Origin of the sequence: Streptomyces sp. NPDC019531, assembly GCF_044903305.1 — a bacterium.
Lineage (GTDB): Bacteria > Actinomycetota > Actinomycetes > Streptomycetales > Streptomycetaceae > Streptomyces.
On the sequence record NZ_JBJDQL010000052.1, the window covers coordinates 1 to 56,471 of the forward strand.

53 protein-coding genes, 1 rRNA gene and 2 pseudogenes (1 of these 56 running past the window's edge) are annotated in these 56,471 nt (G+C 70.8%); 39 read left to right on the top strand and 17 right to left on the bottom strand.

The features are described from left to right. The 4 genes from rrf to ACI2L1_RS38490 form a co-directional block, all read left to right on the top strand. Window positions 1–105 (top strand): 5S ribosomal RNA (rrf, locus tag ACI2L1_RS38475); the annotation flags it as partial. Window positions 106–402: 297 nt separating this feature from the next. Next, the gene (locus ACI2L1_RS38480; protein WP_404744152.1) at window positions 403–741 is read left to right on the top strand and encodes a hypothetical protein; all 339 of its coding nucleotides are present in this window, start codon (window positions 403–405) and stop codon (window positions 739–741) included. Window positions 742–807: 66 nt separating this feature from the next. After that, window positions 808–1,494, top strand: coding sequence for a hypothetical protein (locus ACI2L1_RS38485; protein WP_404744153.1), 687 nt, complete (start codon window positions 808–810; stop codon window positions 1,492–1,494). Continuing rightward, on the top strand, window positions 1,386–2,159 hold the full coding sequence (locus ACI2L1_RS38490; RefSeq protein WP_404744147.1) for a hypothetical protein: 774 nt from the start codon (window positions 1,386–1,388) through the stop codon (window positions 2,157–2,159). The genes ACI2L1_RS38485 and ACI2L1_RS38490 overlap by 109 nt, the downstream gene beginning before the upstream one ends. A 54-nt stretch (window positions 2,160–2,213) precedes the next feature. Here the strand turns inward: ACI2L1_RS38490 and ACI2L1_RS38495 are convergent, their stop codons facing one another. Next, entirely contained in the window at window positions 2,214–3,506 is a 1,293-nt protein-coding gene (locus tag ACI2L1_RS38495; protein ID WP_404744095.1) for a DUF1015 domain-containing protein, read from the bottom strand. 71 nt (window positions 3,507–3,577) lie between these two features. On the opposite strand from ACI2L1_RS38495, the gene ACI2L1_RS38500 reads away from it, so the two are divergent. The 4 genes from ACI2L1_RS38500 (at window position 3,578) to ACI2L1_RS38515 (ending at window position 7,659) form a co-directional block, all read left to right on the top strand. Continuing rightward, entirely contained in the window at window positions 3,578–4,606 is a 1,029-nt protein-coding gene (locus tag ACI2L1_RS38500; protein ID WP_404744096.1) for an HAD hydrolase-like protein, read from the top strand. A gap of 91 nt (window positions 4,607–4,697) precedes the next feature. Then, window positions 4,698–5,741, top strand: coding sequence for a FecCD family ABC transporter permease (locus ACI2L1_RS38505; protein ID WP_404744097.1), 1,044 nt, complete (start codon window positions 4,698–4,700; stop codon window positions 5,739–5,741). Further along, the gene (locus tag ACI2L1_RS38510) at window positions 5,738–6,775 is read left to right on the top strand and encodes a FecCD family ABC transporter permease (protein ID WP_404744098.1); all 1,038 of its coding nucleotides are present in this window, start codon (window positions 5,738–5,740) and stop codon (window positions 6,773–6,775) included. The genes ACI2L1_RS38505 and ACI2L1_RS38510 overlap by 4 nt, the downstream gene beginning before the upstream one ends. Then, a complete protein-coding gene (locus ACI2L1_RS38515; protein WP_404744099.1) occupies window positions 6,772–7,659 on the top strand; it encodes an ABC transporter ATP-binding protein in 888 nt (295 codons plus the stop codon). The genes ACI2L1_RS38510 and ACI2L1_RS38515 overlap by 4 nt, the downstream gene beginning before the upstream one ends. On the opposite strand, the gene ACI2L1_RS38520 is transcribed toward ACI2L1_RS38515, so the two are convergent. Continuing rightward, window positions 7,643–7,990 carry an SCP2 sterol-binding domain-containing protein gene (locus tag ACI2L1_RS38520; RefSeq protein ID WP_404744100.1) on the bottom strand — a complete coding sequence of 116 codons (348 nt, stop codon included), beginning with the start codon at window positions 7,988–7,990 and terminating at the stop codon, window positions 7,643–7,645. The two genes, ACI2L1_RS38515 and ACI2L1_RS38520, sit on opposite strands and share 17 nt — an antisense overlap. A gap of 42 nt (window positions 7,991–8,032) precedes the next feature. Here ACI2L1_RS38520 and ACI2L1_RS38525 point away from each other — a divergent pair, with 42 nt between their 5' ends. The 6 genes from ACI2L1_RS38525 (at window position 8,033) to ACI2L1_RS38550 (ending at window position 14,097) form a co-directional block, all read left to right on the top strand. Continuing rightward, a complete protein-coding gene (locus tag ACI2L1_RS38525) occupies window positions 8,033–8,335 on the top strand; it encodes a hypothetical protein (protein WP_404744101.1) in 303 nt (100 codons plus the stop codon). A gap of 7 nt (window positions 8,336–8,342) precedes the next feature. Next, entirely contained in the window at window positions 8,343–9,158 is an 816-nt protein-coding gene (locus tag ACI2L1_RS38530) for a TlyA family RNA methyltransferase (protein ID WP_404744102.1), read from the top strand. Beyond that, a complete protein-coding gene (locus ACI2L1_RS38535; protein ID WP_404744103.1) occupies window positions 9,155–10,060 on the top strand; it encodes an NAD kinase in 906 nt (301 codons plus the stop codon). Before ACI2L1_RS38530 ends, ACI2L1_RS38535 begins: the two co-directional genes overlap by 4 nt. Before the next feature lie 186 nt (window positions 10,061–10,246). After that, the gene (gene recN, locus ACI2L1_RS38540; RefSeq protein ID WP_404744148.1) at window positions 10,247–11,965 is read left to right on the top strand and encodes a DNA repair protein RecN; all 1,719 of its coding nucleotides are present in this window, start codon (window positions 10,247–10,249) and stop codon (window positions 11,963–11,965) included. Window positions 11,966–12,009: 44 nt separating this feature from the next. Further along, window positions 12,010–12,714, top strand: a complete 705-nt coding sequence (locus tag ACI2L1_RS38545; RefSeq protein ID WP_404744104.1) for a hypothetical protein — start codon at window positions 12,010–12,012, stop codon at window positions 12,712–12,714. 246 nt (window positions 12,715–12,960) lie between these two features. Beyond that, entirely contained in the window at window positions 12,961–14,097 is a 1,137-nt protein-coding gene (locus tag ACI2L1_RS38550; RefSeq protein WP_404744105.1) for a glycosyltransferase family 4 protein, read from the top strand. Here the strand turns inward: ACI2L1_RS38550 and ACI2L1_RS38555 are convergent. Then, a complete protein-coding gene (locus ACI2L1_RS38555; RefSeq protein ID WP_404744106.1) occupies window positions 14,094–15,725 on the bottom strand; it encodes a PucR family transcriptional regulator in 1,632 nt (543 codons plus the stop codon). The two genes, ACI2L1_RS38550 and ACI2L1_RS38555, sit on opposite strands and share 4 nt — an antisense overlap. Window positions 15,726–15,780: 55 nt before the next feature. Here ACI2L1_RS38555 and ACI2L1_RS38560 point away from each other — a divergent pair, with 55 nt between their 5' ends. Then, entirely contained in the window at window positions 15,781–16,737 is a 957-nt protein-coding gene (locus ACI2L1_RS38560) for an LLM class F420-dependent oxidoreductase (RefSeq protein ID WP_404744107.1), read from the top strand. Here ACI2L1_RS38560 and ACI2L1_RS38565 read toward each other — a convergent pair. Then, window positions 16,724–18,106, bottom strand: coding sequence for an FAD-binding protein (locus tag ACI2L1_RS38565; protein WP_404744108.1), 1,383 nt, complete (start codon window positions 18,104–18,106; stop codon window positions 16,724–16,726). The two genes, ACI2L1_RS38560 and ACI2L1_RS38565, sit on opposite strands and share 14 nt — an antisense overlap. 67 nt (window positions 18,107–18,173) lie before the next feature. Further along, a complete protein-coding gene (locus tag ACI2L1_RS38570) occupies window positions 18,174–19,976 on the bottom strand; it encodes a glycoside hydrolase family 15 protein (protein ID WP_404744149.1) in 1,803 nt (600 codons plus the stop codon). Between the two features lie 471 nt (window positions 19,977–20,447). Here ACI2L1_RS38570 and ACI2L1_RS38575 point away from each other — a divergent pair, with 471 nt between their 5' ends. The 12 genes from ACI2L1_RS38575 (at window position 20,448) to ACI2L1_RS38630 (ending at window position 33,927) form a co-directional block, all read left to right on the top strand. Next, window positions 20,448–22,112: a CTP synthase gene (locus ACI2L1_RS38575; RefSeq protein WP_404744109.1), complete on the top strand. Its 1,665-nt coding sequence runs from the start codon at window positions 20,448–20,450 to the stop codon at window positions 22,110–22,112. 85 nt (window positions 22,113–22,197) lie between these two features. Next, entirely contained in the window at window positions 22,198–22,824 is a 627-nt protein-coding gene (locus ACI2L1_RS38580; protein ID WP_404744110.1) for an NUDIX domain-containing protein, read from the top strand. A 243-nt stretch (window positions 22,825–23,067) separates the two neighbouring features. Then, on the top strand, window positions 23,068–25,131 hold the full coding sequence (locus ACI2L1_RS38585; protein WP_404744111.1) for a tetratricopeptide repeat protein: 2,064 nt from the start codon (window positions 23,068–23,070) through the stop codon (window positions 25,129–25,131). Between the two features lie 144 nt (window positions 25,132–25,275). Next, window positions 25,276–26,391: an alanine dehydrogenase gene (ald, locus tag ACI2L1_RS38590; RefSeq protein WP_404744150.1), complete on the top strand. Its 1,116-nt coding sequence runs from the start codon at window positions 25,276–25,278 to the stop codon at window positions 26,389–26,391. A gap of 413 nt (window positions 26,392–26,804) precedes the next feature. Then, a complete protein-coding gene (locus tag ACI2L1_RS38595) occupies window positions 26,805–27,935 on the top strand; it encodes a ParA family protein (RefSeq protein WP_404744112.1) in 1,131 nt (376 codons plus the stop codon). Between the two features lie 41 nt (window positions 27,936–27,976). Then, complete coding sequence (locus tag ACI2L1_RS38600; protein ID WP_404744113.1) at window positions 27,977–28,483, top strand: hypothetical protein; 507 nt, start codon at window positions 27,977–27,979, stop codon at window positions 28,481–28,483. A gap of 18 nt (window positions 28,484–28,501) precedes the next feature. Beyond that, the gene (locus tag ACI2L1_RS38605; protein WP_404744114.1) at window positions 28,502–29,557 is read left to right on the top strand and encodes a segregation and condensation protein A; all 1,056 of its coding nucleotides are present in this window, start codon (window positions 28,502–28,504) and stop codon (window positions 29,555–29,557) included. Then, the gene (gene scpB / locus ACI2L1_RS38610; protein ID WP_404744115.1) at window positions 29,554–30,198 is read left to right on the top strand and encodes an SMC-Scp complex subunit ScpB; all 645 of its coding nucleotides are present in this window, start codon (window positions 29,554–29,556) and stop codon (window positions 30,196–30,198) included. Before ACI2L1_RS38605 ends, scpB begins: the two co-directional genes overlap by 4 nt. 11 nt (window positions 30,199–30,209) lie before the next feature. Continuing rightward, window positions 30,210–31,331 (top strand): pseudouridine synthase, encoded by a 1,122-nt coding sequence (locus ACI2L1_RS38615; RefSeq protein ID WP_404744116.1) that lies wholly within the window; start codon window positions 30,210–30,212, stop codon window positions 31,329–31,331. 254 nt (window positions 31,332–31,585) lie between these two features. Next, window positions 31,586–32,119: a TIGR03086 family metal-binding protein gene (locus ACI2L1_RS38620; RefSeq protein WP_404744117.1), complete on the top strand. Its 534-nt coding sequence runs from the start codon at window positions 31,586–31,588 to the stop codon at window positions 32,117–32,119. Window positions 32,120–32,197: 78 nt separating this feature from the next. Beyond that, entirely contained in the window at window positions 32,198–32,914 is a 717-nt protein-coding gene (locus ACI2L1_RS38625) for an NUDIX hydrolase (RefSeq protein WP_404744118.1), read from the top strand. Next, a complete protein-coding gene (locus tag ACI2L1_RS38630; RefSeq protein ID WP_404744119.1) occupies window positions 32,911–33,927 on the top strand; it encodes an ADP-ribosylglycohydrolase family protein in 1,017 nt (338 codons plus the stop codon). Before ACI2L1_RS38625 ends, ACI2L1_RS38630 begins: the two co-directional genes overlap by 4 nt. Before the next feature lie 11 nt (window positions 33,928–33,938). Here the strand turns inward: ACI2L1_RS38630 and ACI2L1_RS38635 are convergent, their stop codons facing one another. From ACI2L1_RS38635 to ACI2L1_RS38645, 3 genes are read right to left on the bottom strand one after another with little or no spacing between them, the layout of a single operon-like run. Continuing rightward, window positions 33,939–34,352, bottom strand: coding sequence for a Rieske (2Fe-2S) protein (locus tag ACI2L1_RS38635; protein WP_404744120.1), 414 nt, complete (start codon window positions 34,350–34,352; stop codon window positions 33,939–33,941). After that, a complete protein-coding gene (locus ACI2L1_RS38640; protein WP_404744121.1) occupies window positions 34,349–34,930 on the bottom strand; it encodes a DUF6529 family protein in 582 nt (193 codons plus the stop codon). Before ACI2L1_RS38640 ends, ACI2L1_RS38635 begins: the two co-directional genes overlap by 4 nt. A gap of 22 nt (window positions 34,931–34,952) precedes the next feature. Further along, complete coding sequence (locus tag ACI2L1_RS38645) at window positions 34,953–35,615, bottom strand: hypothetical protein (RefSeq protein WP_404744122.1); 663 nt, start codon at window positions 35,613–35,615, stop codon at window positions 34,953–34,955. A gap of 232 nt (window positions 35,616–35,847) precedes the next feature. Between ACI2L1_RS38645 and aroH the strand changes: the two genes are divergently transcribed. The 5 genes from aroH to der all read left to right on the top strand — a co-directional run bounded on the left by aroH (window position 35,848) and on the right by der (window position 40,292). Beyond that, window positions 35,848–36,210, top strand: coding sequence for a chorismate mutase (gene aroH, locus ACI2L1_RS38650; protein WP_404744123.1), 363 nt, complete (start codon window positions 35,848–35,850; stop codon window positions 36,208–36,210). Beyond that, window positions 36,207–37,292 carry a prephenate dehydrogenase gene (locus ACI2L1_RS38655; RefSeq protein ID WP_404744124.1) on the top strand — a complete coding sequence of 362 codons (1,086 nt, stop codon included), beginning with the start codon at window positions 36,207–36,209 and terminating at the stop codon, window positions 37,290–37,292. Before aroH ends, ACI2L1_RS38655 begins: the two co-directional genes overlap by 4 nt. A 111-nt stretch (window positions 37,293–37,403) precedes the next feature. Further along, window positions 37,404–38,090 (top strand): (d)CMP kinase, encoded by a 687-nt coding sequence (gene cmk / locus ACI2L1_RS38660; protein ID WP_404744125.1) that lies wholly within the window; start codon window positions 37,404–37,406, stop codon window positions 38,088–38,090. Window positions 38,091–38,143: 53 nt separating this feature from the next. Beyond that, the gene (locus ACI2L1_RS38665; RefSeq protein ID WP_404744151.1) at window positions 38,144–38,731 is read left to right on the top strand and encodes a lysophospholipid acyltransferase family protein; all 588 of its coding nucleotides are present in this window, start codon (window positions 38,144–38,146) and stop codon (window positions 38,729–38,731) included. Between the two features lie 79 nt (window positions 38,732–38,810). Continuing rightward, a complete protein-coding gene (gene der, locus ACI2L1_RS38670) occupies window positions 38,811–40,292 on the top strand; it encodes a ribosome biogenesis GTPase Der (RefSeq protein ID WP_404744126.1) in 1,482 nt (493 codons plus the stop codon). A 48-nt stretch (window positions 40,293–40,340) separates the two neighbouring features. Here the strand turns inward: der and ACI2L1_RS38675 are convergent, their stop codons facing one another. Continuing rightward, entirely contained in the window at window positions 40,341–40,664 is a 324-nt protein-coding gene (locus ACI2L1_RS38675; protein WP_404744127.1) for a hypothetical protein, read from the bottom strand. Between the two features lie 56 nt (window positions 40,665–40,720). Continuing rightward, on the bottom strand, window positions 40,721–41,503 hold the full coding sequence (locus tag ACI2L1_RS38680; protein ID WP_404744128.1) for a hypothetical protein: 783 nt from the start codon (window positions 41,501–41,503) through the stop codon (window positions 40,721–40,723). 505 nt (window positions 41,504–42,008) lie between these two features. On the opposite strand from ACI2L1_RS38680, the gene ACI2L1_RS38685 reads away from it, so the two are divergent. Continuing rightward, a complete protein-coding gene (locus ACI2L1_RS38685) occupies window positions 42,009–42,650 on the top strand; it encodes a transglycosylase family protein (RefSeq protein ID WP_404744129.1) in 642 nt (213 codons plus the stop codon). Window positions 42,651–42,740: 90 nt separating this feature from the next. Here the strand turns inward: ACI2L1_RS38685 and ACI2L1_RS38690 are convergent, their stop codons facing one another. Genes ACI2L1_RS38690 through ACI2L1_RS38700 form a run of 3 tightly spaced genes read right to left on the bottom strand, consistent with a single transcriptional unit; the run spans window position 42,741 to window position 46,620 of the window. Then, a complete protein-coding gene (locus tag ACI2L1_RS38690) occupies window positions 42,741–43,412 on the bottom strand; it encodes an ABC transporter ATP-binding protein (RefSeq protein WP_404744130.1) in 672 nt (223 codons plus the stop codon). Then, on the bottom strand, window positions 43,409–46,144 hold the full coding sequence (locus ACI2L1_RS38695; protein WP_404744131.1) for an ATP-binding cassette domain-containing protein: 2,736 nt from the start codon (window positions 46,142–46,144) through the stop codon (window positions 43,409–43,411). The genes ACI2L1_RS38690 and ACI2L1_RS38695 overlap by 4 nt, the downstream gene beginning before the upstream one ends. After that, window positions 46,144–46,620 carry a hypothetical protein gene (locus tag ACI2L1_RS38700; RefSeq protein ID WP_404744132.1) on the bottom strand — a complete coding sequence of 159 codons (477 nt, stop codon included), beginning with the start codon at window positions 46,618–46,620 and terminating at the stop codon, window positions 46,144–46,146. The genes ACI2L1_RS38695 and ACI2L1_RS38700 overlap by 1 nt, the downstream gene beginning before the upstream one ends. 130 nt (window positions 46,621–46,750) lie before the next feature. On the opposite strand from ACI2L1_RS38700, the gene ACI2L1_RS38705 reads away from it, so the two are divergent. Beyond that, window positions 46,751–47,299, top strand: a complete 549-nt coding sequence (locus ACI2L1_RS38705; protein ID WP_404744133.1) for a hypothetical protein — start codon at window positions 46,751–46,753, stop codon at window positions 47,297–47,299. Next, window positions 47,268–48,560, top strand: coding sequence for an ABC transporter substrate-binding protein (locus tag ACI2L1_RS38710; RefSeq protein ID WP_404744134.1), 1,293 nt, complete (start codon window positions 47,268–47,270; stop codon window positions 48,558–48,560). Before ACI2L1_RS38705 ends, ACI2L1_RS38710 begins: the two co-directional genes overlap by 32 nt. Here the strand turns inward: ACI2L1_RS38710 and ACI2L1_RS38715 are convergent. After that, on the bottom strand, window positions 48,551–48,808 hold the full coding sequence (locus tag ACI2L1_RS38715) for a hypothetical protein (protein WP_404744135.1): 258 nt from the start codon (window positions 48,806–48,808) through the stop codon (window positions 48,551–48,553). The genes ACI2L1_RS38710 and ACI2L1_RS38715 overlap by 10 nt on opposite strands. Window positions 48,809–48,818: 10 nt before the next feature. On the opposite strand from ACI2L1_RS38715, the pseudogene ACI2L1_RS38720 reads away from it, so the two are divergent. Next, a pseudogene (locus ACI2L1_RS38720) lies at window positions 48,819–49,031 on the top strand (DNA-binding transcriptional regulator); the annotation flags it as partial. Between the two features lie 43 nt (window positions 49,032–49,074). On the opposite strand, the pseudogene ctaD reads toward ACI2L1_RS38720, so the two are convergent. Then, a pseudogene (ctaD, locus tag ACI2L1_RS38725) lies at window positions 49,075–50,601 on the bottom strand (cytochrome c oxidase subunit I); the annotation flags it as partial. 365 nt (window positions 50,602–50,966) lie between these two features. On the opposite strand from ctaD, the gene ACI2L1_RS38730 reads away from it, so the two are divergent. Next, a complete protein-coding gene (locus ACI2L1_RS38730; protein ID WP_404744136.1) occupies window positions 50,967–51,182 on the top strand; it encodes an I78 family peptidase inhibitor in 216 nt (71 codons plus the stop codon). A gap of 96 nt (window positions 51,183–51,278) precedes the next feature. Here ACI2L1_RS38730 and ACI2L1_RS38735 read toward each other — a convergent pair whose 3' ends face one another. Together ACI2L1_RS38735 and ACI2L1_RS38740 are read right to left on the bottom strand one after the other, a co-directional pair. Next, window positions 51,279–52,307, bottom strand: coding sequence for a phosphatase PAP2 family protein (locus ACI2L1_RS38735; RefSeq protein ID WP_404744137.1), 1,029 nt, complete (start codon window positions 52,305–52,307; stop codon window positions 51,279–51,281). 238 nt (window positions 52,308–52,545) lie between these two features. Continuing rightward, window positions 52,546–54,030 carry a mannosyltransferase family protein gene (locus ACI2L1_RS38740; RefSeq protein ID WP_404744138.1) on the bottom strand — a complete coding sequence of 495 codons (1,485 nt, stop codon included), beginning with the start codon at window positions 54,028–54,030 and terminating at the stop codon, window positions 52,546–52,548. Window positions 54,031–54,291: 261 nt separating this feature from the next. Here ACI2L1_RS38740 and ACI2L1_RS38745 point away from each other — a divergent pair, with 261 nt between their 5' ends. After that, on the top strand, window positions 54,292–55,893 hold the full coding sequence (locus ACI2L1_RS38745; RefSeq protein ID WP_404744139.1) for an MFS transporter: 1,602 nt from the start codon (window positions 54,292–54,294) through the stop codon (window positions 55,891–55,893). A gap of 142 nt (window positions 55,894–56,035) precedes the next feature. After that, window positions 56,036–56,471 carry the beginning of an acyl-CoA dehydrogenase family protein gene (locus ACI2L1_RS38750; RefSeq protein ID WP_404744140.1) on the top strand. 737 nt of this gene lie beyond the right edge of the window, so only the first 436 of its 1,173 coding nucleotides appear in the window; its start codon is at window positions 56,036–56,038; the stop codon falls past the right edge of the window.

A 56,471-nucleotide genomic window follows, 5' to 3' on the forward strand; every position in this document is an offset into this window, starting at 1 on the left:
AGCGTGAGGGAAACGCCCGGTTACATTCCGAACCCGGAAGCTAAGCCTTACAGCGCCGATGGTACTGCAGGGGGGACCCTGTGGGAGAGTAGGACGCCGCCGAACAATCTTTGGAGGACCCCTGGTCCCAGCGTTCAGCTGGGACCAGGGGTCCTTTTGTTTTTAGAATGCTTGCAGTACCGATGACAGGAGTCACCATGTCCACCAACTCTCCCGACGACCGACCGGAGCGCGACCAGCGGCGACGGGACAGTGGTGACCGTGGCGATCGCGGCTACCGGGGGGACCGTGGCGGCTTCCGCCGCGACAACGACCGCGGTGGGAGTGACCGTGGCGCCAACGACCGTGGCGCCAACGACCGTGGCGGCAATCGCGGTGGTGGGGACCGTCCCGCGTTCCGTCGTGACGACAACCGCGGTGGCAGTGGTGGCGGCGGTGGCTACGGTCGGCGGGACGACCGCCGTGACGATCGTCGGGGCGACGACCGTGGGGACCGTGGCGGCTTCCGTCGTGACGACAACCGCGGTGGCAGTGGTGGCGGCGGTGGCTACGGTCGACGAGACGACCGACGCGACGACCGGCGTGACGGCGATCGTGGGGCTCGCCCCGCGTTCCGTCGTGACGACCGTCCGGCTGGACCCCGCCGTGACGACCGCGACCGCGGGTTCCGGCGCGATGGTGACCGGCCCGCTTTCCGCCGTGACGACCGCGGTGACCGGGGTGACAGGGGCGAACGCGTAGAGCGTCGCGACGACGACCGTGGTGGCTTCCGTCGCGATGACAACCGCGGTGGTGGGTACGGGCGTCGTGACGACCGTCGTGATGACCGGCGTGGGGACGATCGCGGGGACCGTGGCGGTTTCCGTCGAGACGACAGCCGCGGTGGTGGCGGCTACGGCCGGCGTGACGACCGTGACCGCAGCCCCCGCGGGGATGACCGCGACCGTGGCTTCCGGCGTGACGACCGCGGGGATCGTGGTGATCGCGGGGGCTTCCGTCGCGATGACAACCGCGGTGCTGGGTACGGTCGCCGTGACGACCGCCGTGACGACCGGCGTGGCGACGACCGCGGTGGTTTCCGTCGCGACAACGACCGTCGTGACGACAATCGTCGTGACGACAACCGCGGCGACCGTGGCGGTTTCCGCCGTGACGACAACCGCGGCGGTGATCGCGGCGGTGATCGTGGTGGTTTCCGTCGCGACGATCGGCGGGACGACCGTGGTGCTCCCCGCAGGGACGACCGTGGTGGCCCCCGCAGGGACGACCGCGGTGGACGCCCCGGTGGGTTCCGCGGCCGGGATGACCGGCGAGGCGGTGACGACCGGCGCGGTGGTGGGCGTTTCCGTGAGGAGCGTGACCGGGACCGTGAGCCGATCAAGCGGCTGCCGATCCCCGAAGACGTCACGGGCGACGAGATCGACAAGGACGTACGGCAGGAGCTGCAGAGCCTGCCGAAGGGGCTCGCGGAGGACGTCTCCAAGAACCTGGTGATGGTTGCCCGGCTCATCGACGAGGACCCCGAAGGTGCCTACGGCTACTCCAAGGTGGCCCTGCGGCTGGCGTCGCGTGTCGCCGCCGTACGGGAGGCGGCCGGGTTCGCGGCGTACGCGAACCAGAAGTACAGCGAGGCGCTCGCCGAGTTCCGGGCCGCGCGGCGGATGACAGGGCACGTGGAGCTGTGGCCGGTCATGGCCGACTGTGAGCGTGGGCTCGGGCGGCCGGAGAAGGCGCTGGACATGGCCGGGGCGCCCGAGGTGCACAAGCTGGACAAGGCCGGTCAGGTCGAGATGCGGCTCGTCGCCGCTGGTGCCCGGCGGGACATGGGGCAGCTGGACGCGGCCATCGTGACGCTGCAGAGCCCGGAGTTGGCCTCCAACTCCGTGCAGCCGTGGACCGCGCGACTGCGCTACGCGTATGCCGACGCGCTGCTCGCCGTCGGCCGGGAGGGCGAGGCGCGGGAGTGGTTCGCCAAGGCCGTGGAGTCCGACAAGGACGGCAGCACGGACGCCTCCGACCGGCTCGCCGAGCTGGACGGGGTCGAGTTCGTCGACGCCTTCGACGAGGCCGAGGTTGACATTGAGGCCGCCGAGAAGGTCGTAGAGGAAGCAGACGACGAAGAGGGCGAAGCGGGCGAGCCGGGCGACCTCAAGGACTGACATACGCAGTCGATCAACAAGGGGCGGGATCCCGGGATCCCGCCCCTTGTTGCGTTATACGTCCAGTGCGCGAAGGACGAGGCCCGACGCCGGCTTCGGGCCGAACGACGTCGACTTGCGGGGCATCGTGACGCCCTGGCGGGCCAGGTCGCGGACGACCTCCTCGCGGACCGGGTGCATGAGGACCGCCGTACCGCCGTCGCGTTCCGCCTTCTCGACTGTGGCGGCGGTGTCGTGGATGTAGGCGATGCGAGCGGGGTCGTCCTCGGGGATGTGCCAGATGTGGGCGAGGAGCGTGGCGTGCAGGACCGTCGCGTCCAGAGTGCGCCAGGCGGTGGGGCGGTCCGTGGGGATGGTACGGGAGAGGAGATCGGGATCGGGGCGGTCCACGAGGTGGAAGGCGCCGTCGCCGGCGAGCAGGAAGGCGTTGCCCGCGCAGGCCGCGTCGGAGAGGATCTCCAGCGCCTCTGTCAGGTGGACGTCGAGGTGTCGTACGCGGAAATGGCCGTCGAGGAGAGACACAGACCGGGCCAACGGGACGCCGTGCAGGAGGCGGTGGATGGCGCGGACGCGGAGCGGGTAGCGGGCCGTGTCGACGAGGAGGACCAGGCCGTGGTCCCACGGGCTGGGGGAGGGGTGCTCCGTGCGAAGCCGGCGGTAGGTCGCCCAGCGGTGGTGGCCGTCGGCGATGAGGGCCTGGTGCTGGGCCAGGTCGGCCTGGATGCGGGCCACGTCGGCCGGGTCGGTGATCGACCACAGGCGGTGGCTGTAGCCGTCCTCGGTGGTGGTGGCGAGAAGCGGGGGCTGCTCGGCCGTGTGTTCCACCGCGGCTGTGGTGACGGATGTCGAGCCGTTGCCGCGGTAGGTGAGGAGCAGGGGCTCCAGGTTCGCCGAAGTGGCGCGCATCAGGGCCGCGCGGTCGGCGACGACGTGCGGCATGACGTCCTCGTGCGGCAGGACCACGCCCTCCGACGGCTCCGACAGACGCAGAATGCCGATGATCCCGCGCTGGAGCAGGCCGGCGTCGTCGTGCTGTTCGTAGACGTACAGGCCGGGCTCGGCGTCGGCGGCCAGGATGCCCTCGGACAGCCAGTCGCGCAGGGTGCGGGCCGCCTGTGCGTTGCGCTCGGCCGGGGTCGCCGCCTGCGGGAGGATCAGCCGGACGATGTTGTACGGGTCGTTGGACTGGAGCTGGTGCAGGCCGTCGGGGCGGACCACGACGTCGTACGGCGGGGATGTCACGGCGGCAAGGCTGCCGACCCGGTCGGGGTCGTATCGCAGGCCTCGGAACGGGGTGAGTTCCAGGCCTCGGCGCGCCGTTGCTTCCGGGTGACCTGCTGTGTTCATCCCGGCATCGTACGGGTGTCAGTGGCATGGGGGATGATCGGGGAAAGCCGTCGAACTAGGAGCGATGCGGAATGAGCCAGGGCGTGAGGACGAGGCCCGAGAGCAGTGGGCGGGCCCTGAGCGAGGGGTATGACACCGCGCTGCTCGACCTCGACGGGGTGGTGTACGCGGGCGGGAACGCGATCGTGCACGCGGTCGAGTCGCTCGCCGTCGCCCGTGAGGGTGGGATGCACCTCGCCTATGTCACCAACAACGCGCTGCGCACGCCCGACACCGTGGCCGAACACCTCACCGAGCTGGGGATACCGACGGGGGCCGGCGACGTCATCACCTCCGCCCAGGCGGTTGCGCGGCTGATCAGTGAGCAGGTGCCGGAAGGCTCCAGGGTGCTCGTCATCGGGGGTGAGGGGCTGCGGGTGGCGCTGCGGGAGCGCGGTCTTGAGCCCGTCGAGTCGGCGGACGACGATCCGGCGGCCGTGGTGCAGGGGTTCGGCGGACCCGACCTGCCCTGGGGGCGGTTCGCGGAGGCTTCGTACGCCGTCGCGCGCGGGGTGCCGTGGTTCGCGTCCAACACCGACCTCACGATTCCGAGCGGGCGGGGGATCGCGCCGGGCAACGGCGCCGCGGTGGAGGTCGTGCGGATAGCGACCGGTGCCGAGCCGCAGGTCGCGGGCAAGCCGCTGCCGCCCATGCACCGGGAGACGATCCTGCGGACCGGTGCGAAGCGGCCGTTGGTCGTCGGGGACCGGCTGGACACCGACATCGAGGGCGCGTTCAACGGCGAGGTGGACTCGCTGCTGGTGCTCACCGGCGTCACCGACGGCGCCCAGTTGCTGGCCGCGCCGCCGCAGCACCGGCCGACCTATGTGGACGCCGATCTGCGGGGTCTGCTCACCGGGCAGCCCGAGGTCAGCGAGGCGGGAGACGGTTTCCGGTGCGGGGGGTGGACGGCTGCGGCCGGGAGGGAGCAGCTGGAAATCGACGGTGAAGGTGAGGCCCTGGACGGGCTTCGGGCACTGTGCGCGGCGGCCTGGACGGAGGCCGGGGAAGGTGTGTGCGGGCTCGATGCGGGGAAGGCACTGGCCAGGTTGGGGCTGTGAGAGGCGTCGCCGTGGGTGCGTTCCTGTGAGTCCGCGTACGGTTCGGACCTCAGGATCGTGACTGGTTGGCAGGGTAGGCTAACCTAACTGCGTGTTGGTCGACAGTCCTCCTGAACAGCGCGTGGAGACCGCCCCCGCGCCCCCAACCCGCCAGGCGATACGAGTCCTTGGGCTCCTCGTCTCCGTGGCGATCTTGTTGGCCGTCGCGGTGGCGAGCATCGCGATCGGTGCGAAGGGGCTGTCCGTCGGGCAGGTCTGGCACGGTCTCTTCCACGACACGGGGACCTACGGCGACGTCGTGGTGGCCGACCGGCTGTCGCGGACGATCCTCGGACTGCTGGCCGGCGCCGCGCTCGGGCTGTCAGGCGCGGTGCTCCAGGCGCTCACCCGCAATCCGCTGGCCGACCCCGGGCTGCTCGGCATCAACGCGGGCGCGTCCGCCGCGGTCGTCACCGCGATCACCTTCTTCGGTGTCACCTCGCTCAGCGGCTATGTGTGGTTCGCCTTCCTGGGCGCGGCCGCGGTCGGTGCGCTGGTCTGGTTCCTCGGCGGCAGCCGGGGGGCGACACCGGTGCGGCTCGCGCTGGCCGGCACGGCGATCAGCGCGGCGCTGTACGGCTATCTCCAGGCCGTGATGATCACCGACGACCAGGCCCTCAACAAGATGCGCTTCTGGACGGTCGGTTCGCTGTCCTCGGCGAACAACTCGACCATCATGCAGGTGCTGCCGTTCCTCGCGGCCGGCTCACTCCTCGCCCTCGCGCTGGCCCGCCCGCTCAACGCGATGGAGATGGGCGACGACACCGCCAAGGCCCTCGGCGCCCACCTCAACCGCACCCGGGCGCTGGCCATGCTCTCCGCGACCGTGCTGTGCGGTGCGGCGACGGCGGCCTGCGGGCCGATCGTGTTCGTCGGCCTGATGGTGCCGCACATCGTGCGCTCCTTCACCGGCCCCGACCTGCGCTGGATCCTGCCGTACGCGACCGTGCTGTCGCCTGTGCTGCTGCTCGGCTCCGACGTCATCGGGCGGATCGTCGCGAGGCCCGCGGAGCTCCAGGTCGGCATCGTCACCGCGCTCATCGGCGGCCCGGTCTTCATCTTTCTCGTACGACGGCGGAGGACGGCGCAGCTGTGAGGACCAACCGTGCCATCAGGACCGCCGGCGGGCTCTCCCTCCGGCTGGACGTCCGGGCCACTGTCGTCGTCGCCCTGGTACTGCTCGCCGCCCTCGCCGCGAGTGTCGTGCTGATCGGTACCGGCGACTTCCCGATCCCCGCAGGGGACGTCCTGAAGACGCTGCTCGGGAACGGCAACGCGGGGCAGGAGTTCATCGTCAACGAGCTGCGGCTGCCGAGGGTCCTCGTCGGACTTCTCGTGGGTGCCTCGCTCGGGCTCGGGGGCGCGCTGTTCCAGGCCATCTCCCGCAACCCGCTGGGCAGTCCGGACGTGCTCGGGCTCTCCCAGGGAGCGACGGCCGGGGCGCTCACGATGATCGTGCTGTTCTCCGGGAGCGCCGCCCAGATCACCACGGGCGCGCTCGTGGGCGGGCTGGTCACCGGGCTCGCCATCTATCTGCTCGCCTGGAAACAGGGCGTCCACGGATACCGGCTGGTCCTGGTCGGTATCGGTGTCTCCGCGATCGTCACCGCCGTCAACGGCTATCTGCTGACCCGGTCCACCCTCACCGAGGCGGCCCAGGCCGTCGTCTGGATGACCGGCTCGCTCAGTGGCCGTGACTGGGCGCAGGTCTGGCCGCTGCTGTGGCTGTGCGCGATCCTCGTTCCGCTGGTCCTCGCCAACGGGCGCGGCCTCAGGATGATGGAGATGGGCGACGACGTCTCGAACGCCCTGGGTGTGCGTGTGGAGCGGGTACGGCTGCTGCTGTTGGTCGCGGCCGTCCTGCTCACCGCCGCCGCCACCGCGGCCGCCGGACCGGTCAGCTTCGTCGCGCTCACCTCACCGCAGCTGGCCCGCCGCCTCACCCGCTCGCCCGGCCCCAACCTGCTGCCGTCCCTCTGCATGGGCGCCACTCTCCTGGTCACCGCCGACTGGGTCTCGCAGAAGGTCTTCGGCGCCGACCAGCTGCCCGTCGGTGTGGTCACCGGAGTCCTCGGCGGCGTCTACCTGCTGTGGCTCCTGGTCACCGAGCGCAAGGCGGGCCGGATATGAGTGCCGAGAGCGTCCTCAACAGCGGACTGAACAACACAAGGAGCACCGTGAACCGCCTGTCCGCCGACACCGTCACCCTCGCCTACGACCAGCGCGTCATCGCCGAGCAGCTGTCGGTGGAGATACCCGACAACTCCTTCACGGTGATCGTCGGTCCGAACGCGTGCGGCAAGTCCACACTCCTGCGGGCCCTCTCGCGGATGCTCAAGCCCAGCCAGGGCAAGGTGCTGCTCGACGGGCAGGTCATCCAGTCGATGCCGGCGAAGAAAGTCGCCCGCACCCTGGGCCTGCTCCCGCAGTCCTCGATCGCGCCCGACGGGATCACCGTCGCCGACCTGGTCGGCCGCGGCCGCTATCCGCACCAGGGCATCCTGCGCCAGTGGTCCACCGAGGACGAGCGGGTCGTCCAGGAGTCCATGCGGCAGACCGGGATCGCGGAGCTCGCCGAGCGGTACGTCGACGAGCTGTCCGGCGGTCAGCGGCAGCGGGTGTGGATCGCGATGGCGCTCGCCCAGCAGACCCCGCTGCTGCTGCTCGACGAGCCGACGACCTACCTCGACATCCAGCACCAGATCGACGTCCTCGACCTCTGCGCCGAATTGCACGAGGAGCAGGGCCGCACCCTGGTCGCGGTGCTGCACGACCTCAACCACGCGGCCCGGTACGCCACGCATCTCATCGCGCTCAAGAGCGGGAAGATCATCGCAGAGGGCTCCCCGAGGGACATCGTCACGGCCCAGCTGGTCGAGGAGGTCTTCGGGCTGCGCTGCCAGGTGATCGACGACCCGGAGACGGGGACGCCGCTGGTGGTGCCGGCCGCGCGAAAGGCACGTACGCGCGTGGAGGCCGACAGCGAGACGGTGGGCGCTACAGAAGCTTCCTGAGCTGGAACAGGTCCCTCAGACCCGCCTCCAGCTTGACCCGGCCCGAGCCCCAGGCCTTGGCGAAGTTCAGCTCACCGTTCACCAGGGCCACCAGGTCGTCGCCGGCCATGGTCAGCCTGATCTGGGCCTTCTCCTGCGGAGGGCCCTGGAGGGTGTCCCGCACCACGATCCGGCCGCCGGTCATCCGGCCGACGAAGGTGACGTCGAGATCGGTGATACGGCAGCTCACCGAGCGGTCCATCGACGCTGCCGCGGCGACATCCCCTTCGGCGTTCCCCATGTTGTCGGAGAGCTTTTCGAGTGCGGCGTGGCACTCCTCGATCGTGGCCATCGCGGTCGACGGTACCCCAGCTGTTCGGGGTAGCGTCTGGGCATGAGCGACGCAGTTCCAGAGCCTTCACAAGAGGTCGCGGTCGAACCCGAGTACGACCCCGCTGCCCCCGCCCCCCTGGACGTCCCCCGCACCCCCACCGGCAACGCCGAGGTCGACGCCCAACTGGAGCGGCTGGGCGACGCCGACCACCTCGCCACGGACGGCCACGTCGAGGTGTACGAGGATGTACACCGGGGGCTGCGCGACGCGCTCACCGCGCTCGACGCGCGCCCGGGACCGCCGGCGCCCTCGCCGTCGTATGACCAGAGGGCGCCCTCACCCTCGTATGGCACTAGGAGCTGAACCGAACGTGGCAGGAGTCGCACGCCGTCGTCTGGACGCGGAGCTGGTCCGGCGGAAGCTCGCGCGTTCGCGCGAGCACGCCGGGCAACTGATCGCGGCCGGGCGGGTCACCGTCGGCAAGACCGTCGCGACCAAGTCCGCCACCCAGGTGGAGACCGCGGCCGCGATCGTGGTCCAGAGCGACGGCAGCGATCCCGACTACGTGTCCCGGGGTGGGCACAAGCTTGCGGGTGCGCTTGAGGTGTTCGGGCCGCGCGGGTTGGCCGTCGAGGGGCGTCGGGCACTGGACGCCGGCGCCTCCACCGGGGGTTTCACGGATGTGCTGCTGCGGGCCGGGGTCGCGCACGTGGTCGCCGTCGACGTCGGCTACGGCCAACTCGCGTGGTCTCTCCAGAGCGATGAACGCGTCACCGTCAAGGACCGTACGAACGTACGCGAGTTGACGCTCGAAGCGATCGATGGGGAACCAGTGGATCTTGTCGTGGGGGATCTGTCCTTCATTCCGCTCGGACTGGTGCTGCCCGCCCTGGTGCGGTGTACGAAGCCGGATGCCGATCTGGTGATGATGGTGAAGCCGCAGTTCGAGGTGGGTAAGGAACGGCTGGGCAGCGGGGGAGTCGTACGCAGTACGCAGCTGCGGGCCGAGGCCGTGCGCGGGGTGGCCGAGAAGGCGGCCGAACTCGGGCTCGGGGTGAACGGCGTCACGGCCAGTCCGTTGCCCGGACCCTCGGGCAATGTCGAATACTTTCTGTGGCTGCGTGCCGGGGCGCCCGCTCTGGACCCGGCCGATGTTGACCGTGCAGTGGCGGAGGGGCCGCGGTGACACCGAACCGATCTCGTACTGTTTTCCTGCTCGCGCACACCGGGCGGCCCGCCGCCATCCGCAGTGCCGAGCTCGTGGTGAAGGGGCTGCTGCGCTCCGAGATCGGCGTGCGCGTCCTGGAGTACGAGGCCGCCGACCTGCCGCTGCCGCCCGAGGTGGAGCTCGTCAAGGAGGCGACTGCGCAGTGCCTCGAAGGGTGCGAGCTGCTCATCGTGCTCGGCGGTGACGGGACGCTGCTGCGGGGGGCCGAGTTCGCTCGCGCGTCCGGGGTGCCGATGCTCGGCGTCAACCTGGGCAGTGTCGGGTTCCTCGCGGAGGCCGAGCGGGACGATCTCGACAAGGTCGTCGACCGGGTGGTGACCAAGGCGTACGAGGTCGAGGAGCGGATGACCGTCGATGTCGTCGTTCACCGGAACGGGGACATCGTTCACACCGACTGGGCTTTGAACGAGGCTGCTGTTCAGAAGGCCGGTGCGGAGAAGCTCCTTGAGGTCGTGCTGGAGATCGACGGGCGGCCGGTGACGGGGTTCGGGTGTGACGGGATTGTGCTGTCCACGCCCACGGGATCCACGGCCTATGCGTTCTCCGCGGGTGGGCCAGTGGTGTGGCCCGAGGTCGAGGCGCTGTTGATGGTGCCGATCTCCGCGCATGCGTTGTTCGCGAAGCCGTTGGTCACCTCGCCGAACTCTGTGCTGGCCGTGGAGTTGCTGCCTCATATTCCGCCGGGTGTGTTGTGGTGTGACGGGCGGCGGACGTTTGACTTGCCGCCGGGGGCTCGGGTGGAGGTTCGGCGGGGGGCCGTGCCGGTGCGGTTGGCTCGGCTGCATCATGCCTCGTTCACGGATCGGCTTGTGGCGAAGTTTGCGTTGCCCGTTTCTGGATGGCGGGGGGCGCCTCACTAGCCGGCTGTGGGGGCTGGTTGCGGAGCGTTGGCGGGTGCGGGTGATTTGTGGCTTGTCGCGCCCGCGCGGCGGTAGCCGCACATTCAACACAGCCCCGCGCCCCTGAATACCTCCACTCGCCCGAGTGACAGGGGGCCTCGCATCTCGTTGGCTGGACCTCGTAAGGTCTTCACCGTGCTGGAAGAGATGCGGATACGGTCGCTCGGAGTCATCGATGACGCCGTCGTCGAGCTGTCGCCCGGGTTCACGGCTGTCACCGGTGAGACGGGCGCGGGCAAGACCATGGTGGTCACCAGCCTCGGGCTGCTGCTCGGTGGGCGGGCCGACCCGGCGCTGGTGCGGATCGGGGCCGACAAGGCGGTCGTGGAGGGGCGGATCAGTGTGTCCGGCGGTGACTCCGTCGTCGTACGGGCCGAGGAGGCCGGGGCGGAGATCGACGACGGGGCGCTGTTGATCAGCCGTACCGTTTCCGCCGAAGGGCGGTCCCGGGCGCATCTGGGCGGTCGGTCGGTACCCGTCGGGGTGCTTGCCGAGCTCGCCGATGAGCTGGTCGCCGTGCACGGGCAGACCGATCAGCAGGGGCTGCTCAAGCTGACCCGGCAGCGGCAGGCGCTCGACCGGTACGCGGGTGACGCCGTCGCCGTGCCGCTGGCCAAGTACACCGAGGCCTACCGGCGGCTGCGGGCCGTCTCCGTCGAGCTGGACGAGATCGTCACGCGCGCGCGTGAGCGGGCCCAGGAAGCCGACATGCTGCGGTACGGGCTCGACGAGATCGCCGGCGTGGAGCCTCGGGCGGGCGAGGACGTCGAGCTGGCGGAGGAGGCGGAGCGGCTCGGGCATGCCGAGGCCCTGTCGTCGGCTGCCACGGCCGCTCATGCCGCCGTTGCCGGGAATCCCGAGGATCCTGAGGGGATCGATGCCGCGACGCTCGTGGCGGGTGCTCAGCGGGCTCTGGAGGCCGTACGGTCGTACGACCCCGCTCTTGCCGCGCTCGCCGACCGGATCGGGGAGATCGGGATCCTGTTGGGCGATGTGGCCGGGGAGCTCGCGGGATACGCCGACGATCTCGACGCCGATCCGCTGCGGCTGTCGGCCGTCGAGGAGCGGCGGGCCGCGCTCACCGCGCTGACGCGGAAGTACGGCGAGGATGTCGCCGGCGTGCTCACCTGGGCCGAGCAGAGTGCCGCGCGGCTCACCGAACTCGACAGCGACGACGAGCGGATCGACGAGCTGACCGCCGAGCGGGACGGGCTCAGGGCCGAACTGGGTGGGCTGGCACAGGCGTTGACGGATGCCCGGACGGAGGCCGCCGAGAGGTTTGCGGCGGCGGTGACGGCGGAGCTGGCCTCGCTGGCGATGCCCCACGCGCGTGTGTCCTTCGCCCTACGGCAGACCGAGGACCCGGAGGGCGTGGAGGTCGGCGGTCGCGCTGTCGCGTACGGGCCGTCCGGTGTCGACGAGGTCGAACTGCTGCTCGCCCCGCACCCGGGTGCGCCGCCGCGGCCGATCGCCAAGGGCGCGTCCGGTGGTGAGCTCTCGCGCGTGATGCTGGCCGTCGAGGTGGTGTTCGCGGGTACCGACCCCGTGCCGACCTATCTCTTCGACGAGGTCGACGCCGGTGTCGGCGGCAAGGCCGCGGTCGAGATCGGGCGGCGGCTCGCGCGGCTCGCGAAGACCGCGCAGGTCGTCGTCGTGACGCATCTTCCTCAGGTCGCCGCCTTCGCCGACCGGCAGTTGCTGGTCGAGAAGACCAACGACGGATCCGTCACCCGGTCCGGCGTGAAGGTCCTGGAGGGCGAGGAACGGGTCCGGGAGCTGTCCCGGATGCTCGCAGGGCAGGAGGACTCCGAGACGGCCCGGGCGCATGCGGAGGAGTTGCTGGCCACGGCTCGGGCGGACGCGTGAGGGGTGCGGCGCTGGCGGTCACCGCTGCGATGACCCGTGCCGGTATGGCCGTCCTTCGCGCCAAGGCGCCGGGCGGGCGGGAACGGTGGGAGCGGACGAACTACGCCGGGCGGACGGTCGAGTTGTACGCCGGGCCCGCGAGTGCGCTGGCGGTGGCCTTGGCCGCGGGGCGGGTTCGCCCCGCCGCGGGGTTTGCTGTCGCCGTCGCAGGGCTCTGTGGGGCGTACGACGACCTCGCCGGGGACCATCGGCGGGGGTTCCGGGCGCATCTCGCCGCGCTGCGGGACGGTGAAGTCACCAGCGGGGCCGTCAAGTTGGTCGGGATTTCGGCGGCCGGGCTGGTCGCGGGCGCGCTGATGAAGGAGCGGGTCGTCGACAAGGCGCTGGCGGGTGTGGTGATCGCCGGGGCCGCGCATTTCGTCAACCTTGTGGATGTACGGCCCGGGCGGGCGGCCGGTGCGGTGGTCGCGCTCGGGGTGCCGGGGATGGTGCGGTCGGAGTTGGCGGCGGTGGCCGTGGGTGCCGGGGTTGCCGTGTTGCCGGATGACCTCGCTGAGCGTGTGATGATCGGGGATGCCGGGGCGCATGCGTTGGGGGCGGCGTTGGGAACTGCTGTCGTCGCCGGGAGCGGGAGGGTGGGGCTCCTTGTGCATGCGGTTGCGGTTGTTGCTGCGGCTGTCCGTGGGGACCATGTGAGTCGTTTTTCGTCTGACGGCCGGTGGGGGCTGGTCGCGCCCGCGCGGCGGTAGCCGCAAATTCAATGCAGCCCCGCGCCCCTAAAAGCAGCGTGGACACCGCTCCCTCACTCTTGTGAGTGACCCCGACTCGCCCCACACACCCTTCCCCCGTTCTCTGCATGCACGGAACACCCGTACGTCCTGGCATCCTTGGCAGAGAACCCATCACGCGTAGGAAGCGCGCGGTACACCCCTCCGCTCGATACCTTCTGTACGTTTCCTCGTGACCGTCCGACCCGAACCAGGAGCCCCGGCCACGTGACCCCCGTGAGCAGCCACTCACCGCACGGCCAGTCGTCGCTGCGCACCGTGCAGGTGCTGGGCGGCGGCAATGCCGGCAGCAGCGCGCATGTGCGCTCCCTGACCTCGGGGCTTGTCGCGCGGGGCGTGCGGGTCACGGTGTGCGCCCCCGTCGAGGCGGATCGCGCCTACGACTTCTCCGGGGCCGGTGCCGAACATGTGCATGTGCCGCGCAGCAGCGACCCGACCTCCGTGGCCGTGCTACGGGCGGCATGCGCGGACGCCGATCTGGTGCACGCGCACGGGCTGCACGCGTCGTTCCGTGCGGTGCTGGCGCTCAGCGGGCGGCGGACTCCGCTGGTCGTCACCTGGCACGATCGGGCGTATGCCGAGGGCGCGCGGGCTCATTTCGTGCGCCTCCTCGAACATCGCGTCGTCAGGGCCGCGTCCGTGGTGCTCGGATCCACCTCGGCGCTCGTTGACCGGGCGCGCAGTACCGGTGCCCGGGACGCGCGGCTCGCCGCCGTCGCCCTGCCCGTGCCGCGCGGGGCCGTCGAGCAGGAGGACCCCGACCGGCTACGGCCCAAGGTGCGGGCCGAACTCGGCGCCACCGGACGCCCGTTGCTGATGGCCGTCGGCAGCCTGGACAAGCACCGGGGCTACGAGACACTGCTGGACGCCACACGCGCGTGGCGCCTTCTCGACCCCGTGCCGCTGGTCGTCGTCGCGGGGGAGGGGCCGCTGCGGACGGTCCTGCAGAGCCGTATCGAGGACGAGGGGCTGCCCGTCCGGCTGATCGGGCGGCGTGACGACGTCTCCGAACTTCTCGCGGCAGCCGATCTCGCGATCCTGCCGAGTCGTTGGGAGGCGCGGTCCGTTCTCGCCCAGGAGGCCTTCCACGCGCGCGTGCCGCTCGTCGCGACCGCGGTCGGCGGTATCCCCGACCTCGTCGGCGACGCGGCCGAACTCGTCCCGTACGGCGACCCGGAGGCACTCGCCGCGGCCGTCGTTCGACTGCTCGGCGATCCGGAGCGCCGGGAGCTGCTGAGGGAGCGGGGGGTGCGGCAGGCGGCCACCTGGCCGACCGAGGACGAGACCGTCGCGCAAGTGCTCAGCGTCTATGACGAGTTGACCCAGCCTCTGCCGCTCCTCTAGGGCACGTGTCTGCGTGCCCGGAGTGCCAGGCTCAATGCCAGTACCGTCTGCGGGTCGTCGAGGTCCGTGCCGAGCAACTCGCCGATGCGGGCGAGGCGGTTGTAGAGGGTCTGCCGGTTCAGGTGGAGTGCGCGGGCGGTCTCCGCCTTGCGGCCGGCGTGCGCCAGATAGGTCTCCAGGGTGGGCAGCAACGGCGGCTTCGCGCGGTCGTCGTGGGCGCGCAGCGGGCCGATGGCGCGGTCCACGAACGCACCGAGGTCCGGGTGGTCGCGCATCCGCCACAGCAGGAGGTCGATGTCGAGGCGGCGGGCGTCGTACCAGGGGCGGTCGGACAGTCCCTGTGCCGCCGTCGCCGTCTCCGCCGCGTGCCGCAGGCCCGCCGAGGCCGCCGCCCAGCTGCCCGCGACCGCGACCACCACGACCGGTGGCTGAGCGCCGGGCCGCTGCATCCCGGTCCGCTCCACTCCCGCCCGCAGCGCCGCCGCGACCCGGTCCGCGACCGTCGGCCGCTCCGGCTCCGCGCGCAGGCCGAGCAGCACCAGTACGCGGCCCTCGACTGGCCGTACACCCAGCAGGACCGGTACGCCGACCGAGGCCAGCTCCTCGGAGACCGCCCGCGCCAGCACCGCCCAGCCGCCGCTCGAGGAGCCGAGGTGCATCACCACGGGCAGCAGCGGGCCGCTGCCCGGCCTGAAGCCCAGCACGCGCGCCTGTGCGGGAGCGTCCTCGGCGGCGATACGGCCCTCGGCGAGGTCGGTCAGGAAGTCGCCGCGTCCCCGTGCGGCCAGCTCCTCCTCCTGGCGGGCCTGCATCAGGACGACGGCGATGATGCCCGCGGCGCGTTCCGCCGCCATCCGGTGCACCGGTCCCATCGGTCCCCGCACCGGCAACAGGACCAGTCGCGCCCGCACCGATCCCGTGCCGGGCCCGCCCCCGGGTACGTCCACGAGCACCGAGCCGGCCGGAGGCGCGTCCTTGTGGTGGCCGCGCAGCCCCTCCCAGACCTGGAGCGGGTCCGCGCCCTCGGGCCCCGCTCCGGCGGCGTACAGGAGTTGGCCGTCCGTGGTCTCCAGGAAGACCGGGTTGGCGCCGAAGTCGGCCAGGATGCCGAGCACCTGGGGGACCCCGCCGCCGCCCAGCAGCGCCTCGGTACAGCGGCGGTGCACCTCCTCCGCGCGCTGGAGCAGCGCGTAGTGGCCGTTGACGATCTCGGTGTGGATCTCCTCGGTGACCGCCACGAACGGCACCTCGCGGTGCAGTTGGACGAGCGGCAGGCCCGTCGCGCGGGCCGTGTCGACGAGGGCCGCGGGCAGCCGGGTGAAGCGCGGGCCGAGCTCGACGACCAGGGCCGCGATGCCGCGCTCGGCCAGCGTACGGACGAACGCGCGCTGTTCGGCCGGCCGGGTGCCGAGGCCGTAGCCGGTGGTCAGCAGCAGTTCCCCGCCCTTCAGCAGGGAAGCGATGTTCGGGACCTCGCCCGTGTGTACCCAGCGCACGGTCCGGTGCAGCCGGTCCGCGCCCGCGAGGATCTCCGGGAGCCCGCTGCGAAGACCCGGCAGCTCCAGCGCACGCTGCACGGTGATCCCGGCGCCCTGGGTCTCGAATCCGCCGTTCGTAGCGCTGTCCATGAGCCGGACGCTACCCGAGGCGTGCCCGGTGCCGTGTCGGGGTAGCGGCCGGGGCATGGACTTCAGCGTGGTGGCCGTGGCCAGGGAGGACGACAGTCCGGTCGAGGAGCCGCTCAGGGTGGCGGCGGTCGCCGACCGGCTCGGATATCGGGAGGTGTGGGCGGGGGAGGGGCCTACCTGGGACGCGTTCGTGCTCGCCGCGGCGATCGGGCGGGCCACCGAGCGGGTCGCGCTGACCGCAGGGCCTGTGCCGGTGAACGTGCGTGATCCGTACACCTCGGCCCGGGGCGCCGCCTCGGTCGCGGCGCTCGTCGGCCGCCCGGTCGGGGTCGCGCTGGGCACGTCCAGCAAGCGGGTGGTGGAGGGCGTGCACGACCGGCCCCGGGCGCGGCCCGCCGCCGTACTGGAGGAACACGCGGCAGCCGTACGACGGTTTCTGCACGCTTCTCCGGGTGAACCGGTCGTGCCCGGCAGCTCTTTCCGCCGACGTCTGCCGCCGCCCGGAGGGCCGCTCACCGTGGCCGCGTTCGGGCCCCGAGCGATCGCCACGGCCGCCGCGCACGCCGACCGCATGCTGCTGGACGTGGTCTCGCCGGAGCAGGTGCGGGCGCTGCGCGCGGAGCTGGACGCGGCGGCCGGGAAGGCGGGCCGTACGGTGCCCACGCTCGCCGCGTGGCTGCCGGCGGCCGTCGACCCCGAGCCCGAGTCCCTCGCGCAGGTGCTGGGGAGCATCGCCGGGTACCTGACCGTGCCGGGTTACCGCGAGGTCTTTGCCGAGGCCGGGTTCGGGGGCGCCGTGGAGCTGGCCGCGAGCGGGGCCGACCGGGAGACCCTGGTGCGGGCCCTGCCCGCCGAGGCCGCGGGCACGGTCGCGCTGGTGGGCGGCCTGGACGCCGTACGCGCGCGGATCGACGCCTATGCCGAGGCCGGGCTCGACGAGGTCGCCCTGGTGCCGGCGACGGCGGGCGACCCGGGCGGGGAACGCACGCTGACCGCGCTCAGGCCGGCCTGATGTTGTGGTTGAAGCGGAACACGTTGTCCGGGTCGTACCGGCGTTTCAGTGCGGCCAGCCGGTGCGCGTTCTCGGTGCCGACGCCGGCCACCACGCGGTCGGCGCCCTCGTCGCCGATGAAGTTGAGGTAGACCGCGCCGGTACTCCACGGCTGGACGTCGGTGCGGACGTCGCGGACCCACTGGACGCACCGCTCGTCGTCGGCCGGACTCTCCCAGATGCCGAAGGGGTGCACCAGCCACAACGCGTCCCGGTAGGGCACCGGCCACTCGGCGGGGCCGTCGGCGACCGCGCCGCCCTGCGGCAGCAGGATCTGCTGGTTCCCGGAGGGCAGCGGCATGGAGTCCGCACGGGCGCAGAAGACGTCCACGAGGTCGTCGGGCAGGCCCGTCAAGTACTCCGCCGACCAGTAGTTCCGCATGCCGGGCGGATCGTCGAGCATGCACTGGAAGTCGGCGTAAGGCAGCCCGTTGACGATCTCCACCTCGTGCGGCAGCGCCAGCAGCGGCTCGGCCAGCTTGCGGAGGTCCTCCTCGGGCCCGGCGTACGCCAGCAGGGCACCGCACACCAGCTTGCCGACCAGGTTCGGCGGCACGAACGGCTGGGGCGGGCCGCAGAGGAACAGGATGCCGCCGCCTGCCTCCACCGGGGCGGCCCCGATGATCTCGCGGTAGGTGCGGATGACCTCCTGGCCATGTTCGGGCAGGAACATCAGGAGGGCGATGGAGAAAGCGGGCAGCTCGTGCAGTTTGAGGGTGAGCGCGGTGGCGATGCCGAAGTTCCCGCCGCCACCGTGCAGGCCCCAGAACAGCTCGGGGTTGTCGTCCGCGCTCGCGTGGACCTTGGTGCCGTCGGCGGTGACCAGTTCGGCGCCGAGGAGGTTGTCCACCGCCAGGCCGCAGGAACGTTCCAGCCAGCCGCTGCCGCCGCCCAGGACGAAGCCGCCCACCCCGGTGGTGGAGGCCCGGCCTCCGGTGGTGGCGAGGCCGTGGGGCTGGCAGGCGCGGTCCAGGTCGCTCATCGTGGCGCCGCCCGCGACCCGTACCGCCTCGGCCGCGGGGTCCACGGCGACCGCGCGCATATGGCGCAGATCGACGACGACTCCGCCGTCGTTCAGCGCCATGCCCGCCACACTGTGTCCGCCGCCGCGCACCGCGATCGACAGGTCCAGGTCGCGGGCGAAGCGCACGGTCCGTACGACGTCGTCCTCGTCCACGCACTGCGCGATCACCGCGGGCCGGCGGTCGATCATCGCGTTGAAGACGGTCCGGGCCTCGTCGTAGCCCGGATCGTCCGGAGCGAACACGTCGCCGACCAGATCCTCGCGCAGCGCGGAGAGTGCCGCGCCCGCCTTCGACGGGGATGCCATGGGGCGCCCCCTTTCGTGCAGGGGCTGAGGGTTCCCAGCCTATGCGGGCCTCCCGCGTGAGTCCTGTTCAGCCGCCGTACGCCCCCGACGCCGTCAGACGCAGGGCCGTGTCGATGAGCGGGACATGGCTGAAGGCCTGCGGGAAGTTGCCGACCTGGCGCTTGAGGCGCGGGTCCCACTCCTCGGCGAGCAGACCGAGGTCGTTGCGCAGAGCCAGCAGCTTCTCGAAGAGTTTGCGGGCCTCGTCCACCCGGCCGATCATCGCGAGGTCGTCCGCCATCCAGAACGAGCAGGCCAGGAAGGCGCCCTCGTCGCCGGGGAGGCCGTCGACGTTCTCGTCGCCGCTGGTGGTCGGGTAGCGCAGGATGAAGCCGTCCGACGTGGACAGCTCGCGCTGGATCGCCTCGATGGTGCCGATCACGCGCTTGTCGTCCGGTGGCAGGAAGCCCATCTGCGGGATGAGCAGCAGGCTCGCGTCCAGCTCCTTCGAGCCGTACGACTGGGTGAAGGTGTTGCGCTCCTTGTCGTAGCCCTTCTCGCACACGTCCCGGTGGATGTCGTCGCGCAGTTCGCGCCACTTCTCCAGCGGGCCGTCCGCGTCGCCGGACTCGATCAGCTTGATGGTGCGGTCGACCGCCACCCAGGCCATCACCTTGGAGTGCACGAAGTGCCGGCGCGGCCCGCGCACCTCCCAGATGCCCTCGTCCGGCTCGTCCCAGTGCTGCTCCAGGTAGCGGATCAGCTTGAGCTGGAGCAGCGAGGCGTAGTCGTTGCGGGACAGGCCCGTCATGTGGGCCAGGTGCAGGGCCTCGGTGACCTCGCCGTAGACGTCCAGCTGGAGCTGGTGCGCGGCGCCGTTGCCGACCCGGACCGGGGCGGAGCTCTCGTAGCCCGGCAGCCAGTCCAGCTCCGCCTCGCCCAACTCCCGCTCGCCGGCGATGCCGTACATGATCTGCAGGTTCTCGGGGTCGCCGGCGACGGCCCGCAGAAGCCACTCGCGCCAGGCGCGGGCCTCCTCGCGGTAGCCGGTGCGCAGCAGCGAGGAGAGGGTGATGGCCGCGTCGCGCAGCCAGGTGTAGCGGTAGTCCCAGTTGCGGACGCCGCCGATGTCCTCGGGCAGGGAGGTCGTGGGGGCCGCGACGATGCCGCCGGTGGGGGCGTACGTCAGCGCCTTGAGGGTGATCAGGGAGCGGATGACCGCCTCGCGGTACGGGCCGTGGTAGGTGCAGTGCTCGACCCACTCGCGCCAGAAGTCCTCGGTCGCCTCCAGCGACTGCTCCGGCTCCGGCAGCGGGGGCGGCTGCTTGTGCGAGGGCTCCCAGGAGATGGTGAACGCGATCCGGTCACCCGGGGCAACCGTGAAGTCGGAGTACGTCGTCAGGGACTTTCCGTAGGTCTCGCAGTCGGTGTCGAACCACACCGAGTCCGGGCCCGCCACGGCGACCGTGCGGCCCTCGTGCTTGTGGACCCACGGGACGACACGGCCGTAGGAGAAACGCATACGCAGGGCGGAGCGCATCGGGACGCGGCCCGAGACGCCTTCCACGATCCGGATCAGCTGGGGAGCGCCGTCACGAGGGGGCATGAAATCGGTCACCCGGACCGTGCCGCGTGAGGTGTCCCACTCCGATTCGAGGATCAGGGAGTCGCCACGGTAGGTGCGCCGGGCCGCCGTGGGGGGCTCGGCGTCGGCCGCGTGCGCGGGGCCGAGCCGCCAGAAGCCGTGCTCCTCGGTGCCCAGCAGGCCGGCGAAGATGGCATGCGAGTCGAAGCGGGGCAGGCACAGCCAGTCCACTGTGCCGTCCCGGCAGACCAGGGCAGCGGTCTGCATGTCTCCGATGAGTGCGTAGTCTTCGATGCGCCCGGCCACGTGCAACTCCAGTCGAACGGCCACGTCACCCCCTCAAGGAAAAAGGGGGCTGTCGCTTGGTGCGGTCAAGGGGGTCGTTGTAATGCGTCGTTGAGCGGTGAAGCAAAACAGGCCTGCCGCTGTGAGGCAAAGCGACAACTGTTGCTCAACGAACTGACGAGCTCTCGTTGTTCCGGGGCTTACGGGTGGGGGTGGTCCCGAGTTTCCGGCCGGGCTCGGCAGCGAGTGTCCGAGCAGGATACGACGCACGTAGATGATCTGTGTGCCGCTCCGGACAACGCGGCTGAGCCGAACGGGTGAGCAACGGGTGAGAAGTGGGGGTGCTCGTGTGCGTCCGTGTCGGCGTGTGTGCGGAGCGTGGCCGGAAGCCATCTCCCCGAGGCGCTGATACCCTGGTAGCCCGTGGACCGGTGGGCGCCTGACCCCCGAACCGCACCTCCAGATCGCGACCACGGGAGCCCCCTCTTGGCCATGACCGCTGCTTTTCGAAACAGCACAGCCACGACGACCAAGCACATCTTCGTCACTGGGGGTGTCGCCTCCTCGCTCGGCAAGGGGCTGACGGCCTCCAGCCTTGGCATGCTGCTCAAGGCGCGGGGCCTGCGCGTCGTGATGCAGAAGCTCGACCCGTACCTCAACGTCGACCCGGGCACGATGAACCCCTTCCAGCACGGTGAGGTGTTCGTCACCAACGACGGCGCCGAGACCGACCTGGACATCGGCCACTACGAACGCTTCCTCGACCGTGACCTCGACGGTTCCGCCAACGTCACCACCGGCCAGGTCTACAACACGGTGATCGCCAAGGAGCGGCGCGGCGAGTACCTGGGCGACACCGTGCAGGTCATCCCGCACATCACCAACGAGATCAAGCACCGCATCCGCCGCATGGCGACCGACGAGGTCGACGTCGTGATCACCGAGGTCGGCGGCACGGTCGGCGACATCGAGTCGCTGCCCTTCCTGGAGACGGTCCGCCAGGTCCGGCACGAGGTCGGCCGTGACAACGTCTTCGTGGTCCACATTTCCCTCCTGCCGTACATCGGCCCGTCGGGAGAGCTGAAGACGAAGCCGACCCAGCACTCGGTTGCGGCGCTCAGGAACATCGGTATTCAGCCGGACGCGATCGTGCTGCGCTGCGACCGCGAGGTCCCGACCGCGATCAAGCGCAAGATCTCGCTGATGTGCGACGTCGACGAGTCCGCCGTGGTCGCCTGCCCCGACGCCAAGTCGATCTACGACATCCCGAAGACCGTGCACGGCGAGGGCCTGGACGCCTATGTCGTCCGCAAGCTGGACCTGCCGTTCCGGGACGTGGACTGGACGACCTGGGACGACCTGCTCGACCGCGTCCACAACCCCGACCACGAGATCACCCTCGCCCTGGTCGGCAAGTACATCGACCTGCCCGACGCCTATCTCTCGGTCACCGAGGCACTGCGCGCGGGCGGATTCGCCAACAAGGCCCGCGTGAAGATCAAGTGGGTCACCTCCGACGACTGCAAGACCCCGGCCGGAGCCGCGGCGCAGCTCGGTGACGTGGACGGCATCTGCATCCCGGGCGGCTTCGGCGACCGCGGTGTGCTCGGCAAGGTCGGCGCGATCCAGTACGCCCGCGAGAACAGGATCCCGCTGCTCGGTCTCTGCCTGGGCCTGCAGTGCATCGTGATCGAGGCCGCGCGGAACCTGGCCGACATCCCGGACGCCAACTCCACCGAGTTCGACTCGGCCACCGGACACCCGGTCATCTCCACCATGGCCGAGCAGCTCGACATCGTCGCCGGTGAGGGTGACATGGGCGGCACCATGCGGCTCGGCATGTACCCGGCCAAGCTCGCCGAGGGCTCCATCGTGCGTGAGGTGTACGACGGCAAGGAGTACGTCGAGGAGCGGCACCGGCACCGCTACGAGGTCAACAACACCTACCGTGCCGAGCTCGAAAAGAAGGCGGGCATCCTGTTTTCCGGCACCTCGCCGGACGGCAAGCTCGTCGAGTACGTCGAGTACCCACGCGACGTCCACCCCTATCTGGTCGCCACGCAGGCCCACCCCGAGCTGCGCTCGCGTCCGACCAGGCCGCACCCGCTGTTCGCCGGCCTGGTGAAGGCCGCGGTCGAGCGGCAGAGTTCCAAGTAGCACGACAGTTGTACGGTGGCCGGGGCGCACGCATTCAAATGGCGGGTGCCCCGGCTTCTTTTGCGCACGTGGGGAAGGACAGGGCATGACGATCGAGGACACCCCGGAGGAGTGGGAGATCCGGGCGACGGAGACCCCTTTCGTGGGCAACAAGACCTCCGTCCGCAGGGACGAGGTGGTCATGCCCGACGGGTCGGTGGTCCGCCGTGACTACCAGGTCCACCCCGGCTCGGTGGGCGTCCTCGCCCTCGACGACGAGGACCGGGTGCTGCTCATCCGGCAGTACCGGCATCCCGTACGGCAGAAGCTGTGGGAGATCCCTGCGGGGCTGCTGGACGTGCCCGGTGAGAATCCGCTGCACGCGGCGCAGCGGGAGCTGTACGAGGAGGCGCACGTCAAGGCGGAGGACTGGCGGGTGCTGACGGATGTCTACACCTCGCCCGGGGGGTGCGACGAGGCGATCCGGATCTTCCTGGCCCGGGGGCTGTCCGAGGCCGAGGAGGAGCGGTTCGCGGTCGAGGACGAGGAGATCGATCTGGAGTACGCGCGCGTGTCGGTGGATGAGCTGGTGCGCGGGGTTCTTGCCGGGGAGTTGCACAACAACTGCCTGGTGGTGGGCGTGCTTTCGCTCGTCGCCGCGCGTGCCTCCGGCGGGTTGGACGGGTTGCGGTCGGCTGAGGCGGAGTGGCCTGCGCGGCCGTTCCAGGTGTGACGGTTTTTCGGGGTGCGCCGTTGGTCTCGCGGTTCGCTGCGGGGTGCCGGTTCGTCGTGGTTGGTCGCGCAGTTCCCCGCGCCCCTGGCTAGGTCCTACGATCTGTTGATCCGATCAGGGGACTCTGTGCCCGTCACCGTCGTGCTCCACCAGGAACGTTGCACAGCGTGAACTAGGCTCTGAAAAGCCCGAACCGGGGTCACCGGCGGGCTTTGCGCGTGCGGTGGGACGGGAGTGTGGCCCGTGACGGATCAGGCGGTGGACGCAGGCGGCTTGCAGCTGTCGAGTGAGGGCCAGTTCCTGGGGCGGACACGGGAGTTGAAGGAGCTGCTCGCCGACATCGAGCGGGCGGGTCTCGACACGATCTCCGGCAGGAAGGCACCTCGCGCGCGCGTGCTGCTCATCGCGGGCCGTCCCGGGGCCGGCCGAACCGCGCTCGCCGAGGAACTCGTCCGCACGGTCGCCGACCGTTACGACGACGGGGTGCTGCGCGCCCGGCTCAGCGAACCCGACGGCACCCCCGTCCCGGTCGGGAACACCGCCCGCGAACTGCTCACCGCGCTCGACGTGTCGGCACCCGCCGGGGTCGACGAGGACGACCTCACCGCGGTGCTGCGCGAGGCTCTCGCCGACCGTCGCGCACTGCTTCTGCTCGACGACGCGGTGGCCGCGGAGCAGGTGGACGCCCTGCTTCCGGATGCCCCGGAGTGCCTGGTCGTGGCCGTATCGGGGGGTCCGTTGACCGGGATCGCGGACGTCCGTCCGTGCACCCTGGGCGGCCTCGACACCAAGTCCGCGCTGGAGCTGCTGACCCGCCACACCGGGGCGGTCCGCATCACCGTCGACCCGCGCGCGGCCGAGGGACTCGTCGAGGGGTGCCAGGGTCATCCCGCCGCGCTGATGCTGGCCGGGGGCTGGCTCGCCGCCCGGCCGAAGGCCGCCGTCGCCGATCTGGCCAAGCAGCTGCATGCGGAGGGTGACGAGGGAAGCCCGCTCAGCCGGGTCTTCAAGCTGGTCTACACCTCCCTGCCGCCCCCCGCCGCCCGGATACTGCGACTGCTCGCCCTCGCCCCGGCCGGCCTCCTCGACCCGCACACCGCGTCCGCGCTCGCCGGCTGCTCGGTGGGCGGCGCCCGCTCCACCCTCGACGACTTCGTCGCGCTCGGCCTGCTGCACGCGGTGGACTCGCCGATGCCGCAGTACGAGGTCCCCGGCTGTCTGCACCCCCTGCTCAAGGCCCTCGCCGACACCCAGGACCGCCCGGCCGAGCTCCGGCTGGCCCGCGCCCGCATGCTGGAACGGACCGTACGGCTGCTCCAGTCCTCCCGCGCGATCACCGAGACCGACAACCCCGACGCCCGCGAAAAACTCCAGGGCATGCCACGCTCCCTGCGCTTCCCGAGCCCCAGGGCCGCCGAGGACTGGCTGCGCATCCGCCGGCCGGCACTGCTCGCCTCGGCCCGCCTCGCGGTCGCCGACGGGGAGCTGGACACCTTGGCCCGGCGCCTGATGTCGCAGCTCGTGCGCACGATGGTGGCCCACTTCGGGACCAGGGCGGCCGCCCCCGACCTCTACGGCATCCACGGCCTCGTCCTGGACGTGGCCGAGCGGCGCGAGCTGCCTCGCGAGAAGGCCGCCGCGCTCCTGAACCTCGCCGACCTGGACGCCCAGACCGGTCGCACCCGGGAGGCGCTGGCGCGCTATCGGGCGGCTCTGGACGCCGGAAGGGAGGCGAACGACCCGTATGCGACCGGCCGCGCGATGGAATCCGTAGGCGGCGCGCATCTGGAACTCGGGGACTACGACCGGGCCGCCGACTGGTTCGGACGCGCCCTGGCCCAGCGGCTGGCCCGGGACGAGCGGGCGGAGGCCGCCCGGCTGTACGGCCGTATCGCCGCCGCGCACACCTACGCGGGCCGCTACGGCGAGGCGGTCAGGAACTGGCGGGCCGCGCTCGCCGGACACCGCAAGAACGGTGATGTCACCGCGCACGCACGGGCATTGAGCGAGCTCGCCCGGGTCCAGGAGTACGCCGGACACCCCGAGGAGTCGCTGCGCACCTGCCAGGAGGCGGTGGAGTGGGCGCGGCGAGCCGAGGACGTCCGGCTGGAGGCGGCGCTCCAGTTGCGGCTCGCCGACACGCTGGACCGCCTGGGCGATCCCGCGGCCGCCCAGCTGCACCGGGCCGCCGCCGAGCGGCTGCTGGGGGAGGAGCTTTCCCAGGAGGAATCCGGGGCGGAGCAGGCCGACGACGCGAAACAAGGTGCTGACGCCTGCGAAATCCGCAGTACATCCGCTGAAGATTGATGCAATGAAAGGCTAGACAGCGGGAACACCTTCATTAGACTGGCTCTGCCGCACCTTCTCCTGCGGTGCATCCTGGTGTGCTCAAGCATGGCCGGGTATGTGTTGTATTGCCCCACATCCTCTGAGCCAAGGACCGTGATCCACGTGAAGGTCGGCATCCCCCGCGAGGTCAAGAACAACGAGTTCCGGGTGGCCATCACCCCCGCCGGTGTGCACGAGCTGGTGCGCCACGGCCACCAGGTCGTCATCGAGCGGGGCGCCGGGATCGGCTCCTCGATCCCGGACGAGGAGTACGTCGCCGAGGGCGCCCTGATCCTGGACACCGCCGACGAGGTGTGGGCCACCGCCGACCTGCTGCTGAAGGTCAAGGAGCCCGTCGCCGAGGAGTACCACCGCCTGCGCAAGGACCAGACGCTCTTCACCTACCTGCACCTGGCCGCCTCCAAGGAGTGCACCGACGCGCTCATCGAGTCCGGCACCACCGCGATCGCGTACGAGACCGTCGAACTGCCCTCCCGCGCGCTCCCGCTGCTCGCCCCGATGTCCGAGGTCGCCGGCCGGCTCGCCCCGCAGGTCGGCGCCTACCACCTGATGCGCTCGGTCGGCGGTCGCGGTGTCCTGCCCGGTGGTGTCCCCGGCACCCAGCCCGCGCGCGCCGTCGTCATCGGCGGCGGTGTCTCCGGCTGGAACGCCACCCAGATCGCCGTCGGCATGGGCTTCCACGTCACCCTGCTCGACCGCGACATCAACAAGCTCCGCGAGGCCGACAAGGTCTTCGGCACCAAGGTCCGGGCGATCATGTCCAACGCCTTCGAACTGGAGAAGGCCGTCCTGGACGCCGACCTCGTCATCGGCGCCGTCCTCATCCCGGGTGCCAAGGCCCCGAAACTGGTCACCAACGAGCTCGTCGCGCGGATGAAGCCCGGAAGTGTCCTTGTCGACATCGCCATCGACCAGGGCGGCTGCTTCGAGGACTCCCGACCGACCACCCACGCCGAGCCGACCTTCCGGGTCCACGACTCGGTCTTCTACTGCGTCGCCAACATGCCCGGCGCGGTGCCCAACACCTCGACCTACGCGCTCACCAACGCCACGCTGCCGTACATCGTCGAACTCGCCGACCGTGGCTGGGTGGAGGCGCTGCGCCGCGATCCCGCGCTGGCCAAGGGCCTCAACACTCATGACGGCAAGGTCGTTTACCGGGAGGTCGCGGAGGCGCACGGCCTGGAGCACGTGGAGCTCGACACCCTGCTCGGCTGAGCCTCTGACCTCGCCGAACGACTAAGTCACCTTTTCGTAAAGGCGATACGTCAACAAGGCGCGTCAACGACGCACATGCGGCCGGACCTTGCCCCGCAAGGTCCGGCCGCATGTGTGTATGGTCACTTTGCGACTCTCGGTCAACTCGCGTCGAACGTAACCCTTGAACCGATTCGTACACCGGCGAAACCTGCCGTGCGACGGCCGTACGCCCTTGACAGCGGGATGTTTCATTGCCGACACATCCTGCTTGGTCCGGCGGATTGTGTTGCTGTGAACACCCGACACGCCATAGAGTCGCCAACCGTCGGCATGGTGCCACGCTGACCTTGTCTAGAAGTTTCCTGGTCACCAAGGAGGTAAGACGACTTGTGAATGAGTCGACATTTTCTCCCGGGGGTGGTCAACCAGGAATGCCTGCCGAGGCCCAGGGCCACGCGGGGTTCGAGGCTGTCGGCTCCGTCGCGGTGCGCACCTTCGCAGCCCACCAGAGTCGTCCGCAGACCCTGCGGACAGCACACCAGAGCATGGATGGCCATCACGTGAACGCCATGGCCGGCGACGGAAGTGGCGCGCCCCACAACCACTTCGCCGACTACGACGAACTGCCCGAGGGGCACTTCTACGACCCCGACGCCGAGTACGAACCGGATCCGGAGTACGCGGCCACGCTCGCGCCCGACGCGGCCCGCCAGCGCCGTGAGCGCGTGGGCCCGACCGGACGCCCGCTGCCGTACTTCCCGATCCCGGGCCCGCTGACCGACCACGGCCCCGCGAAGATCATCGCGATGTGCAACCAGAAGGGCGGCGTGGGCAAGACGACGTCGACCATCAACCTGGGTGCCGCGCTCGCGGAGTACGGCCGGCGCGTGCTGCTCGTGGACTTCGACCCGCAGGGCGCGCTGTCGGTGGGTCTCGGTGTCAACCCGATGGAGCTCGACCTCACGGTCTACAACCTGCTCATGGAGCGGGGCATGGCGGCCGACGACGTCCTCCTGAAGACCGCGGTCCCCAACATGGACCTGCTGCCGAGCAATATCGACTTGTCGGCGGCCGAGGTCCAGCTGGTCTCCGAGGTCGCCCGAGAGTCGACATTGCAGCGTGCCCTCAAGCCGCTCATGGCCGACTACGACTACATCGTGATCGACTGTCAGCCCTCGCTCGGCCTGCTCACGGTCAACGCCCTGACGGCCGCGCACAAGGTGATAGTGCCTCTGGAGTGCGAGTTCTTCGCCCTGCGAGGTGTCGCACTGCTGACGGAGACCATCGAGAAGGTCCAGGAGCGGCTCAACCCGGACCTGGAGCTCGACGGGATCCTGGCCACGATGTACGACTCGCGCACCGTGCACAGCCGTGAGGTGCTCGCGCGTGTCGTCGAGGCGTTCGACGACCACGTCTACCACACGGTCATCGGGCGCACGGTCCGCTTCCCGGAGACCACGGTCGCCGGTGAGCCGATCACCACCTACGCCTCCAACTCCGTCGGTGCCGCCGCCTATCGCCAGCTCGCCAGGGAGGTGCTCGCCCGGTGTCACGCCGAGTGAGTCTGCCGGGGGCCGACGAACTGTTCCGTACGACAGGGGGGATGGCGCTTCAGTCGTCCACCCCCCGGCGGGGGGCCAACGGCGAGGCCCGGGTACCGGCTCCCGCGGGGGAGTCCGACGGGGCCGCGGCGGCGTCGGAGGACGCGCCGCAGTCCGTGCCCGCGCAGGGCGGGGACGGCGACGGGGCCGAGCATGTGGCGGCCGACGCCGACGCCGGTGAGTCCCGCAGCCGGGCCGCGGAGCGCTCCGCGCGCGGTCAAGGGGCGCAGGAAGGTTCTGCCTCCGATGCCGCGCAGCCCCGTGGCAAGCGCGGTCGCGCCGCCTCGCGGCGGCCTAGTGGGCGGGAACGGCACGACGAGAAGATCACCGTGTACGTGTCGGCCGAGGAGCTCATGGATCTGGAGCACGCCCGTCTTGTGCTCCGGGGCGAGCACGGGCTGGCGGTGGATCGCGGGCGGATCGTGCGCGAGGCCGTCGCCGTGGTGCTGGCGGATCTGGAGTCCCGCGGGGACGCGAGCATTCTCGTCCGCCGGCTGCGTGGGCGGTAGCGGTAGCCTGCGGGGGTTATGACCTCGAACGACGTTTCTTCCGGTGCCGGTTCCGGCGGGCGGCGGCGTGTGCTGGGGCGGGGGCCGGGAGGTCCGTCTGTACCTGAGGTCGAGTCCGGGCCTGAGGCCGGTGGGCCGCCGTTGTGCCCACCCGTTCCTCCCCCAGAGCCTGAAGGGCCTGGGGGGACCCCCAGCGGAACGCCTGCCCACAACGGCGGCGGTGACCAAGAAGAGCCGCCCGCTGCCGAACCCCGGGAAGACACCTCCGACGGTGTCTTCAAGGTGCGGCTCGCCAACTTCGAGGGGCCCTTCGATCTCCTCCTCCAGCTGATCTCCAAGCACAAGCTGGATGTGACCGAGGTCGCGCTCTCCAAGGTCACCGACGAGTTCATGGCGTACATCCGGGCCATGGGGCCGGACTGGGATCTCGACGAGACGACCGAGTTCCTCGTAGTCGCCGCCACCCTTCTCGACCTCAAGGCCGCGCGGCTGCTGCCCGCCGCCGAAGTCGAGGACGAGGCCGATCTCGCCCTCCTCGAAGCGCGGGACCTGCTCTTCGCGCGGTTGCTCCAGTACCGCGCCTACAAGCAGATCGCCGACATCTTCAACCGGCGCCTCGACGAGGAGGCCCGGCGCTATCCCCGTACCGTCGGGCTTGAGCCGCATCACGCCGAGCTGCTGCCCGAGGTCGTCATCAGCATCGGGGCCGAGGGGTTCGCGAAGCTCGCCGTGAAGGCGATGCAGCCCAAGCCCAAGCCGCAGGTGTACGTCGACCACATTCACGCGCCGCTGGTGAGCGTCCAGGAGCAGGCCGGGATCGTGGTCGCGCGGCTCAAGGAACTCGGTGAGGCCAGTTTCCGCCTGCTGGTGGAGGATGCCGACGGCACCCTGACCGTCGTGGCGAGGTTTCTCGCGCTGCTGGAGCTGTACCGGGAGAAGGCCGTCGCGCTGGACCAGGAGACCGCCCTCGGCGAGCTGATCGTGCGGTGGACCGGCGGTGAGGGGGAGTCCGAGCCGGTGGTGACCGACGAGTTCGACCGACCGCCCGAGCCGCCCAAGGAGGAGAAGGCATGAGCGAGGAGACCACCGACGTGCCGGCGGGGCTGCTCAGCGTCGCCGACCTCGATCTGAAGCCGGCCCTGGAGGCCGTCCTCATGGTCGTGGACGAGCCCGCGACCGTGGAACACCTCTCGAAGATCCTTGAGCGGCCGAAGCGGCAGATCACCAAGGCGCTGCGGGAGCTGGCGGGCGAGTACGCCGCACAGGGGCGCGGCTTCGAACTGCGGCACGTCGCGAACGGCTGGCGTTTCTACAGCCGGGCCGCGTACGCCCCGGCCGTGGAGCGCTTCGTCCTGGACGGGCAGCAGGCCCGGCTCACCCAGGCCGCGCTGGAGACGCTGGCGGTGGTCGCGTACCGCCAGCCGGTCAGCCGCAGCAGGGTCTCCGCGGTGCGCGGAGTGAACTGTGACGGTGTGATGCGCACCCTTCTCCAGCGGGGTCTGGTGGCGGAGGCGGGCACGGAACCCGAAACAGGTGCGATCCTGTACGTGACGACGAACTACTTCCTGGAGCGGATGGGCCTGCGCGGTCTGGACGAGCTCCCGGAGCTCGCGCCCTTCCTCCCGGAGGCGGAGGCGATCGAGGCCGAGACCCAGGAAGCCGTACCGTCGTTCGATCCGGACGCTCCGGATTCCGAGGACACAGACGACGACTAGACGGAAATTTGATGCGAAGCAGCAGCGGCAGGAACAGCAGCGGAAACAACGGCGGGAGCCGTGGTGGCAACAGCGGCGGCCGCGGCGGGAGCAGCGGGGGCCGCGGTAACTACCGTGGTGCCGGCAACGACCGCGACGACAAACAGGGCGGCCGGCCGCAGAAGCCCCGCCCCGAGGAGCGCCGCTACGACGTGGGCCCCGGTGCCTCCCCGGAGGGTCCGAAGTCGGGGCGCGGCGCCTCGGCGCGCGGTGGCGCGAAGGGCGGGCCCAAGCAGGGTCAGGGTACCGGGCGCGGCCGTTGGGCTCCGGCGAGTTCGCGTGAGTACGACGCCCGGGCCGAGGAGCGCAACCGGGAGCGGTACGCCGGCAAGAAGGACGTGAAGCCGCCGAAGACCTTCCCGGGCGCCGAGCAGGAGGGCGAGCGGCTGCAGAAGATCCTCGCGCGCGCGGGTTACGGCTCGCGGCGGTCCTGCGAGGAGCTCATCGAGCAGGCGCGGGTCGAGGTCAACGGCGAGATCGTCCTGGAGCAGGGCAAGCGGGTCGACCCGGAGAAGGACGAGGTCAGGGTTGACGGCCTGACCGTGGCGACGCAGACGTACCAGTTCTTCTCGCTGAACAAGCCGGCCGGTGTCGTCTCCACCATGGAGGACAACGAGGGCCGGCAGTGCCTCGGCGACTACGTCACCAACCGCGAGACGCGGCTCTTCCACGTGGGTCGGCTCGACACCGAGACCGAGGGCGTCATCCTGCTCACCAACCACGGTGAGCTGGCCCACCGGTTGACCCACCCCAAGTACGGCGTGAAGAAGGTCTACCTCGCGCACATCGTGGGCCCGATCCCGCGGGACCTGGGCAAGCAGCTCAAGGACGGCATCCAGCTGGAGGACGGGTACGCGCGCGCGGACCACTTCCGGGTGGTCGAGCAGACCGGCAAGAACTACCTGGTCGAGGTGACCCTCCACGAGGGGCGCAAGCACATCGTGCGCCGCATGCTCGCCGAGGCCGGCTTCCCGGTCGACAAGCTGGTGCGGGTCGCCTTCGGTCCCATCACCCTGGGCGACCAGAAGTCGGGCTGGCTGCGGCGGCTGTCCAACACCGAGGTCGGGATGCTGATGAAGGAAGTCGATCTGTAGGCCCCGTCCACGCGCGTGTGCGGCCGGTTCCGGAGAACTCCGGGACCGGCCGATGTGTTTTCGCCCTCCCGGCGGTCTGTATCCGTGACGGAGGGAGTGGGGATGGACGCGAGGACAGGGATGCGGGACGAGGCTGGTCCGGCCACGCTGGAGGGCCGTATGCGGCCTTCGTGGACGGCCGGGCTCCCCGGGGCCCGAGAGAGCTCTGTGGAGCCGCCGAGGAGCCGTTCCGGCGGCCTGGCGGAGGTGCTGTCATGAGTGCGGGGGAGCTGCTGGAGCGTTCGCTGTCCTACACGCTGGGCAGCGTGGCGGGGGCCCGGGCCGTGGGCCTCGGCAGGGGCACGCCGTGTGCGCAGTGGAACCTGGGGGAGCTGCTCGGGCATCTGGACGACTCCTTGGACGCCCTGTATGAGGGGTTGACCGGCGGGCGCATCGGGCTCTTCCCGCACGCCGACCGGGTCTGCGGCTTCCGCACACGCGCGTGTGCCGTGCTCGGCGCCTGGGCGGCCGGGCCGCCGGAGGAGGTGCTGGTGGGCGAACGGCCTTTGGACGTGCGGGTGATGGCCGCCGTCGGTGCTGTCGAGATCACCGTGCACGGGTGGGACGTGGCCCGGGCCTGTGAGCGGCCGAGGCCCATTCCGGACGGCCTCGCGGCCGAACTGCTGTCCGTCGCGCAGTGCGTGGTGGGGGAGGAGGACCGGGGCGGACGGTTCGCCCGTCCCGTCGCCGTATCGCCCCGCGCGCGTGCCGAGACACGGCTGCTGGCCTTCCTGGGGCGGCGGCTCTAGGGGCTTGTCGAACTCCCTCGCCCCCTTTATAGTCGTAGTGACTATTAGTCATGCTGACCATAAAGGGGGCGGGCGCGAGTGGACTACGACAAGTACGCCTTCGAACCCTTCGCGGTCACCGTCGACCTCGCCGTCCTCACCGTCGCCGAGGGCGCGTTGCACGTGCTGCTCGTCGAGCGGGGGCAGGAGCCCTACGCCGGGCACTGGGCGCTGCCCGGCGGGTTCGTGCATCCGGACGAGTCCGCGGAGACCGCGGCCCGGCGTGAACTCGCCGAGGAGACCGGGCTGGCGGATGTCTCCGGACTGCATCTGGAACAGCTGCGGACCTACAGCGAGCCGGACCGCGACCCCCGGATGCGGGTCGTCTCCGTCGCCTTCGCCGCGCTGCTGCCCGATCCGCCCGAGCCGCACGGCGGCAGCGACGCGGCCGAGGCCCGCTGGGTGCCGTACGAGAAGGCGGGAACTCTCGCCTTCGACCACGACCGGATCCTGGCCGACGCCCATGAACGCGTCGGCGCCAAGCTGGAGTACACCTGCCTCGCGACCGCCTTCTGCCCGCCCGAGTTCACCCTCGGCGAGCTCCAGCAGGTGTACGAGACCGTGTGGGGCACCGCCCTCGACCGGCCCAACTTCCGCCGCAAGGTGCTCGCCACACCCGGCTTCGTCGAGGCCGTCCCCGGCGTCGCGCGACTGACCGGCGGGCGCGGAAAACCGGCCGCGCTCTACCGCGCGGGACCCGCCACATCCCTGCATCCCCCTCTCCTCCGACCGTCCCCGGAAGGACGCCCCGCATGACCACCATCCTCACCAAGCGCGCCGCCACCGGAACGCTCGTCGGCCTCGCCCTCGGAGACGCGCTCGGCTTCCCGGCCGAGTTCCACGACGTGCGATCGATCCTCGCCATGTGCGGGCCGTGGCGGGAGATGGATCTGCCGACGCCCGCGTTCGTCACCGACGACACGCAGATGACCCTGGCGTTGGGGAGGGGGCTGAGGTCGGCCATGGACCGGGGGGTGCTCGGGCCCGAGATGGCGGAGCCGGTCCGGCGGGAGTTCATCGCGTGGAACCGCTCCCCGGAGAACAACCGCGCCCCCGGCAACACCTGCCTCAGGGCGTGCGACCTGCTGGAGCGCACGGATCTGCCCTGGCAGGAAGCGAGCCAGATCGGCTCCAAGGGCTGCGGCGCCAACATGCGCGTCGCGCCCGTCGGCCTCATCCCCGGGCTCAGTGACGGGCAGCGTGCGGGTGCCGCCCAGTTGCAGTCCGCGCTCACCCATGGGCACCCGACGGCACTGGCCGCGTCCGACCTCACCGCGCGTGCCGTACGACTGCTCCTGCAGGGGGCCGAGCCGGGGGAACTGGTCGGGCTGCTGCGGTCGTACGCCCTGGTGAACCGGGGTCAGTACCACGAGCGTTGGCTCGGCGACCTGTGGACCCGCAGCCAGGACCCGACGCCCGGGCAGTTCATCGCGCGCGGCTGGGACGACTGCCTGACGGTCCTGGACCTGCTGGACGACGCCGTGCGCACGGCCTCGCCCGAGGACGACCCGTGCCGGGCCACCGGCGCGGGATGGGTGGCCGAAGAGGCCCTGGCCACGGGGCTGTTGTGCTTCCTCCAGTTCCCGGACGAGCCGCTGACGGCCTTGCGGCGGGCCGCTTGCAGCTCCGGGGACTCCGACTCGATCGCCTGTCTGACGGGCGCCTTCGCGGGCGCCCATCTCGGGGCGGACGCCTGGCCCGTGGAATGGGCCGACCGGATCGAGTACGGCAGTGAGCTGGTGACGCTCGGGGCGCTCTGGGACGCCTAGCTCTGGGACGCTCAGGCGAGCTGGATCGAGTCCCCGCTGACCTTGATCTGCTTCTCGGACAGCGGCTTGTTGGCCGGTGGGTTCGCCACCGAGCCGTCCGCGATGTTGTACTTGCTGCCGTGGCAGGGGCAGTTGATGGTGCCGTCGGACACGCTGGTCACCTGGCAGCCCTGGTGGGTGCAGATGTCCGAGAAGGCCTTGAACTCGCCCTCCTTCGGCTGGGTGACGACGACCTTCTCGTCCTTGAAGATCTTTCCGCCGCCCACCGGGATCTCGCTCGTCTTCGCCAGTTCGGTGCCGGCGGACGCCTCCACCGAACTGGACCCGGAATCGCTGTTCTCGTTGCCGTACTCGCCGCAGCCGACGGTCAGTGTGGCCGCGCCCGTCGCGAGAAGGACCGTGCGGCGCGTCGGGCTCTGCGTCATGTCGTCACTCCGAAGGTGCGGAAGAACCAGAGGGCCGAGGTCAGCCAGAGAATTGTGAGCGCCGTGAAGACGAGCCCGCCGACGATCGGGAGCAGCCATCCGGGGAGTCGCTCCGAGCGGAGCAGCAGCATCTTGGCACTGAAGACACCGAAGAAGAAGCACCCGAAGAGCGAGTGCCACAGAACGCGTGATTCGTACGACTGGTAGCCCAGCGCGTACAGACAGTGCACCGCGACCGGCACCGCGACGAGAAACGCCACACGGCCGGACCAGCGGTGCAGGGTGGACGACCACGCCGGGCCCGGCAGCTTGCCGTACACCATCAGGGCCGAGACGAGCTGCACGAGCGCGAAGAAGAACGCGACCGTCGCGAGCCATGACTTCACCGCGCCCGTGCTACTGAAGCCCGCGAGGTTGAAGGCCGTCCCCGTCGGGTCGTGGACCTTGCCGTACGCGCCCAGGGCGACCGCCACCGCGGCGGCGACCAGGGCCGGGACCATATAGCGGGCCGGGCTGGGGCGGTGCTCGGGTTCGGGCGAGGGCCAGCTCTGCGTGGCGGCGTTCGGGTCGACGGTCATGATCGGCTCCCTCGGGCGGAGGTCAGGGGGTTACCGGACGGGCCGTGAGCTGCTGTCCGTCGACCGTCACCGCACCGGTCTCCGGGTCGATCTCGGGTGCCGGGGACGGCTTGCCGTCGCGCTTGAGAATGCCGACCTGCTCGCCTTCCGGCAGGAGGATCCAGCCGCCTTCGATCTTCGCGCCGGCCACCGTGCTGTTCGCCCGGTACAGACCGGACGGCTTCTTCGCCTTGTCGACGGTGAAGGCGTAGCTTCCGCTGCCGACGTTGGCCGTGCCGCGGATCTCCCTGGTGCCCTTCACCATGCCTTCCAGGCTAGCCCCGCCCTTGCCGTTGAGCTTCAGGCTGCCGTCGTCCTTCACGTCGCCCTGCAGCCAGGACTCGACGTTCTTGCCGTCGCAGACGTACGCGATCGCCTTGTCGTCGCGCACCGTGATCGCGACGGCCGAGGAGTCGTCGTCGGTACGGCCCGCGTAGACGCCCTCGGGCACGGGCGCCGCCGACGGTGAGGGGCTGGGCGGCGGGGTCGTCTTCGTCGGCGCGGTGCTCGGTGACGCCTTGGTGCTCGGCGACGGCTTCACGGACGCCGACGTCGGCTTCTCACCCGTCGTGGCGTTGAGCGAGAGCATGAACAGGCCGACCAGCAATCCCGCGAGCAGCGTGAGCAAAGGTCCGGAACGCTTCATGTAAGGGGCCTCCCCCGAGGCGAGTTTCCTGCCATGAGAGCGGACTCGGAGCCCCGAGTCCAGAGGCGCACAGGCGTGTTTTCACCCCAAGTAGCGGGACTGTGACATTCGGGTGACATTGGCACGGTCTGAGAGGCCATCTCACGGGGCGGGCGCGGTGCGCCCACCCCGTGCGGGCTGACTAGGCTGGTTGTGCAAAGAGCCGGGTTGTACATCAGCAAGGAGCAACGTCGTGGCGGTACGAGCGGTCCGGGGCGCCGTCCAACTCGAAGAGGACGAGGCCGGCCACATGGACGAGCAGGTCGGGGCGCTGCTCACCGCCATCATGGAGCGGAACGAGCTGACCGCGGACGACCTGATCAGCATCTGGTTCACGGCCACGCCCGACCTGCACAGCGACTTCCCGGCGGCCGCCGCCCGCAAGCTCGGCATCGTGGACGTCCCGCTGATCTGCGCCCAGGAGCTCGACATCAAGGGCGCGATGCCCCGCGTGGTCCGAGTTCTCGCGCACATAGAGTCCGACCGGTCCCGTGCCGACATCGCCCACGTCTACCTCGGCGCCGCGGCCGCCCTGCGCAAGGACATCGCGCAGTGAGGACCGCACTCGTCATCGGGACCGGCCTCATCGGCACGTCCGCCGCGCTGGCGCTGGCGGGGCGCGGTGTCACCGTGCACCTCGCCGACCACGACCCCGAGCAGGCCCGTACGGCGGCCGCGCTCGGCGCCGGCACGGACGAGGCGCCCGAGGGGCCCGTCGACCTCGCGATCGTCGCCGCGCCGCCCGCGCACGTGGCCGGGGTGCTCGCCGAGGCCATGCGGCGGGGCGTCGCCCGCGGGTACATCGACGTGGCCAGCGTCAAGGGCGGGCCACGACGGGAGCTGGAGGGGCTCGGGCTCGACCTGTCCTCGTACATCGGTACGCATCCGATGTCCGGGCGGGAGAAGTCGGGACCGCTGGCCGCCACCGGTGACCTCTTCGAGGGGCGGCCCTGGGTGCTGACGCCCACCCGGGACACCGACACCGAGGTGCTGAACCTCGCCCTGGAACTGGTCTCGCACTGCCGTGCCGTACCGGTGGTCATGGACGCCGACGCCCACGACCGCGCGGTGGCGCTCGTCTCCCACATGCCCCATCTGGTGTCCAGCATGGTCGCCGCGCGTCTGGAGCACGCCGAGGAGGCCGCCGTACGACTGTGCGGGCAGGGGATCCGGGATGTGACCCGGATCGCCGCGTCCGACCCCGCCATGTGGATCGACATCCTCTCCGCCAACCCCGGGCCGGTCGCCGATCTGCTCACCGATGTCGCCGGGGACCTGGAGGAGACGGTCCGGGCGCTGCGGGCGCTCCAGTCCGCCGACGAGTCCAAGCGGGGGGAAGGCGCCTCCGGGATCGAGCACGTGCTGCGGCGGGGGAACGCCGGGCAGGTGCGGGTGCCCGGCAAGCACGGGTCCGCTCCGCGGGCGTACGAGGTCGTGGCCGTGCTCATCGACGACCAGCCGGGGCAGCTGGCCCGGATCTTCGCGGATGCGGGGCGGGCCGGGGTCAACATCGAGGACGTACGGATCGAGCACGCGACCGGGCAGCAGGCCGGTCTGGTGCAGCTGATGGTGGAGCCGCAGGCCGCGCCGGTGCTGTCGGCCGCGCTGCGGGAGCGGGGCTGGGCGATCCGGCAGTGATCAGCCGGATCATCCGTCTGTAGGACGGGGTCCGGGGAGCCAGTAACCTTATGCGGGGCACAGTCGCGCCCCCACACCACTCGCCACACCGCACCCGAAAGGTGTCCCCCCGTGGAAAACGGCGCCGCCGAGCCCGTGATTGTCGCCATTGACGGCCCCTCCGGCACGGGCAAGTCGAGCACCTCCAAGGCTGTCGCCGCACAGCTGGGCCTGAGCTACCTGGACACCGGGGCCCAGTACCGGGCGATCACCTGGTGGATGGTGGCCAACGGGATCGACATCGAGGACCCGTCCGCGATCGCCGCCGTGGCCGGGAAGGCGGAGATCGTCTCCGGTACCGACCCGGAGAACCCGACGATCACCGTCGACGGCACGGACGTGGCCGCTGCGATCCGGACGCAGGAGGTCACCTCCAAGGTCAGCGCCGTGAGCGCGGTACCCGAGGTGCGGGCCCGGATCACCGAGCTCCAGCGCTCTCTCGCGACCTCCGCCGAGAAGGGCATCGTCGTCGAGGGGCGGGACATCGGCACGACCGTGCTGCCCGACGCCGACCTCAAGGTCTTCCTCACCGCCTCTCCGGAGGCCCGCGCCGCCCGCCGCAGCGGGGAGCTCAAGGGCGCCGACGTCAACGCCACCCGTGAGGCCCTGATCAAGCGGGACGCGGCCGACTCCAGCCGGAAGACCTCGCCGCTCGCCAAGGCGGACGACGCGGTCGAGGTGGACACCACCGAGCTCACCCTCGCGCAGGTCATAGAGTGCGTCGTGACTCTGGTCGAGGAGAAGCGGGCCGGGAAGTGACCGTTCCTTCGAAGAGGGGTGCCGAGGTCGGGCGGCGGATCGGCGTCGGCCTGATGTACGGGCTGTGGAAGCCGCGGGTGCTGGGTGCCTGGAAGGTCCCCGCGACCGGCCCGGTGATCCTCGCGGTCAACCACTCCCACAACATCGACGGCCCTATGGTCATCGGCGTGGCGCCCCGGCCCTCGCACTTCCTGGTCAAGAAGGAGGCGTTCGTCGGTCCTCTCGACCCGTGCATGACACGCCTCGGCCAGATCAAGGTCGACCGTGACACCACCGACCGGACGGCCGTCATGCGAGCGCTGGGCGTGCTGGAGAACGGCGGTGTCCTCGGGATCTTCCCGGAGGGCACCCGCGGCGAGGGCGACTTCGCCGCGCTGCGCGCCGGGCTCGCGTACTTCGCCGTACGCAGCGGAGCGCCGATCGTCCCGGTCGCGGTCCTGGGAAGCACCGACCGGCCCGGCCGGTTGATAAAGGCGCTGCCTCCGCTGCGCAGCCGCGTGGACGTCGTCTTCGGCGACCCCTTCGAGGCGGGCGACGGCAGCGGACGGCGTACGCGCAAGGCACTGGACGAGGCGACCGAGCGCATCCAGAAGCAGCTGAGCAGTCACCTGGAAAACGCCAGGCGCCTCACCGGGCGCTAGGCCACACTGAGTAGTGGATCAATCCGGCGAAAGGGTCGGAGGGTTCACCGATTACCACGATGAACGAGGTACGGACTTCATGAACGACCACATCCACTCCGAGGGCTCGGGCGAGGAGCACGACCACGGGGCGCTTGGCGACGCCGAGTACGCGGAGTTCATGGAGCTCGCCGCGGTAGAGGGCTTCGACATCGAGGACGTCGAGGGCGCCATCGAGGCGGCCGGTCACGGGCCGCTGCCCGTGCTCGCCGTCGTCGGCCGCCCGAACGTCGGCAAATCGACCCTCGTCAACCGCATCATCGGGCGGCGCGAGGCCGTCGTGGAGGACAAGCCGGGCGTCACCCGCGACCGCGTCACCTATGAGGCCGAGTGGGCGGGCCGGCGTTTCAAGGTCGTCGACACCGGCGGCTGGGAGCAGGACGTCCTCGGCATCGACGCCTCCGTGGCCGCGCAGGCCGAGTACGCCATCGAGGCGGCCGACGCCGTGGTGTTCGTCGTCGACGCCAAGGTCGGCGCCACCGACACCGACGAGGCGGTCGTACGACTGCTGCGCAAGGCCGGCAAGCCCGTGGTGCTGGCGGCCAACAAGGTGGACGGCCTGAGCGGCGAGTCCGACGCTGCGTATCTGTGGTCCCTGGGTCTGGGCGAGCCGCATCCGGTCTCCGCGCTGCACGGCCGGGGCACCGGCGACATGCTCGACGCCGTCCTGGAGGCGCTGCCGGAGGCGCCCGAGCAGACCTTCGGGGGCGCCGGGATCGGCGGCCCCCGCCGGATCGCGCTGATCGGCCGCCCGAACGTCGGCAAGTCCTCGCTGCTCAACAAGGTGGCCGGCGAGGAGCGGGTCGTCGTCAACGAACAGGCCGGCACCACCCGTGACCCGGTCGACGAGCTCATCGAACTCGGCGGTGTCACCTGGAAGTTCGTCGACACGGCCGGTATCCGCAAGCGGGTCCACCTCCAGCAGGGCGCCGACTACTACGCCTCGCTGCGCACCGCCGCCGCCGTCGAGAAGGCCGAGGTGGCGGTCATCCTGATCGACGGCTCCGAGTCCATCTCGGTCCAGGACCAGCGGATCGTCACCATGGCCGTGGACGCGGGCCGCGCCATCGTCATCGCCTACAACAAGTGGGACACCCTCGACGAGGAGCGCCGCTACTACCTGGAGCGGGAGATCGAGACCGAGCTCGGCCAGGTGGCGTGGGCGCCGCGGGTCAACGTCTCGGCGCGCACCGGGCGCCACATGGAGAAGCTGGTCCCGGCGATCGAGGCCGCCCTCGCCGGCTGGGAGACCCGAGTCCCCACCGGCCGCCTGAACGCCTTCCTCGGCGAACTGGTCGCAGCCCACCCGCACCCGATCCGGGGCGGCAAGCAGCCGCGCATCCTCTTCGGCACCCAGGCCGGCACCAAGCCGCCGCGGTTCGTGCTCTTCGCCTCCGGCTTCATCGAGGCGGGCTACCGGCGCTTCATCGAGCGTCGGCTGCGCGAGGAGTTCGGCTTCGAGGGCACCCCGATCCATATCTCGGTGCGGGTGCGCGAGAAGCGCGGCGCCAAGAAGAAGTGACGTACGCATGAGGAAGGGCGGCCCGGTCGGGCCGCCCTTCCTCATGTCTCAGATCCCTCTGCGCGGTCCGGGTGGCAGCGCTGCCGGGACGTGGTGCATCCCGGTGTGCTGCTGCCCGATGTGTCCCACCCGCTGCCACTGCGACTGCTGGCGGGCGCTGAACGCCCCCGCGCTGTAGGCGCTGTACGAGCTGCTGAAAGAGCCCGATGCGTGCGGGATGTCCCCGAACGCGGTGAAGCCCAGCTCCTCCTCGCCGCTGCGGTCACCCGGCAGCGAACGGAAGGCCTTGACGTACTCGGAGTAGAGCGCGTCGTAGATCGGCGTGGCCGATGGTCCGCCGGGAAACCGGCGCGGAGCGTCGTATGCGTGCACGTATGTTCAAACGACACCGGGACGGCCGGGATGCGGGTGTGCGTTCAGAGGTGCCCTCAGATGCCCGCGAGCGGCATGGCCGCCGCGACCAACTTGCCGTTCGCCGCCGCCTTGTCGAGCGCGCCCCGCAGCAGGTCCTCACGCGGCTGTCGCCCGATGGACCCCGCTGGCGCGGCGAACATCAGCACCTGCTGGTGCTTGTTGGCCGCGGCCCGCCAGCTCTCCGTGACCTGGAGCGGCTGGTGCGCCTGCCACCAGGCCACCGGCTGCCCGCCGTTCGCCGAGGGCTGCAGCACGGCGTGCAGCTGACCCACGGCCAGCAGCACCGACCACCCGTGCAGCACCGGCGGCGCCGACTCGATCGCCGTCAGCGGCATGAACCCCTGCTCGATCAACAGCGGCAGGAAGTCGTCACCGAACCCCGTCGCGCCCGGCCGCACGATCGGCCCGGTCGGCTCCACGACCAGCGCCGGGTGCAACTCCCCGGCGATCAGGATGAGTCCGCTGGTGACCCCGAGCACCGCCTGCTCGGGTACGACCTTGTCGGGGTCCAGGTCGACGGTGTCGCCGGTGATGGACTTCACGGCGCCCTGGAGCTGCTCCTCGGTGACCTGAACGACCTGCGAGGGCAGACAGGACGCGTGGGCGAAGGCCAGGACGGCGGTCTCGTCGCCGACGAACAGGACGGTGCTGGTGCGCTCCTGTGCGGAGTCGCCCTGGGTGCGGCAGGACGTGCAGTCGTAACTGCCGGGGGCGTTCTGTCCGGCGAGCAGCCGGTCGGCTTCTTCGTCGCCGATCTCGGCGCGAACCTCGTCGCTGACGTCGAGCATGCGCGGCACGGGTGACTCCCTCGGGAAGCGGTGCCCGGGTGGGTCCCGGGCTCATAAAGAAGACAACGGGTGATCTGTGGCGGGAGTCACGCCCCAGAGCGAACGGAATCGAACCATCCACCGCGCAGGGTCACCTCGGGTGCGGAATCGGGCACTCAGTGTCAAGTCGTTGGAAACCAAAGGAAGTTGGTTGCGTGAACTGGGTCACAGATCGACTGGGCGACTGGTCGACAAATCAGGAAATCAGCGAATGAAGTGGGTGGCCGAAAAATGACGATACCCACGGTAACGGCTAACTGGCCTGGAGCGACGAGGAGTTGGTTGCTGACGCCTCCACGGGTTCTCTACATTCCTCCGCCGTGTGCAACGAGCACCGCTCGGGAACGTCCGCCGGCCGCACCAAGCCAGCTCACCGCACCACCGCCGGCGGACGGGGCGGAGCGCGACCGCCCGGCCCATGTGCCGGGAGCGCGTTCCGTCTTGGGGGTCCCCGAGTCCTTCGAGAGGGAACTACATGTCCGAATGTGCCGATACCACGCGCGACAACGCTCGTAAGACCCGAACCACCGCGGCCCTCGCCGGGGCCGCCCTGCTCGCCCCGCTCGGGCTGCTGGCCGCTGCCGGCAACTCCGCGGCGGCGGACAGCGGAGTGTGGGACCGCATCGCCCAGTGCGAGAGCGGCGGGAACTGGCACATCAACACCGGAAACGGCTACTACGGAGGACTCCAGTTCTCCGCCGGCACCTGGCGCGCGTACGGCGGTACGGCCTATGCGTCCACCGCCGACCAGGCCACCAAGTCCCAGCAGATCTCCGTGGCCACCAAGGTCCAGCGCGCCCAGGGGTGGGGTGCCTGGCCGACCTGCTCGGCACGCGCCGGGGCCTACGGCAGCGCGCCTACCGCCTCCTCGGGCTCGGCGGGCACGTCCTCCGAGACCAAGGCCGCCCCCGCCAAGCCGATGAAGGCGCCGGCCCGCACGGAGAGCCACACCGACCGCAACGCGTCCCGTGGCGACTACACCGTCCGCTCCGGCGACACGCTGAGCAGGATCGCCGCCCGGCACGGGACCACCTGGCAGCAGGTCTACGCCGCCAACAAGGCCGTCATCGGCGCTGATCCCAACATGATCGTGCCCGGGCAGCGCCTCGAAATCTGAGAGCTCCCCCCTGTCACGGGCACGGGGCCCCGTCCGGTCTTCCGACCGGGCGGGGCCCCTGGGCGCGGGTGGGGGTGGGGGTGGGGGTGGTCAGGCTCGCGCCGACCGCAGTTCGGCCGCCTCACCGCTGAACAGGACCGTGCCGCGCCGCAGTTCGTACACGATCGCCGTCCGGCCGTGCAGCGCGGGTGGCAGCCGCTGCTCGGCCACGACCACGCACGCGTCCAGCGCGGCCAGGAGTTCGTAGGTGCGGGCCGCGACCGCGGCGGACATGCCCTGTGCGGGTTCGTCGACGAGGACCACGCGCGCGCGTGCCAGGAGGGCTCGGGAGATCGCGAGCATGCGTTGCTCGCCGCCGGAGAGGGTTCCGGCACGGCGGAGGAGCAGACGGGCCAGCTGCGGGTAGGCGTCCAGGGCCACGTCGTGGGCGGGTGCGGCCAGTTCGAGGTTCTCGCGGACGGTGAGCGAGCCGAACACCGCCTGGCGTTCGGGCACCAGGCACAGACCGCGGCGGGCCCGCTCGTACGCCGGCATGCGGGTCACGTCGATGCCGTCCCACACCACACTGCCGTCGGTGAGCGGCACTGTTCCGGCCAGGGCGCGCAGAGTTGTGGTACGGCCGGAGCCGTTGCGGCCCAGCAGGACGGTGAGGCCGGGGCCCGGGGCGGTGAGGGTGATGCCGTGCAAGGCCTCCAAGGGGCCGTAGCGCACGCGTGCGTGGCGTAGGGAGAGGGTCGTCTTCGTGGCCGACTTCGGTGTCATACGGCGGTCTCCCGGGCGTCGAGGGTGTCCAGCACGTGGGCCGGGGGGCCAGAGGCGATGATGCGGCCCGCGGTCATGACGTGCACGACGTCCGCGAGGTCGGCGACCAGGTCCAGGTCGTGCTCGACGACCAGGAGGGCGGTGCCGTCCGCTGCCAGGGCCTTGAGGATGCGGGCCAGGGCGGTCACCTCCGCGGTGTCGAGGCCGGCGGCGGGTTCGTCGAGGAGGAGGACGCTCGGGGTGCCGGCGAGGGCTCTGGCGAGTTCGATCCGGCGGAGGGTGCCGGTGGGGAGGTCGGCGGCGGGGGCGTTCCGCAGGGGGCCGTCGAGGTGCAGGAGTCTCAGTGCGCGGTGCACTGCGGTGGGGTCCTTGATGTGGCCCTGTTCGGCGCCCACCTGGACGTTTTCGGCCACGGTCAGGGTCGGGAAGACGGCCAGTTGCTGGAAGGTGCGGGCGATGCCGAGGCGGGTGCGGGTGTGGGGGGACAGGTGGGTGATGTCGCGGGGGCCGTATCGGACTTGGCCTTGTGAGGGTTGGATTGTTCCGGCCAGGCAGTGGAACAGGGTGCTCTTTCCGGCACCGTTGGGGCCGATGATCGCGGTGATCCGGCCGGGTGGGACGGTGAGGTCGACTCCGTCGAGGGCGGTGAAGCCGTCGTAGCGGGCCTGGAGGTTGTGGGTGGTGAGGATTGCCCGGCCTGCGGCCGGGCCTGTGTTCCCACCCGCGCCACCCGTGCGGGTTTCGTGGTCGGGTGCGGGTGGCCCTGGTGGGGGTGGGGCGCCGCCGGCGGCTTGCGGGGTGGGGGGCCCTGGGCGGGGTGCGGTGGCTTCGGCACCGCCGTGATCCGCCGTCGGGGTGCTCGCCGTTGCGGCGGGGAAACTGGCCCGTATCGCCGACCGCAGGCGTCGCCGTACCCCGAGACCCGTCGCCGTCAACCCCGCCCTTCGCCGTGGCCGCAGCCTTCGTACCGCTTCGTACGGGCCACCGGGGAAGCGTCCGACCAGCACCGCCAGTACGCCGATAAGTGCCGCTGCCACCCCGCCCCGTGCCCCCGCGTCCAGGCCGACCAGGAGGGCTGCCGCGGTCAGGGCGCCCAGGGTGCTGTCGGCGCCCAGGACCACCACCGCAGCGAACCACAACAGGCCGCGGACCGGGTCGTAGGCGGTGGGGTCGAAGGCGCGGAGGCCCATGCCGAGCATTCCGCCGCCCAGGGCGGCCAGGGCGGCGCCCGCGACGAAGGCCAGGAGCTTCAGGGAGGGGACCTGGACGCCTGCCGCCGACGCCCCCGACTCGTGGTCGCGCAGGGCGGCCAGGGCCCTGCCCGTGCGGCCTCTGCGCAGGGCGTGGGTTGTCAGAAGGGCGAGCGTCAGGAGGGCCAACTCCAGGACGTAGTACGCCCGGTCGCCCTCGAAGCCGCCGGGGCGGTCCAGGGACAGGCCCGAGGTGGCGTACGGCTGGGCGAAGACGAAGCGGCTCACTCCGACGCCGACCGCGAAGGTCGCCAGGGCCAGCGCCAGGCCTTGGCGGGTGATCGCCGGCCACCCGGTCAGCAGGCCAAGGGGGGCCACCAGGACCACCGCCACCGCCAGCGCGGCCAGTTCCGGCAGGCGGGGCAGGCCAGGGAAGCGGCCTGACGCGAGGAGGGCCGTGAAGAGGGCTCCCAGGCCCGCGTACGCCGCCTGCCCCAGGGAGATCTGGCCGCCCCTGCCCGTCACCACCACCAGGGAGAGCAGCACTACGCCCAGGGCAGGAACTTGCACCGATGTGTGCAGGTCCGAGCCCGCGAATCCCAGAGGGAGCAGGAACAGGACCGCCGCCACGATCCACGCGCCCGGAGGCGTCGGCACGCGCGCGGTGGCCGTGCGGGGGAGCACGTCCCGGGTACCGATGCGAGGGAGGGCCAGGGCCGCGATCAGCAGGGCCACGACGAAGAGGTTCGCGCCGACCGCCTGGAGCAGGGGCTCGGCCCAGCCGGACGGGTGCAGCCTCGTCAGCTGGCTCTGGGCCACTCCGACGGCCAGCGCCGTCACCACCGCCACCGGCAGGCTGCGCATCCGCGCGGCCACCGCGACCGCGACCACCTCCATGACGAGCAGCGGGAGGCCGTACGGGTCCAGACGGACGTACGGAGCCAGGAGCACCCCCGTCAGGCCCGCCGTGAACGACCCGAACGCCCAGCCCGCGGCCGCCACCCGGTCCGCGTCGATGCCACCGAGCACGGCGAGCCGCCGGTCGTCCACCACAGCCCGCAGTTCCCGTCCGAAGCGCGTCCAGTGGGTCATCGCGCCGACTCCCGCGGCCAGGACCAGGACGACCGCCAGCTGTCCCCACGGGTCCGCCGACACCAGTTCCGGCGCGTCGTCCCGGGCGCCCTGGCCCCACAGCAGTGCGGCCCCGCCCACCAGCAGCACGAAGACGCCGATGGAGGCGACCAGGGTCTGCGCCGGATCACCGCCGAGGACGGACAGGGGCCGGAAGACGAAACGCTCCAGCACGACGCCGAGGCCAGGGGCCAGGAGCCCCAGGGTCACGGCCGCCGAGAGCCACAGCGGCCAGCCCCACTCCACCACGCACTGCCGCAGTACGTACGCGCACACCATCGCGATCGCCCCGTGCGCGAAGTTCAGCACCCCGGTCGCGCGGTACGTCACGATCAGGCCGATTCCGGTGAGCGCGGCCGCGCTGCCGACCGAAAGCCCGGCGAGGGTGAGGTCGTAGGTCAGCGAGGACATCAGTCGGTTTCCTCGACGGGTTCGCAGATCGGGCAGGGGCCCAGCTCGCCGCTCGCCAGGAGCTTGGCGTCCACCGGGACCGACTCCACCTTCCCGGCGACCAGCGGACAGTCCGCGCGGTGCCAGAGCGTGCCCCCGGGCACCATCAGCAGGTCCCTGCTGACCGCCAGGGGCGCTGTGGCCGCCGTACCGGACTCCTCGGCCCCTGCGGGCTCCGCGGCGACCAGGAGGCCGTACAGCTCCTCCACGCGGGCGGCGGCGAGCGCGCCCCGGCCGTGGGTGAGAAGCACCGCCCCGGCGATGATCAGCGCCGCGCCGGGCACCGTGCACGATGCGAGGTAGGGCAGCTGCCGCTCGGCGTAGCGCTCGCCCGAGACGCCGTACCAGCCCAGGACGCACAGCACCGCGCCCGTGGCGAGCGCGGCCCAGCCGGCCCAGAGGACGGGGTGCACGGTCCGCAGTCGGGCTGTCCGCATCTCTGGCTCCCACATGTCGCGTCCCTGACCGCTGTGCAAGTCCGCCATTCGCTTGCACTATGCCTTCTGGAAGCTGACCCTGAAAGCACCGGGCGCACTTGGCCCGGACCGACACCCGGTGGTGAGCCAGATGGTTCTCGGGAGCGACCGCAAGTGGGGGAACGGCAGCCGAGGGCTGGTGGCGGTGGTGTTCGCCCTCGCCGCGGCCCTCACGGCGTGCAGCGACGACAGCGGTGGCGGCAGTGAGAGCGCGCCCCCGACGCCCACGGTGGAACAGACCACGCAGTCGCCGAGCCCCTCCCCGAGCGGGCCCGCCGACCGCGCGGCGGCCGAGAAGGAGATCAAGGAGAACTGGCAGAAGTTCTTCGACCCGAAGACCCCGACGAAGGACAAGCAGGCCATTCTGGAGAACGGCGAGCAGATGGGTCCGGTGCTCCAGGCCTTCAGCGGCGACCAGCGCGGCGGGCAGGTGAAGGCCCAGGTCACCAAGGTCGAGTTCACGAAACCGACCGAGGCGACCGTGACGTACACACTGCTGCTGAACGGGGCCACCGCCCTGCCCGATGCCTCCGGGACGGCGGTCGAACAGGACGGCACCTGGAAGGTTTCGGTCAACACCCTGTGCGCGCTGGTCCAGTTGAGCGGCAATGCCACGGCGTCGGCGCTGCCGGGCTGCTGAGGCCGCCGCCGCAGTTCTGCTGCTCGCGGTGATCACGGCATGCGGCAGCCGGCTGCCGGAGAGCGACTTCGAGCACCGGGAGCGGTCGGCCCCCGCCCAGGACGGCACCCCGATCCGCGTCGGCATCATCACCAGCGCCACCAGCCCGGTCGGCGGCAGCACCTTCACCGGCCCGCGCGACGGCGCCAAGGCGTACTTCGAGCGCCTCAACGCGCGCGGGGGCGTCGACGGCCGCCGGGTCGAGGTGCGCGAGTGCGACGACGGCGGCAGCGGGGTCGGCAACAACACCTGTGTGCACCGGCTGATCGACGAGGACAAGGTGATCGCCCTGGTCGCGACCACCGCCCTCGACTACGCCGGAGCCTCCCGCGTCTCCCGCGCGCGCGTGCCCGACATCGGCGGCCAGCCCATCGGGGCCGCCTACGACACCTGGCCGCACCTCTACGGTGTCTACGGCAGTCTCGCGCCCCGCGACGGCACCACCGGCTGGGGCGGGAAGCAGTACGGCGGCACCGAGGTCTACCGCTACTTCAAGCGCGAGCACGGGGCCCGTACGGCCGCCGTCGTGTCCTACAACCAGGCCGCGTCCGCCGCATACGCCCGCCTCGTCGAACAGGGACTGAAGGCCGAGGGCTACAAGGTCGTCACCGAGCAGGTCGACTTCGCACTGCCCAACTTCCGTGCCGTGGCGGCCGACCTCAAGGAGCAGGGCGCCGACCTGGTCTTCGACGCCGTCGACGGCCATGGCAACGCCCAGCTGTGCGAGGCGATGGACGCGGCCGGCGTCGAGGTCACCGCCAAGGTCACCAACGTGCAGAACTGGACGTCGACCGTCGCCGACGACTACAAGGACGCCCCTCACTGCCGCAACGCCCTGTGGGCGACCGGATCCAGCCGCAACTACGAGGACACCGGCGACGCCGCCGTACGCAAGTTCAGGGACGCCACGAAGGGCCTGAAGACGCACTCCCAGTGGCAGCTGGAGGGCTGGGCGGCCGCGATGTGGTTCACGGACGCGGCGAAGTCATGTGCGGCACAAGGCGTCACGCGCGCGTGTGTCGACGCCTACATGAACCGCAGCCAGGGTTACACCGCCGACGGGCTCCTCGTCCCCGTCAGCTTCGAGCGCCTGGCCGAGCCGCCGGAATCGCGCCGGACCTGTCTGTCGGTGGCTCGCTGGGAGGACGGCCGGGGCTGGGTCTCCCAGGGCGACATGGACCGCACCTGCTTCGATGTTCCGCAACTGCCCTATCAGCAGTGAGCCACCGTGTGCCGATGTCCGTCACGGCAGTGGGCCGAAGAACTTGCTGACGTCGCCTGCCAGCAGCTCGGGGACCTCCAGGGCGCGAAGTGGCCGCCGCGGTCGACCTCCGTCCAGCGCACGACGGTGTTGGCCTGCTCGGCCCAGCGGCGGATCACCACGTCCTCGCCGAAGTTCGCCACCGCGGTCGGCACGCCCGAGGTCGAGGTCGGGAACCAGTCCGGCACATGACTGTTCTCGTAGTACATGCGGGCCGCCGGGGCATCGGGCCTCGACGTGATGGTGATCCATGTGATGCTGACCGGCTTCGAGTTCGAGGTGCTGGAGCCGGACGGGCTGATCGAGGCGATCAGGACCGCTCACGGCCGGCTTGCTCGCTCTTTGGCTCGGGCTGCGGAGCCTGGGCCGCGTACTCCGGATGGTGCAGGTCGAACGCCGGGGCCTCCGAGCGGATCCGGGGCAGTGTCGTGAAGTTGTGCCGGGGCGGCGGGCAGGAGGTCGCCCACTCCAGGGAGCGGCCGAAGCCCCAGGGGTCGTCGGTGTCGACCTTCACGCCGTACTTGGCGGTCTTCCAGACGTTGTAGAGGAACGGCAGCGTCGAGGCGCCGAGCAGGAACGCGCCGATCGTCGAGACCGTGTTGAGGGCGGTGAAGCCGTCCGCGGCCAGATAGTCGGCGTACCGGCGGGGCATGCCCTCCGCGCCAAGCCAGTGCTGCACCAGGAACGTGGTGTGGAAGCCGACGAACAGCGTCCAGAACTGGATCTTGCCGAGCCGCTCGTCGAGCATCTTCCCGGTGAACTTGGGCCACCAGAAGTACAGTCCGCCGAAGATCGCGAAGACGACCGTGCCGAAGACGACGTAGTGGAAGTGCGCCACGACGAAGTAGGTGTCGGAGACATGGAAGTCCAGCGGCGGCGACGCCAGCAGCACCCCGGTCAGGCCGCCGAACAGGAACGTCACCAGGAAGCCCGTCGCCCACAGCATCGGCGTCTCGAAGGAGAGCGAGCCCTTGATCATGGTGCCGGTCCAGTTGAAGAACTTCACACCGGTCGGCACCGCGATCAGGAAACTCATGAACGAGAAGAACGGCAGCAACACCGCGCCGGTGACGAACATGTGATGCGCCCACACCACAATCGACAGACCGGTGATCGCCATGGTGGCCGCCACCAGTGTCAGATAGCCGAAGATCGGCTTGCGGCTGAAGACCGGGATGATCTCCGTGATGATGCCGAAGAACGGCAGCGCGATGATGTACACCTCGGGATGCCCGAAGAACCAGAACAGGTGCTGCCACAGCAGCGCCCCGCCGTTGCCCGCCTCGAAGACCTGCGAGCCGAACCGCCGGTCCGCCTCAAGGACCAGCAGCGCGGCCGCCAGCACCGGGAACGCCATCAGGATCAGGATCGACGTGAACAGGGTGTTCCAGGTGAAGATCGGCATCCGGAACATCGTCATACCGGGCGCACGCATCCCGATGATCGTGGTGATGAAGTTGACCGCGCCGAGGATCGTGCCGAAGCCGGCCAGTGCCAGGCCCATGATCCACAGGTCGGGGCCCACGCCGGGCGAGTGCTGGGCGCTGTTGAGGGGCGCGTAGGCGAACCAGCCGTAGGCGGCCGGGCCGGACGGCACGAGCAGCGACCCCATCACGACCAGACCGCCGAACAGGAAGAACCAGTACGACAGCATGTTCAGCCGGGGGAAGGCCACGTCCGGGGAGCCGATCTGGAGCGGCATCAGCTCGTTGGCGAAGCCCGCGAAGCTCGGGGTGGCGAACAGCAGCAGCATGATCGTGCCGTGCATCGTGAACAACTGGTTGTACTGCTGGTTGTCCATGATCTGCAGTCCCGGCCGGGCGAGTTCGGCCCGCATCAGCAGGGCCATGACGCCACCGACCAGGAAGAACACGAACGACGTGATCAGATAGAGGTGACCGATCTTCTTGTGGTCGGTGGTGGTCAGCCAGTCGACGACCACCCGCCCGTGCCCCTTGGTCCGCACGGGTCGTGCCGTCGCGTGCACGGTCTGCGTCCCCATCGCTCGCCCCTTCGCTCGGCTCACGCCATGATGCTCGCGCCGTCGTGCGCGGCGACAGGGGGCGTAAGGGGGTTCTGTGCCGGAACCGTGTATTTTTTATGCGGTGCCAGCTTCCGCTGCCCGTCAGGAATCGGCGGACAAAGGGGCCCGCGACGGTTCTCGGACAAGCCTTCTCGCGGGCCTTTCGGTGAAGCGGTGCGACACGCGGGAATTGCGTTCGAATACCCGCGGAAGGGCTAGGGAAACGCTCGTCCGTGTGACAGAGCGCGAGGGAAACGCATGCCGTGATCCTGTGACAGAAGCGTGACAGGAGGGGTGCGGGGTCCGGACTTCCGTGGCCGCCGGGCAGGGCCTAGCGTGGCCGTATGGCACCCATTCCCACACCGCCCGCCGAACCCCAGGACAGCCCCGACACCTACGTCGGCCTCGACTCCGCCGCCGCCGAGCGGACCGCGCGCGAGCGGGGCTGGTCGACGGTCCGGTCGCTGCCGCCGGGAGCGATCATCACGATGGAGTACCGCGCGGGCCGGCTGAACTTCGAGGTGAAGGACGGCCGCGTGGCACGGGCCTGGAAGGGCTGAGCATCGTCGTACGAGGACGAAGGCCCCGGTTCCGTTCCCGGAACCGGGGCCTTCGTGCGGGGTGGTTGTGCGTACCGGGCCCCTGGTCCGTGCTGGTCAGCCGCCCGTCAGCGGCCGGGTGGCCGAAGAGGGGCCGCGCGCGATGCGGTCCGTCTGGGGTGGGCGGCGGCTGCCGAGCGGGGTGACCGGGGTGCGCTCCGAACGGCTTGTGTGCGGGCCCTGGGCCAGGAAGACAGGCGACCTGGTGCCGTGGGCCGGTGTGGTGGCCTCGCGGGCCGCCGTCTCGTTCTGCGGGGCGGTGAGGGGCTTGAGCCGGGCGGGCGCGGGCGCCGTGACGGGGGTGACCGGAGCCGGGGCCTTCGTGCCGCCGCGGGCCCGCCAGCGGTCGCGCAGGTCGAAGGCGTAGGCCTCGGTGCGGGCGATCAGGGGCTCGAACCAGGGGAGCCCGAGCAGGATCAGCAGCCCCGCGACCCAGCCCAGCAGAACGTCGCTCAGCCAGTGTGTACCGAGGTAGACGGTGGCCATGCCGACGCCGAGGGAGGTCACCGCGGAGATCGCGGACAGCCAGCGGCGGGCCCTCGGAGTGGAGGCCAGATACGCCAGGATTCCCCAGGTCACCACGGCGTTGGCGGTGTGGCCGCTGGGAAATATATCGCCGCCCATACCCATCTCGTTGGAGCCGATGACGGTCGCGTAGTGCGGTCCGAGCCGTCCCATGCCGTACTTGGCGGCGCCGACCGTGATGTTCAGCAGCAGCAGCGAGGCGCCCAGGGTCAGCAGCGGGCGCACGGTGTGCTGCCGCCAGGAACGCCAGCCCAGCCACGCCGCGACCATCACCGCGGTGGGACCGCGCTGGCCCAGCACCACGTAGTAGTCGACGAACCAGTGGATCGAGGCCCACTGCTGGTACGGCCGGAAGAACATGACCTGCCAGTCGAGGCGGACCAGCCACGACGTGGTCACCACCAGCCAGACGATGGCCAGGTAGAAGGCCAGGGCGGCGAACACCAGGGCGGTCCGGTGTCGGCTCGCCCTCGGCACGCTGAGGTGGGCCGGCCGTTCCGGCTCACGGTCCAGCCTGGCGAACACCCGGTCCAGACGGGTGGGGTTTCGTTCGGTACGCACTCAATCGACGTTACAGCGAGTGAGCTCTGTTCCCTGTCGAATCAGCGGCTTTGTGATGACGATGTGATGTGGGATTCCTCTCAGATGGGGGTTTATTTCCAGGGATTCCGCAAAGGCGGGTGGCTGCGTCCTTCAATTCCTTTGATCATTCCGGGTTGCGGTTTTATGGCCCTTATGAATTCGTTCACCGAATCATGGGGCGGAATTCTCCGGGTGCTCATCGACGCTCCGCAGCCGATCACGGCGGACCCGAGCCGTTCAGCCAGAAGGCGCCGTACAGGGCGGACACGGTGGCGATCGAGGCCACGATCATGGCTGACCTGCGGGTACGTGCGCGGGCGAGGGCCAGGGCGAGGGGGAGCAACAGGGGGAAAGCGGGCATCAGCAGGCGTGGTTTCGAGCCGAAGTAGCTCGACGCGCACAGGGCGAGCGCCGTGACGACCCCCGCGTACACCAGGAGGGGCAGCGGCTGGGCCTGCCGCACACAGGTGACGTACAGCCGGATGACGAGCCCGACACCGACGATCAGTCCGACGCCGGCCAGGGCCGACGGGAACGACGTGAACTTGTCGCCGACGAAACGGGCGAAGGCGTACCCGCCGTCGAACCCGTTCCGCCAGCCGGCCTGGACGTCCAGGTAACCGAGGGGGCCTTCGCCGGTGCGGTGACCGACCCACAGGACGTAGGCGGCGGTGCCGAGGGGGGCGACGGCCATGCCGAGGGCGCGGCGGAGGGGGAGGCTTGCCGGAACGCGTGTCGGGGACGGTGTCCGCTGGGTGGCGGACGGTGTCGCGGTGGGGGGAGCGTGTTCGGCGGTGAGGGCGCCGTCCGGCCGTGACGTGCTCCGGTCCGACCCGAAAGAGGTGGAGTCAGGGGCACGCGGGTCTCGTGCGGCCGGTGGCGTGCCCGGGGCTTGGTGGGGCGGGTCGGTGTCGGATTCCGGTGTTTGGTCGGTGGGCGTGCTCGCGTCCGCGGTCAGGCCCGGCGTGTGGTCGGGCGATGTGGCCCGGTGTGGGGCCGGTTCTCGTGCGGGTGTGGTCGCCCCTGATGAGACGTGGTTCCGGTCGTCGCCGTCGGCCGTGCTCGCGCGCCGCCGGTCCCGTGCGAACGCGATCGACCCGGCCACCAGCACCGCCGCCGCCACCGCCAGCCCCACCGGCCGGGTCAGACCCGCCAGGGATGCCAGAAGCCCCGCCGTCACCCAGCGGTCGGTCAGGACCGCGTACAGGGACCAGGCCGCCAGTGCCGTGAACAGCGACTCGCTGTACGCCATCGACTGGACGATGCCGACCGGCAGGACGGCCCACAGCAGGACCGCGCAGACGCCGGCGCGGCGGCCGTACACGTGATCCGTCACCGCGAAGACACCCCAGGCCGCGGCGAGCGAGGCGAGCAAGGAGACGACGAAGCCCGCGTCGGCGTACGACAGCGAGGTCACCGCGGACAGCAGCCGCTCCAGCCAGGGCAGGAGCGGGAAGAACGCCAGGTTCGAGTGCACGTCGCCGTTCGGCAGCCGTACCTCGTAGCCGTAACCGAGCTCGGCGACCCTCGTGTACCAGAGCGCGTCCCAGCGGGCCGTCAGCAGGGTGTACGCGCTCTTGTCGCGCGCCGCGCTCCACAGGGCCAGCGTGAGAAGGCCCAGGGCCCGTACGGCCGCGTAGCCGAGCAGCGCCGGGGCGGCTCGGCGCAGGGCCGGTTCGGGGCGCGTTCCAAGATCGGTCACGGGCCCGATTATCGACCGCGCGCCGAGCGGGCATGCCCGCCGGGGCGTGGAAGCAGGTGAGGAGAGTGGTGTACGCCACACGTGTTCTGTCCGAAGTCTGAGAGGTCCGCCACTGGGCCTTCGCGCGAACTCGCGTACGCTGACGTGTCACCCGCCGTTCGCTGCGCGGGCCGGAGACACCGCTCCTCTCCGGCCGAGATCATGGGGAGTCCCCACCCCATGTACCCGCCGAACGCGAGGGAACATCTGGGAGGTACGTACATGTCCGGGACGACCACGGCCGCCGCAGCGCTGCGCCGTCGGGCGGCCGGGGCCGGTGCAAACCGCTGGGTCGTCCTCGTCGTCCTCTGCGTGAGCCTGCTCTTGGTCGCCCTCGACGCGACAGTGCTGCACGTGGCGGTGCCCGCCGTCACCGAGGACCTCAAGCCCGGCGCGATAGAACTGCTCTGGATCGTCGACGTCTACCCGCTCGTCTGCGCCTCGCTGCTGATCCTCTTCGGCACGCTCGGCGACCGCGTGGGCCGCAGGAGGATCCTCCTCCTCGGCTACGGCCTTTTCGGCGTCGCGTCCGCGGCCGCCGCCCTCGCCGACAGCGCCCAGGTGCTGATCCTCGCGCGGGCCCTGCTCGGCGTCGGCGGCGCGATGATCATGCCCGCGACCCTCTCGATCCTCCGCCAGGTCTTCCCCGACCGGCGAGAGCGGGCGCTCGCGATCGGCATCTGGAGCGCGGTCGCGGCGGTCGGCGCTGCGGTCGGGCCGCTGCTCGGAGGTTTCCTCATCGAACACTTCTGGTGGGGGTCGGTCTTCCTCGTCAACATCCCGTTGATGCTGGTCAGCCTGCCGGTGGGCCGTCTGCTGCTGCCCGAGTCGAAGGGCGGCGAAACGGGCCCCTGGGACCTCGTCGGCGCGCTGACGGCGGCCGCCGGGCTGTTCGCTCTCGTGCTGGGTGTGAAGCGGCTCGGCGGCGGTGAGTTCGACGCGTTCACCGTGGTGCCGCTGGTCGTGGGCGGAGCACTGCTCGTCCTCTTCGTACGGCGGCAGCGGCGGCTCACCCATCCTCTGGTGGACCTGCGCATGTTCGCGCGACCGGCGTTCAGCACCTCGGTCGGCTGCATCGTGCTGGCGATGCTCGCCCTGGTGGGCCTCGAACTGATCGCCGCGCAGTATCTCCAGCTGGTCCTCGACCTGTCCCCGCTGGAGACCGGCCTACGGCTGCTTCCGCTGACGATCGCCGCGATGGCGGCGGGTCTTGCCGGAGCGCGACTGCTGCGTCGGTTCGGGCCGCGCCGGATGGTCAGCGCAGGGTTCTGCCTCACGGCCGTGGCCGTCCTGCTGCTGACCGCGATGGGCGACGCCGACAACACCGGGCTGCTGCTGTTCGGGTTCATCCTGCTCGGCTTCGGTCTGGAGACGACGCTCTTCGGGGCGTACGAGTCGATGCTCAGCGAGGCACCGCCGGAGCAGGCGGGCGGGGCCGCGGCGATCGGCGAGACCTCGTACCAGCTCGGGGCGGGCATCGGGATCGCACTGCTCGGCAGCGTCATGAACGCGGCGTACGCGCCAGGCCTTTCGGGCGTGCCCGGGGTTCCGGCACCGGCGTCGAAGGCGGCGGGCCACTCGCTGGGCGAGGCCTACGAGGTCGCCGGACACCTGGGCGGTCCCGCGGGCGTGGCCCTGCGCAGGGCCGCCCGGGACTCCTTCGTGCACGGGCTGCATGTGACCTTGCTGGTGAGTGCGGGGTTGTTGGTGCTGGGCGCGGTGATGGCACTGCGGCTGCCGCGGGCGATGCAGTGCGGTGAGTCCACGGCGGCCGTGGAGCTTCCGGCGCAGAGGGAAGTCGCGGAGTCGCGGGTCTCGGCCTGAGCGTCGGTCTGGATGTGCGGGACACCGCGCTGTACCGTCGGGCACGGAAGCTTAATTAGCGGTGCTAGTTTCGAGGTGCCGCCCGCTGGAGCCGTTAGCCGTAGCCGTAGCCGTTAGCCGCTCGTCCGCCGGAGGATGTGCCATGCCCCCGTTCGACCCCGCCGACCCCCTCGGTATCGACGATCTGCTGGACCCCGAGGACCTGGCGATCCGCGAGACCGTGCGGACCTGGGCCGCCGACCGTGTGCTGCCGTATGTCGCCGACTGGTACGAGAAGGGTGAGCTGCCGGGCATTCGCGAACTTGCCCGTGAGCTCGGGGAGATCGGCGCGCTCGGGATGTCGCTCAGCGGGTACGGGTGTGCCGGTGCCTCCGCCGTGCAGTACGGGCTCGCCTGTCTGGAACTGGAGGCCGCCGACTCCGGTATCCGGTCCCTCGTCTCGGTGCAGGGCTCCCTCGCCATGTACGCCATCCACCGGTTCGGCAGCGAGGAGCAGAAGCGGACCTGGCTGCCGCGCATGGCCGCAGGCGAGGTCATCGGCTGCTTCGGGCTCACCGAACCCGACCACGGGTCCGACC

Coding starts and splice junctions, on each gene's coding strand:
- ACI2L1_RS38495 (WP_404744095.1), bottom strand. CDS start 3,506: ATGAACACAGCAGGTCACCCGGAAGCAACGGCGCGCCGAGGCCTGGAA.
- ACI2L1_RS38500 (WP_404744096.1), top strand. CDS start 3,578: ATGAGCCAGGGCGTGAGGACGAGGCCCGAGAGCAGTGGGCGGGCCCTG.
- ACI2L1_RS38515 (WP_404744099.1), top strand. CDS start 6,772: ATGAGTGCCGAGAGCGTCCTCAACAGCGGACTGAACAACACAAGGAGC.
- ACI2L1_RS38520 (WP_404744100.1), bottom strand. CDS start 7,990: ATGGCCACGATCGAGGAGTGCCACGCCGCACTCGAAAAGCTCTCCGAC.
- ACI2L1_RS38525 (WP_404744101.1), top strand. CDS start 8,033: ATGAGCGACGCAGTTCCAGAGCCTTCACAAGAGGTCGCGGTCGAACCC.
- recN (WP_404744148.1), top strand. CDS start 10,247: ATGCGGATACGGTCGCTCGGAGTCATCGATGACGCCGTCGTCGAGCTG.
- ACI2L1_RS38545 (WP_404744104.1), top strand. CDS start 12,010: ATGGCCGTCCTTCGCGCCAAGGCGCCGGGCGGGCGGGAACGGTGGGAG.
- ACI2L1_RS38555 (WP_404744106.1), bottom strand. CDS start 15,725: ATGGACAGCGCTACGAACGGCGGATTCGAGACCCAGGGCGCCGGGATC.
- ACI2L1_RS38560 (WP_404744107.1), top strand. CDS start 15,781: ATGGACTTCAGCGTGGTGGCCGTGGCCAGGGAGGACGACAGTCCGGTC.
- ACI2L1_RS38565 (WP_404744108.1), bottom strand. CDS start 18,106: ATGGCATCCCCGTCGAAGGCGGGCGCGGCACTCTCCGCGCTGCGCGAG.
- ACI2L1_RS38575 (WP_404744109.1), top strand. CDS start 20,448: ATGACCGCTGCTTTTCGAAACAGCACAGCCACGACGACCAAGCACATC.
- ACI2L1_RS38580 (WP_404744110.1), top strand. CDS start 22,198: ATGACGATCGAGGACACCCCGGAGGAGTGGGAGATCCGGGCGACGGAG.
- ACI2L1_RS38595 (WP_404744112.1), top strand. CDS start 26,805: ATGCCTGCCGAGGCCCAGGGCCACGCGGGGTTCGAGGCTGTCGGCTCC.
- ACI2L1_RS38600 (WP_404744113.1), top strand. CDS start 27,977: ATGGCGCTTCAGTCGTCCACCCCCCGGCGGGGGGCCAACGGCGAGGCC.
- ACI2L1_RS38605 (WP_404744114.1), top strand. CDS start 28,502: ATGACCTCGAACGACGTTTCTTCCGGTGCCGGTTCCGGCGGGCGGCGG.
- scpB (WP_404744115.1), top strand. CDS start 29,554: ATGAGCGAGGAGACCACCGACGTGCCGGCGGGGCTGCTCAGCGTCGCC.
- ACI2L1_RS38615 (WP_404744116.1), top strand. CDS start 30,210: ATGCGAAGCAGCAGCGGCAGGAACAGCAGCGGAAACAACGGCGGGAGC.
- ACI2L1_RS38620 (WP_404744117.1), top strand. CDS start 31,586: ATGAGTGCGGGGGAGCTGCTGGAGCGTTCGCTGTCCTACACGCTGGGC.
- ACI2L1_RS38630 (WP_404744119.1), top strand. CDS start 32,911: ATGACCACCATCCTCACCAAGCGCGCCGCCACCGGAACGCTCGTCGGC.
- ACI2L1_RS38635 (WP_404744120.1), bottom strand. CDS start 34,352: ATGACGCAGAGCCCGACGCGCCGCACGGTCCTTCTCGCGACGGGCGCG.
- ACI2L1_RS38640 (WP_404744121.1), bottom strand. CDS start 34,930: ATGACCGTCGACCCGAACGCCGCCACGCAGAGCTGGCCCTCGCCCGAA.
- ACI2L1_RS38645 (WP_404744122.1), bottom strand. CDS start 35,615: ATGAAGCGTTCCGGACCTTTGCTCACGCTGCTCGCGGGATTGCTGGTC.
- ACI2L1_RS38665 (WP_404744151.1), top strand. CDS start 38,144: ATGTACGGGCTGTGGAAGCCGCGGGTGCTGGGTGCCTGGAAGGTCCCC.
- der (WP_404744126.1), top strand. CDS start 38,811: ATGAACGACCACATCCACTCCGAGGGCTCGGGCGAGGAGCACGACCAC.
- ACI2L1_RS38685 (WP_404744129.1), top strand. CDS start 42,009: ATGTCCGAATGTGCCGATACCACGCGCGACAACGCTCGTAAGACCCGA.
- ACI2L1_RS38690 (WP_404744130.1), bottom strand. CDS start 43,412: ATGACACCGAAGTCGGCCACGAAGACGACCCTCTCCCTACGCCACGCA.
- ACI2L1_RS38695 (WP_404744131.1), bottom strand. CDS start 46,144: ATGTCCTCGCTGACCTACGACCTCACCCTCGCCGGGCTTTCGGTCGGC.
- ACI2L1_RS38700 (WP_404744132.1), bottom strand. CDS start 46,620: ATGCGGACAGCCCGACTGCGGACCGTGCACCCCGTCCTCTGGGCCGGC.
- ACI2L1_RS38705 (WP_404744133.1), top strand. CDS start 46,751: ATGGTTCTCGGGAGCGACCGCAAGTGGGGGAACGGCAGCCGAGGGCTG.
- ACI2L1_RS38710 (WP_404744134.1), top strand. CDS start 47,268: ATGCCACGGCGTCGGCGCTGCCGGGCTGCTGAGGCCGCCGCCGCAGTT.
- ACI2L1_RS38715 (WP_404744135.1), bottom strand. CDS start 48,808: ATGTACTACGAGAACAGTCATGTGCCGGACTGGTTCCCGACCTCGACC.
- ACI2L1_RS38730 (WP_404744136.1), top strand. CDS start 50,967: ATGGCACCCATTCCCACACCGCCCGCCGAACCCCAGGACAGCCCCGAC.
- ACI2L1_RS38745 (WP_404744139.1), top strand. CDS start 54,292: ATGTCCGGGACGACCACGGCCGCCGCAGCGCTGCGCCGTCGGGCGGCC.